This is a genomic window from Algoriphagus lacus, assembly GCF_003583985.1.
In the GTDB taxonomy this organism is placed as follows: domain Bacteria; phylum Bacteroidota; class Bacteroidia; order Cytophagales; family Cyclobacteriaceae; genus Algoriphagus; species Algoriphagus lacus.
Genome location: NZ_QXML01000009.1, coordinates 115,344 through 161,823, shown reverse-complemented (window position 1 = coordinate 161,823; position 46,480 = coordinate 115,344). Strand labels below are relative to the sequence as shown.

44 protein-coding genes and 1 pseudogene are annotated in these 46,480 nt (G+C 38.8%); 16 read left to right on the top strand and 29 right to left on the bottom strand.

Features of this window, described 5'->3' with window-relative positions; genetic code table 11:
- Positions 1-902: 902 nt before the first annotated feature.
- A complete protein-coding gene (locus tag D0X99_RS16840; protein ID WP_119479023.1) occupies positions 903-1,133 on the bottom strand; it encodes a hypothetical protein in 231 nt (76 codons plus the stop codon).
- A 340-nt stretch (positions 1,134-1,473) separates the two neighbouring features.
- Between D0X99_RS16840 and D0X99_RS16835 the strand changes: the two genes are divergently transcribed.
- The 3 genes from D0X99_RS16835 to D0X99_RS16825 all read left to right on the top strand — a co-directional run bounded on the left by D0X99_RS16835 (position 1,474) and on the right by D0X99_RS16825 (position 2,829).
- Positions 1,474-2,043, top strand: a complete 570-nt coding sequence (locus D0X99_RS16835) for a hypothetical protein (protein WP_119479022.1) — start codon at positions 1,474-1,476, stop codon at positions 2,041-2,043.
- Positions 1,982-2,359, top strand: a complete 378-nt coding sequence (locus D0X99_RS16830; RefSeq protein ID WP_119479021.1) for a hypothetical protein — start codon at positions 1,982-1,984, stop codon at positions 2,357-2,359. Before D0X99_RS16835 ends, D0X99_RS16830 begins: the two co-directional genes overlap by 62 nt.
- A 101-nt stretch (positions 2,360-2,460) precedes the next feature.
- The gene (locus tag D0X99_RS16825; RefSeq protein ID WP_119479020.1) at positions 2,461-2,829 is read left to right on the top strand and encodes a hypothetical protein; all 369 of its coding nucleotides are present in this window, start codon (positions 2,461-2,463) and stop codon (positions 2,827-2,829) included.
- A 26-nt stretch (positions 2,830-2,855) separates the two neighbouring features.
- Here the strand turns inward: D0X99_RS16825 and D0X99_RS16820 are convergent, their stop codons facing one another.
- The 6 genes from D0X99_RS16820 to D0X99_RS16790 all read right to left on the bottom strand — a co-directional run bounded on the left by D0X99_RS16820 (position 2,856) and on the right by D0X99_RS16790 (position 11,165).
- Positions 2,856-3,062, bottom strand: a complete 207-nt coding sequence (locus D0X99_RS16820; RefSeq protein ID WP_119479019.1) for a hypothetical protein — start codon at positions 3,060-3,062, stop codon at positions 2,856-2,858.
- A gap of 782 nt (positions 3,063-3,844) precedes the next feature.
- Positions 3,845-4,312: a GNAT family N-acetyltransferase gene (locus D0X99_RS16815; RefSeq protein WP_119479018.1), complete on the bottom strand. Its 468-nt coding sequence runs from the start codon at positions 4,310-4,312 to the stop codon at positions 3,845-3,847.
- 35 nt (positions 4,313-4,347) lie between these two features.
- Positions 4,348-5,079: an AraC family transcriptional regulator gene (locus D0X99_RS16810; protein ID WP_119479017.1), complete on the bottom strand. Its 732-nt coding sequence runs from the start codon at positions 5,077-5,079 to the stop codon at positions 4,348-4,350.
- 662 nt (positions 5,080-5,741) lie between these two features.
- Complete coding sequence (locus D0X99_RS16800; RefSeq protein WP_119479015.1) at positions 5,742-7,307, bottom strand: tetratricopeptide repeat protein; 1,566 nt, start codon at positions 7,305-7,307, stop codon at positions 5,742-5,744.
- A gap of 181 nt (positions 7,308-7,488) precedes the next feature.
- Positions 7,489-8,331, bottom strand: a complete 843-nt coding sequence (locus D0X99_RS16795) for a maleylpyruvate isomerase N-terminal domain-containing protein (protein WP_119479014.1) — start codon at positions 8,329-8,331, stop codon at positions 7,489-7,491.
- Between the two features lie 437 nt (positions 8,332-8,768).
- Entirely contained in the window at positions 8,769-11,165 is a 2,397-nt protein-coding gene (locus D0X99_RS16790) for an ABC transporter permease (RefSeq protein WP_119479013.1), read from the bottom strand.
- Positions 11,166-11,736: 571 nt separating this feature from the next.
- On the opposite strand from D0X99_RS16790, the pseudogene D0X99_RS20820 reads away from it, so the two are divergent.
- The 3 genes and pseudogenes from D0X99_RS20820 to D0X99_RS16780 all read left to right on the top strand — a co-directional run.
- Positions 11,737-11,867, top strand: a pseudogene (locus D0X99_RS20820) (IS256 family transposase); the annotation flags it as partial.
- Positions 11,868-13,281: 1,414 nt separating this feature from the next.
- Positions 13,282-15,861, top strand: a complete 2,580-nt coding sequence (locus D0X99_RS16785; RefSeq protein ID WP_147392251.1) for a ligand-binding sensor domain-containing protein — start codon at positions 13,282-13,284, stop codon at positions 15,859-15,861.
- Entirely contained in the window at positions 15,861-16,262 is a 402-nt protein-coding gene (locus D0X99_RS16780; RefSeq protein ID WP_119479011.1) for a response regulator, read from the top strand. Before D0X99_RS16785 ends, D0X99_RS16780 begins: the two co-directional genes overlap by 1 nt.
- A 246-nt stretch (positions 16,263-16,508) precedes the next feature.
- On the opposite strand, the gene D0X99_RS16775 is transcribed toward D0X99_RS16780, so the two are convergent.
- Both D0X99_RS16775 and D0X99_RS16770 read right to left on the bottom strand, forming a co-directional pair.
- On the bottom strand, positions 16,509-17,639 hold the full coding sequence (locus tag D0X99_RS16775; RefSeq protein WP_233553744.1) for a PepSY-associated TM helix domain-containing protein: 1,131 nt from the start codon (positions 17,637-17,639) through the stop codon (positions 16,509-16,511).
- 35 nt (positions 17,640-17,674) lie between these two features.
- Positions 17,675-20,053, bottom strand: a complete 2,379-nt coding sequence (locus D0X99_RS16770; RefSeq protein WP_119479009.1) for a TonB-dependent receptor — start codon at positions 20,051-20,053, stop codon at positions 17,675-17,677.
- A gap of 505 nt (positions 20,054-20,558) precedes the next feature.
- On the opposite strand from D0X99_RS16770, the gene D0X99_RS16765 reads away from it, so the two are divergent.
- From D0X99_RS16765 to D0X99_RS16725, 9 genes are all read left to right on the top strand, one after another.
- Positions 20,559-21,473: an SDR family oxidoreductase gene (locus D0X99_RS16765; RefSeq protein ID WP_119479008.1), complete on the top strand. Its 915-nt coding sequence runs from the start codon at positions 20,559-20,561 to the stop codon at positions 21,471-21,473.
- On the top strand, positions 21,473-22,000 hold the full coding sequence (locus tag D0X99_RS16760; RefSeq protein ID WP_119479007.1) for a hypothetical protein: 528 nt from the start codon (positions 21,473-21,475) through the stop codon (positions 21,998-22,000). Before D0X99_RS16765 ends, D0X99_RS16760 begins: the two co-directional genes overlap by 1 nt.
- A 188-nt stretch (positions 22,001-22,188) precedes the next feature.
- The gene (locus tag D0X99_RS16755) at positions 22,189-22,767 is read left to right on the top strand and encodes an SRPBCC family protein (protein ID WP_119479006.1); all 579 of its coding nucleotides are present in this window, start codon (positions 22,189-22,191) and stop codon (positions 22,765-22,767) included.
- On the top strand, positions 22,757-23,338 hold the full coding sequence (locus tag D0X99_RS16750) for a Crp/Fnr family transcriptional regulator (RefSeq protein ID WP_119479005.1): 582 nt from the start codon (positions 22,757-22,759) through the stop codon (positions 23,336-23,338). The genes D0X99_RS16755 and D0X99_RS16750 overlap by 11 nt, the downstream gene beginning before the upstream one ends.
- Positions 23,339-23,348: 10 nt before the next feature.
- On the top strand, positions 23,349-24,164 hold the full coding sequence (locus tag D0X99_RS16745) for a helix-turn-helix domain-containing protein (protein WP_147392249.1): 816 nt from the start codon (positions 23,349-23,351) through the stop codon (positions 24,162-24,164).
- A gap of 88 nt (positions 24,165-24,252) precedes the next feature.
- Complete coding sequence (locus D0X99_RS16740; RefSeq protein WP_119479003.1) at positions 24,253-25,071, top strand: oxidoreductase; 819 nt, start codon at positions 24,253-24,255, stop codon at positions 25,069-25,071.
- Between the two features lie 594 nt (positions 25,072-25,665).
- The gene (locus tag D0X99_RS16735; protein WP_119479002.1) at positions 25,666-26,316 is read left to right on the top strand and encodes a Crp/Fnr family transcriptional regulator; all 651 of its coding nucleotides are present in this window, start codon (positions 25,666-25,668) and stop codon (positions 26,314-26,316) included.
- 66 nt (positions 26,317-26,382) lie between these two features.
- Complete coding sequence (locus tag D0X99_RS16730; RefSeq protein WP_158587724.1) at positions 26,383-26,991, top strand: outer membrane beta-barrel protein; 609 nt, start codon at positions 26,383-26,385, stop codon at positions 26,989-26,991.
- Positions 26,992-27,001: 10 nt separating this feature from the next.
- Complete coding sequence (locus tag D0X99_RS16725; RefSeq protein ID WP_119479000.1) at positions 27,002-27,385, top strand: DoxX family protein; 384 nt, start codon at positions 27,002-27,004, stop codon at positions 27,383-27,385.
- 367 nt (positions 27,386-27,752) lie between these two features.
- Here D0X99_RS16725 and D0X99_RS16720 read toward each other — a convergent pair whose 3' ends face one another.
- From D0X99_RS16720 to D0X99_RS16660, 11 genes are all read right to left on the bottom strand, one after another.
- Positions 27,753-28,340, bottom strand: coding sequence for an SRPBCC family protein (locus D0X99_RS16720; RefSeq protein WP_119478999.1), 588 nt, complete (start codon positions 28,338-28,340; stop codon positions 27,753-27,755).
- Positions 28,341-28,347: 7 nt separating this feature from the next.
- Positions 28,348-28,758 carry a hypothetical protein gene (locus tag D0X99_RS16715; RefSeq protein WP_119478998.1) on the bottom strand — a complete coding sequence of 137 codons (411 nt, stop codon included), beginning with the start codon at positions 28,756-28,758 and terminating at the stop codon, positions 28,348-28,350.
- Positions 28,759-28,849: 91 nt separating this feature from the next.
- On the bottom strand, positions 28,850-29,422 hold the full coding sequence (locus tag D0X99_RS16710; protein WP_119478997.1) for a Crp/Fnr family transcriptional regulator: 573 nt from the start codon (positions 29,420-29,422) through the stop codon (positions 28,850-28,852).
- A gap of 840 nt (positions 29,423-30,262) precedes the next feature.
- Positions 30,263-30,886, bottom strand: a complete 624-nt coding sequence (locus tag D0X99_RS16705) for a hypothetical protein (protein ID WP_119478996.1) — start codon at positions 30,884-30,886, stop codon at positions 30,263-30,265.
- Between the two features lie 240 nt (positions 30,887-31,126).
- Positions 31,127-32,041 carry an NAD(P)-dependent alcohol dehydrogenase gene (locus D0X99_RS16700; RefSeq protein ID WP_119478995.1) on the bottom strand — a complete coding sequence of 305 codons (915 nt, stop codon included), beginning with the start codon at positions 32,039-32,041 and terminating at the stop codon, positions 31,127-31,129.
- 707 nt (positions 32,042-32,748) lie between these two features.
- Entirely contained in the window at positions 32,749-33,330 is a 582-nt protein-coding gene (locus D0X99_RS16690) for a Crp/Fnr family transcriptional regulator (RefSeq protein WP_119478993.1), read from the bottom strand.
- 753 nt (positions 33,331-34,083) lie between these two features.
- Positions 34,084-35,766, bottom strand: coding sequence for a serine hydrolase (locus tag D0X99_RS16680; RefSeq protein WP_119478991.1), 1,683 nt, complete (start codon positions 35,764-35,766; stop codon positions 34,084-34,086).
- Between the two features lie 299 nt (positions 35,767-36,065).
- Positions 36,066-36,506, bottom strand: coding sequence for a DUF6249 domain-containing protein (locus tag D0X99_RS16675; RefSeq protein WP_147392248.1), 441 nt, complete (start codon positions 36,504-36,506; stop codon positions 36,066-36,068).
- A gap of 40 nt (positions 36,507-36,546) precedes the next feature.
- Positions 36,547-37,020, bottom strand: coding sequence for an anti-sigma factor (locus D0X99_RS16670; protein ID WP_119478989.1), 474 nt, complete (start codon positions 37,018-37,020; stop codon positions 36,547-36,549).
- The gene (locus D0X99_RS16665) at positions 37,010-37,585 is read right to left on the bottom strand and encodes an RNA polymerase sigma factor (protein ID WP_119479032.1); all 576 of its coding nucleotides are present in this window, start codon (positions 37,583-37,585) and stop codon (positions 37,010-37,012) included. Before D0X99_RS16665 ends, D0X99_RS16670 begins: the two co-directional genes overlap by 11 nt.
- Before the next feature lie 569 nt (positions 37,586-38,154).
- Positions 38,155-38,430 (bottom strand): hypothetical protein, encoded by a 276-nt coding sequence (locus D0X99_RS16660; RefSeq protein WP_119478988.1) that lies wholly within the window; start codon positions 38,428-38,430, stop codon positions 38,155-38,157.
- A 300-nt stretch (positions 38,431-38,730) separates the two neighbouring features.
- Between D0X99_RS16660 and D0X99_RS16655 the strand changes: the two genes are divergently transcribed.
- Positions 38,731-39,009 carry a hypothetical protein gene (locus tag D0X99_RS16655; RefSeq protein WP_119478987.1) on the top strand — a complete coding sequence of 93 codons (279 nt, stop codon included), beginning with the start codon at positions 38,731-38,733 and terminating at the stop codon, positions 39,007-39,009.
- A gap of 35 nt (positions 39,010-39,044) precedes the next feature.
- Here D0X99_RS16655 and D0X99_RS16650 read toward each other — a convergent pair whose 3' ends face one another.
- The 9 genes from D0X99_RS16650 to D0X99_RS16610 form a co-directional block, all read right to left on the bottom strand.
- The gene (locus tag D0X99_RS16650) at positions 39,045-40,016 is read right to left on the bottom strand and encodes an ArdC family protein (protein ID WP_119478986.1); all 972 of its coding nucleotides are present in this window, start codon (positions 40,014-40,016) and stop codon (positions 39,045-39,047) included.
- A gap of 368 nt (positions 40,017-40,384) precedes the next feature.
- Entirely contained in the window at positions 40,385-41,002 is a 618-nt protein-coding gene (locus D0X99_RS16645; protein WP_119478985.1) for a hypothetical protein, read from the bottom strand.
- Positions 41,003-41,492: 490 nt separating this feature from the next.
- Complete coding sequence (locus D0X99_RS16640; RefSeq protein ID WP_119478984.1) at positions 41,493-41,993, bottom strand: SRPBCC domain-containing protein; 501 nt, start codon at positions 41,991-41,993, stop codon at positions 41,493-41,495.
- Positions 41,994-42,007: 14 nt separating this feature from the next.
- The gene (locus tag D0X99_RS16635) at positions 42,008-42,688 is read right to left on the bottom strand and encodes a pirin family protein (protein ID WP_119478983.1); all 681 of its coding nucleotides are present in this window, start codon (positions 42,686-42,688) and stop codon (positions 42,008-42,010) included.
- A 194-nt stretch (positions 42,689-42,882) separates the two neighbouring features.
- A complete protein-coding gene (locus D0X99_RS16630; RefSeq protein WP_119478982.1) occupies positions 42,883-43,236 on the bottom strand; it encodes a hypothetical protein in 354 nt (117 codons plus the stop codon).
- Positions 43,237-43,439: 203 nt separating this feature from the next.
- Positions 43,440-43,892 (bottom strand): nuclear transport factor 2 family protein, encoded by a 453-nt coding sequence (locus D0X99_RS16625; RefSeq protein ID WP_119478981.1) that lies wholly within the window; start codon positions 43,890-43,892, stop codon positions 43,440-43,442.
- An 89-nt stretch (positions 43,893-43,981) separates the two neighbouring features.
- Complete coding sequence (locus D0X99_RS16620; RefSeq protein WP_158587723.1) at positions 43,982-44,332, bottom strand: MarR family winged helix-turn-helix transcriptional regulator; 351 nt, start codon at positions 44,330-44,332, stop codon at positions 43,982-43,984.
- 518 nt (positions 44,333-44,850) lie between these two features.
- On the bottom strand, positions 44,851-45,438 hold the full coding sequence (locus D0X99_RS16615) for an NAD(P)H-dependent oxidoreductase (RefSeq protein WP_119479031.1): 588 nt from the start codon (positions 45,436-45,438) through the stop codon (positions 44,851-44,853).
- A gap of 64 nt (positions 45,439-45,502) precedes the next feature.
- Complete coding sequence (locus D0X99_RS16610; RefSeq protein ID WP_119479030.1) at positions 45,503-46,108, bottom strand: Crp/Fnr family transcriptional regulator; 606 nt, start codon at positions 46,106-46,108, stop codon at positions 45,503-45,505.
- Positions 46,109-46,480: the final 372 nt, after the last annotated feature.

Genomic DNA, 46,480 nt, shown 5'->3' with positions numbered 1-46,480 from the left:
ATGAATCAACTTGCGTCCATCATAGACTTCTAAAATTTGATTCCCTTCTACTTTAAACAATTCTTTACTATTGGAAATATCAAAATAGGCCTTTAAAGTATCATTGTATAGTTTGTCACTAAACGGGTCTTTCTCTATGATTGACATTTTGTAGGTAAGATTACTTAAAGAGTCAAACTTTGAGATTGTTTTTAATATTTGAGCAAATAATGAGGAATTTGATATTATGATAACTACTATGGTAAATAGTATTTTATATATTATATTATTTAACATCTTTAGAGTTTAATTGTATTGCTTATTAGCGCCACAAACTGGCGCTTAGTATTCTTTTTTGGGTCGCTAAGCGCCATAAATGGCTAAATTTTGTGGCGGTTATTTTTTCATAAGTCATCAAATGAGGATTTTATATTCTGCAATGATTTAGTCGAAACATGCGTGTAGATCTCGGTTTTTTTCCTTACAGTTGGGACGAGCAGCCTTACTGAGTGTGGTCAAATCACCCTTGGGACCGGATGGAATTTGCAATCTCACCAAGTAACCTTACAAATTTCAAATAGTCTCCTATCCTACCCCGCATGCTGCCAGCAATAACTACTTTCTGCCAATGCTTTTCGTGAGCAGCCGAACCTACTTATAGACCTCACCCCTCCCTCTTCCCGATCCGCTATTCGGGACAGGCTCTCCAGGAGAGGGCGATCATTCAATGGAGAATCCAAAATTTGTAATCCTTTGGCACTTCTCTCGATCATAATGGCTGATTATCAAAAGTTTCGTTGTGCGAAGAAAGGGATTTATAAAGGAGAATAAAACACCCACTAGTGGGTATTTTATAGCATCAATTGGGGTATTTTTTGGGGGATAAGTGATGAAGAAGGGAGGTTTTATGAAAAGTATCCCATTTATCCTTCCCACCATCTACCCGCTTTTAGCTTCCGGACATATATGGCAAGTCTCGGAATATTATCAGCACATCCGCCATTTGGCCCAGCCTCTGCAAAATGCCATTTCACAGCTTTTAAGAAAGCATCCTCATTGATCGCCCTGTTTCTATCATCCAAAAAGACCAGCTCCTGTCTGGGTGTAATCAAATCATCTACGGGACTGGGTGGGATTTGCAATCCCAGCCTCATATCCTTGCCAATTTATAATTGGCCTCTTATCCTACCCCGAATTTTGCCAGCAATAGCTACTTCCAGTAAATACTTTGCGGGAGCAGCGGGAGCCAGCTTGTGAACCTCACCCCACCCTCTTCCCGATCCGCTACGCTATTCGGGACAGGCTCTCCAGGAGAAGGCGATCATTCAGTGGAGAATCCAAGATTAGTAATCCTTTGCCACCTCTCCCGCTTACTCTTACTGATCATTTAAAGCTTCGTAATGCTAAGAAAGGGATTTTAGTTGAAGAAAAAATCCCCTGTATTGGGTATTTTAATTGCGGTTAGGTGATTTATCTTCAATAGAATGACTTTTTATGAAAAATTCACGCTTTTATTTTGTGGGCTTACTCCTGTTTTTTTCCTGTAGCCCCCCGGAAGCCCCAAGAAATAGTGATCCGCAGAGCCGTACATTAGACGGCCTCTGGACAATATATGAAGCTCAAATCCCGATGGCTAAGCCTGAATACCTGGGCTTTTTCACCCTTGATCCCAAAGGCAATACCCTGCTTTATGGAGGATTGGGAAAGGAATTTTGGTTGGGTATTTTCCGGCCGGACCTATCCCTGATCAGGGATCACTTATTTATTCCTGCAGGATCTCAAACCTTTATCAAGCCTATCACCAAACCTCAGGTTGGCACCTTCCAAGTCCTCAATCAGTTGGTATTCGAACTATACACGCAGCCTTTGTCTCCTAAAGCGGATACTATTATCCGTACCATAGCAGCACTAAACCTGGATTCTTATGAACTGGGTAAAGTTCACGACTTAATGTCTAGGAATGAACTTGATGTCCGTGCGCCCTTGGAAAGGTTCCTTTTTGATGGAGCACTCAGGGATCATTTCCAAAAATGGAAAAAATTATACTCAGGCCATATCCTATGACTTCAAAGGGCGAATCCGTTGGGATTGCCTAGCACCCGAATCACCTAGGATCGGAGTCTACTATTTTGATGTTGACTTCTTCCTGGATGTGACGGAAAACGGAGTATCCGGTTTTGACTTCAGCACATGTAAACAATGGGCCTACGATACCTTGGACTTTTTTGGTAAATCTACTTGTCCCGGATGCCAATCCTCGATCTTACTGAAGCAACAGGTGGGTCCAGAAATCACCCTTGAAGCCAGTTTGAATGGTGAAGTAAGGAGGATTGTGATGGAGTATCGAACCGGGAGGATTGTCAAGAATGAAGAAGTTTAAAAAAATGACTTGTCCTGTCAAAGTATTGTACTGACTCCCCATTGATGACAAATCTATTCTGTTAGATTTATTAACATCTTATTGTTAATTAAATCAACAAAATGAAACTTACAGATGATGAGGTCGGCAATCTCCTAGTGGAGCTTGAACAGTTGGATGCACGGGTAAGGGCAAGAATTAAAGAACTGAAGAGTGATTTGGGATTGAAAGGAAAATTTAGCCCCAAGATCTATGAGGGCAGAATCATTCGTGGTGAAATTCAAAGTTCAATCAGGGATTTAAAGGAAGGCCACCTTGAAAGAGCACTGGACCAGGTTTGGGTTCTTTCCCAAAAGGGTTTAAAAATAAAGTCTATCCAATTCCCAAGGGATCATAAGACATTTAGCCAGTTGCGGCAAGAATGTATCCGAAAAAATCCTGAGCAATTAATTAAGCGATCGAAATCACATGGAGGGGGATACAGGAGTTGAGGCGGGGAAGGTAATGAGCTGGGAATTTATGCCTTTGCGCTGGCAAAGAATGAAATCTTATACTTACCTCTTTTGAATTCGGGTCTCACCTCATTCTTCCCGATCTGAATCAAATTTCCAATCTGGGTTGACAATCCAAGTTTGGTATAGATACTATATCGTGTCCGATATCCAATAACCTTTCCGTCTTCTTCCAACAAATCTTTGACAACCTGATATTGGGGAGGTGCCAATTCTCCAAAAGTTGTTTTTCCCGGCTAATAGTATCTGCCTCTGGAAAGCTTATTGATCTTTCCTCATAATCCCATTCTATTTAATGCTTTGATGACCGCACCCTGTTTTTCACCTCTCCTATAAAATCAGTATAGGTGAATACATGCCCTTTGGGAAGTCGATCCATCCCAAGCGCCTCGTAATCAGTGATTTTCGTAAACTATTGTTGTTTAAAAAGATATAGAAATGTCCAGTTTTTAAATTAAAAAACTGGACATTTTAAGATGTGTGTTAAAAATAAAAACGTGATAAGTGACTTTTCTTCAGCGAAACCCCAAAAACATCCAATTTTAAGTAGCTACTTTTTCTTTCCTCAAACATCAGATTCTGAATAGAAAAAGTAAAACGTGCAGCTTTAGAGTACCTGATTAAACTAAGGCAATCATCCCTTCTAATTTTTTGGGATTGAAGCATTTTTAGATGTCATTGCTAATGGTATGAAGGGCTTTAGCTACTCTCAATGCCTCAAATGGAAATATAATCCGTTGGTTTTTTTGATTGAATACTTTCCAAGGATGCCAAACTTCGATCAAGCTGCTGTCTCAAAGCGGAAATGGTATTGTCCTAGAAGCTCATATAATCCACTAGAGAAGAAGAATTGTTAGAGAATATGGAAGGAACCAGGTGGGTGATTTAGAATATATTACAAGGTTCACAATAACCCAACGATATCAGCTAAACTCTATTTTGGTGGCTGCTTTATTCTAATTTTTTCGAAAGACTCGCCTATCCCGCCAAGGTCTTAACTAAGTTTCTTCCAAAACACAAACTTGTCTTCACCGTCCCGGTAGAAGTCACGAATTAAAGCTTCTCGAGTGTAACCGCATTTGTCATAAAACTTTCTTGTCAGTTCAAATTCTGACAATCCGGAAGTCTCGACTAACAAAATGCGTTTACCCTTTGATTGAAGTAACTTTTCCACATATTCCATGAGTTGGCCGCCAATTCCTTTGGCCTGAAAGTCTTTGTGAACAGCAATCAGGTAAAGATTAAACGTGCCATCAGTTAATCTTTCGGGGGCACAGTAAACAATTGCAATAGGTCGATTGTCGTCAAGTTTGGTTAACCAGATATCTTCTGATTCAGAGTTTGAAAAATAATCCGCGACCATTCCGTCAAGAAGTTCTGCCGGAAAAAGTCCACTTGATTCAATTACGATTTTGAGCTGGTCCAAGTCTGCTTTGGTTATTGTTCTAATGGTGTCTGACATATCTCTGATTTATTAAGGGATAAATGTCTCCAAAGCTATAGACCCGATTTGGACAAAACTTGTAAGCTTCTGCTATTGTATGCTCTCGAAGGCTTAACTCCTAACATACTTTTAAAGCTCTTGCTAAAATGTGGTTGGTCATAAAATCCGCTTTTTATCAAAGCTGAAAACAAGCCCTCTTCGCTGTCTAAATGATTTTTAATAGTTGACTTTAACCTAGACCAGATAAGGTATTTTTTCAGGGATATGCCAATATTTGATTTGAAAAGATGTGAAAGTCTACTTTCAGAAAGTTTTGTAACAGCTCGAAGTGTTTTTATCATTGAGTCATACTCCAAGTCATTTTGGTCTAGGTATTCAATTGCCTTTGAAATACGGAAATCGTATTCTGTCAATTCTTTTCCGCTCCTTATGATTTGGACCAAATTATCAATTTGAATTGCTTCATTGTAAGGTTCGGATTGAATGAAATATCCGTTACTTAAATCAATATCAGCAAGTTTCAAATGGTCAATAACAAGTCTATTGTGGTGTTCAATCATTATGATTTTGAGTGCACAATTTGTTGAAGAAAGCTTGTGTCGCTGATTTGCCGATACAACCGCAAATTTCAAATTTTCATGAGTTTCAGTGTCTGTCCAAAGAGAAAAGTCGCCATTTTTTGCAATAACAACTTCAATTGCCGGGTGGCTATGAAATTCAGTCTCAAAGCCTTCAAACTCGAAAACATAAAGTCCTTTGTCGATATTAAATTCTTCTACTGTCACAACTTTATATAATAAACACAATTGAATTGTTACTCAAGATTTTTTCCCCATTATTAAGAAATTTGGTAACAAAAGGGAAGTTTTATTCCCCTTTGTTCTTGCCAGTACAACCAAAGAAGGATCGGAATCAAGAAAACCTTATATCCAAGTATCCTGATGGATATTCCAACGGCACATTGTTGTAAGAGATAATGGTAAGGCCAAGGAAAGAAAAAACCAAGAGAGGAAATACTCGATACAGGGTAATTTGAATGAAATTTAAAACAGGGAACAGAAATGAAGTTTCATCACGTTGTATTAAGAGTTTTTTGATTTGGAATTTGACGCTATCCAATTGAAATAACCAAATCCATAATATTTCCATGAGGTCCAATTAGGTACCATTTCTCACACTTTTGGAGAGTTCAAAACCTAATTACTACTGCATAGGATTGGCAACCCCATCATTTTGTCCTTCCCTATTTGCAATTATCACTAATAAGGACACTCCCACTTTTGAAAGCCAACTGGAAAAATTCTTGAAAGATATACTTCCATCAACCATTCAGTAACAATTACCGCGGTTTCCTAAGCTTCAATCCACTTAAGATAATTCCTTACTTCCCTACCAAAGTCAGTTCGAAACAATCGGAACATGCGGTCTCACTTTCTTCAAAAGAAGGTCACTTTTTCAGGACCACTTTTTTGCCATAGCAGACTGAACATGTCTCCTGTCCCTCATAAGAGGAAGGTGTAGTATAGCTGGTTGTTTTGATGTAATCCCCGGAAACCTTGGAGCCTGAAACCAATTCAGGTTTAGAGTAAACGGTAATTGGAGTCATTTTGAATGTCTTGGTAACTTTCCCCGAACCTGCACAGGCGTAGCAAGAAGTCATAAATTGATCCGCACTTTCATTCAGGACCTTAAAATCAGTTTCAGTCAAAGGCAGATAAGTGCCATTGCTTAATTCCACACCCTTTGGAGTTCCATGTAAAACCATAAATTTTTCACCCTTATAGAGAATTACCTGACCATACTTCAGATTTGTAGGCAGATTCATGGTGGACAGCTCTTCCAGTTTGTATTCAGGCAGGGGACTTTGATTTGCTGAAGCTGCTTTTTTAGCAGCATTCAGATGCTGGGCGGCGAGAGTCTTATTTCCTTCCCGAAAGGCGATTTTTGCCAGCTCTATATGGGCTCCTACACGGGAATAATTGGTTTCAGAGGTAATTTTCACCACCTCCTCGTAATAAAATTTAGCACTGTCGGGTTGGTTTTCCCAACGGAAATATTCAGCAAGTTCCAAAATGTAGGATGGGGATTGTTTTCCCGCCAGTCGATAGAGACTACTCAGGTTCAAGCCCTCCTGGGCTTGAAGAAATTCAGGGTTGCTTCGAAGAAATTCGGTCAGTTTCACCAGTGCATATTGCGATTCAGGCGCTTCTTGCCAACCTTGATAAAGCCACTTGAATGCTTCTGCGGGATTGTTATTTTCCCGATTCGTTGAATTGTAGGTAGTTCCCAAAAGTGTTTTTTCAATCCCTCTGATCTTTTCGGAATGTTCTAAAAGCATAAGCCTTTTTCCTACCACCTGCTGTTCACCCATACTGTAGCAGCAGGAGTTGGCAGTAGCTGCGATATCCACTTCATTGGACAGATTGATATAAAATGATTCAGAATTTTTGGCAGTGGCCCTAAAAAGATGGGCTACGGGATATAATATGCCATTCAATTCTCCTCCACCGTAGTCGAGGCTGAGGTATTGAGGGGGGATTTGTTCTGTTCCGTCTAGGTTGATTATTCCCCAATTGGAGTTTTCGTCCTTCACTAACAGACTGGTTCTTTTACCCTGAGGATCCTTGATTTCACGGTATCCATTTTCCGTGATCTTTTTTAGGTTAAAGTCGAACACATAGTAGTTGCTATCCTGAATCAAAATCAAAAAAGGATTGCCTTGGCATAAGAAAAGAGGAGCCTTTAGCCCACCTTCCTGGGCGATTTTTTCTCCTGTTTGAACGTCAAAAAGTTCAAAGCTAAAATCCTCCTTCACACCAATAATGTGCTTCCCTTCATTCAGTAACTCCACTGCACGAAGGTTTTTCATCAATGCCTTTCCTTTGGCATTCAAAATTTCATAGCTACCCATACTAAACCCACCTTTGGTTAAGTTTTGGGAAAAGCCTGTAGATGGAAAAATCAGAGCAAAACAGATTAAGCTCCAAAAAGCAATTCGGATAACTTGTTTCATGAGATTAGAAAAAGAAATGGCAGAAGATATCAAACAAAATGCAATTTTTAATTCATCCCTACATTTGCATTGGTTGGTTAAAAATGGACTAACACCATCCCTACAAATCCCTAAACATCACTACGAAGTTCGGCTTTCAGGCAGAATAGAAATTCCTATTCAGAACAATACATTTTTTGATCTAGGCCATAACAGCCAGCAATTTTAATAAGTGAAAAGCCAACTTCTGATCCCCCTTTACCTCAACTTCCTGGACTGCCATTTCAAAGGGAATCCCTTTAGTAAAAATCCTCCAGGCTATTTTGTCGGAAATTGTAAGTTGAGCTGATGGCTCAAGTTTGGAAAAAGGAATCAGTCGCCATTCCGAATCAATACGCTTCATCCACCAGGTATGATAAAATTGTCCGGTGATAATGATTTTCACTAAGGCGCCCTTGGGACTTTCAATAGATCGATAATGATATGGAAGTGCCCTCAGCGAAGTTTCCAAATAGGGCAGGAAGAAACGCTTGCTAAAAAGCGAATGGTCATCGGGATCTGTGGCTAGGAAAATCTGTTGGGTATGATGCCATTTTTCGGTGTACTCCCTTGCAACATGAAACCAATTTAAGGACTCCTCCTCCCCTGCCCATGCCACGCTGAACAAGGCTTTTTCAAATGGCTTTAATCTTCTGAGAAGGTTTCGGTATTCTTTGCCGGAGGTTTCAAGCAGGTCAACCAATACTTGAGGACTAAGGCGATTGGTAGCTAAAATCCAGTCAGCATTCAGTCCGTTTAGATACGATACCAGGTCTTGATAAGAAGATATTTGGCCTGGGACTTGTCCAAAGTACCCGTCTCTAAGCATTGAAATTGCTCTGAGATTCCCATCCAGAAGATGAGCTGCTATCTGCTTGACTGTCCAGCTTCCTGCCAAGGTTGGAGCATTCCATTGCTCATTAGGAAGTGATTTAAGCTTATGGATCAAAAGTTCATCCAGTTCCTGAAAAAGATGTCTGGTACGAATAGGGATTGAATTGTTCATGGAAAAAGCTTTTGTCCTAAGAAATCTCAAACCGACAAAAAATCAAAATTTTAATTCCAAAACGACCAAAAAAGGGGTTTCCCCCTTTTCCTAAAATGGACAGACATTGAGGATGTAGTCCACGGCCTTTTGCGCCTTGGATGCCGCATCGATAAGCAGTTGCTTGTCGTTTTTAAGCTTTGCTATCCAGTTTTGGATAAAAGCAGGCTTTCGTTAGGCTTTGAATCAGATAATCCGAATGATAATTTAAACCTCTCCATAATAAGTCTTATTAAACTCGCTTGATTCTTGAAGCAAATGCCGGTCAAATATCAAATACATTAAACTTTAAAACTATCCCCAATAGGTATAAACCCCTGACAAGAGCTGATTGCTTTACAAAATCAACATCCCAACAGGAATTTATCCAAGGGACCTCCCAAGAAACTTTAGAAAAATCATTTTTGTAAGGTTTCAACTGGGTTTGTAACAAATATTTTCCATGTCCTAAATGAGACAATCAGCAAAGAGATGCCCAAAACTGAAAGTACCGCAAACGCATAAATCAAAAACGATAGATCAACGTGATAAGCAAAACTTCCCAACCATACTTTTGAGAACCAATTACCAAAAAGAATAGCCAAACCGGTAGAAACAACTAATAGAATAACAAAATCCCGCGTCAGAAATTTTAAGATATCCAGAAAACCAGCTCCAAGGACTCTCCTAACACTGATCTCCTTACTTTTTTGGTTGGCAAAGTACGAAACTAGTCCCAAGAGCCCCAAACCTGAAACAACCAATGACACTAATGAAAACAGGGAGAAGATTTTGGAAAGTTTTTCTTCAGTGGAATAAAACAATTGATATTGTTGATCCGCAAATTCATAGGAAAAAGGACGATCCGGAATTAATTCATTCCAGGCTAATTTAAGAGCCGACAAATTTTCTGAAACACTACTACCCGATAATCTAAGTAAAAGAACTGTGGAATAATCCGGTTCGAGGTATATCACCAGTGGGCCGACCTCTTTATGGAGAGAGTTAAAATTAAAATCTTCCATTACACCTTTGACATAAACCAAGCTTCCGTCAAAGTAAAAGCGTTTATTCAAAGCGGCGTCTTCCGACCAGCCCAAGGCCTCAGCAGCCTTCTGATTAATCAATACTGGAAACTCTCCATCTTCGGGTGTTTGGCTTCTCTTTAAATCAGACTCATGGAGTCCTTGTCCAGACAAAAGCACTATGCCCAAAGTCTTTATTAACTCATGGTCCCCTAAATATCCTGTCACAGGAATAGACTGGCTGGATTCCGGTGTAAGACTCATTGTATATTGGGATTTTACATGAACTGGAGAATTACTTGCTTTTGATACGCTAGCAACCAGATCTTTCCTCTTTATTTCAGAACCAAATGAATTCACTTGCTCTTGAATCTTGTAATTAATCGGAAGAACCACTAATTGCTCCCTATCAAATCCCAGATTGGCTTCCTGAAGAAATGAAAGCTGACTTTCCACGATAAATGTGGATAAAACCAAAGAAATAGATACAAAAAATTGAAAAACAACCAACCCTTTCCTGAAGTAAGATTTTGTATTTGTTTTTTGTAAGCTGATGTTTTTCAAAGGTCTGATCCCAGAAAGAAAAACTGCAGGATAGAATCCAGCTAAAAAACTGACCGAGAAAAACAAAACCAGAATAAAAAGAATACCCTGAAGGGTATAAATGGTAGTAAAATCCAAATTTAAACCTAAGAAATCCTCTAAAACACCAGAGATTAATTGAATGACTACCAGAGCCAGAAAAATACATAACCCGGTCAAAATCATGGATTCGATAAAATATTGTGAAAACAATTGAAAACGACTTGATCCCACAATTTTTCTCAAACCGATCTCTTTGGATCTTTCAGTTGACTCCGCTGTCGAAAGATTTATAAAATTGGCACAGCCGACCAAAATCATTAATACCGCAACAAATGCCAGGAGTTTGAGATATCGGATATCGAGTGTTGGTACGGTTCCATACATTTCTCTGGTAGTATCAAAATGTATATCCCTCAAATTGGCCAAAGTGAAATATATGGAGGTCCCACTTGATTTTAAGTCTTCCCCAAATTGATCGGCGATCCATTTATTGATTGAATTTTCAGTAGCCCCCGGGTCAGCATCCTTATTCAGCTTCAAATACGTATGGTAATTGCTATTTGACCAAGAAGGATCCTTTCCATGAGGCTGGGAAAGGAAAGATCCAATAAAATCAAAATTCAAAGTTGAATTTGAAGGAAAGTCCTCGATAACCCCAGCCACTTTAAACTCTTTACTATTATTGATTTTTAACGTTTTACCTATTGCCTTTTGGGGTGTTTCAAAGTATTTTTTTGCTGTGGACTCGGTTAAAACAAGGTTATCAGGATCTGCAAGTACTTTCTCCTGAGCTCCAGCTATAAACTCTAAATCAAAAACCTTAAAAAAACTTGTATCTGCGAAAGCAAATCGCTTTTCTTCTTGATTTCCCTGACCACCGTCAATCAATAAGGTGGAAAACTGACTTATATCAAAAACGATAGTTCCATTTTCCAGATCTTTAATACTGGCCTGCACATTGGGAAGCAAGGCTGAAGGAGTAGTGGCCCAGAAAAGCTTTTCTTCTCCAGGAGAAAAATCCTGGTTGATCCGATAGATGTTTTCATATCCAGAGAAATTCGAATTAAATGAAAGCTCATGATAGATAAACAGTGAAATAATAAGAAAACTAACAATCGAAGTAATCAATCCGATGAAATTTACTGTCGTTTGTTGTCTTTTTTTTATAAGGCCTCTTATTGAAACTTTTATATGATTCTTGAACATGGGATATTGGTTTTAATTGAGAAGAACTTGAATTTAACTTTCTGTTTTCCTATTTATTCAAAAAATACTCCTGATGTAAAACGCTCATTTTTAAATAGTTGTAGTTTTAATAATATATTATATATTAATAAATCGGGCAAAATTGTCCATAGACGAACAAGAATAGTGAAATTATAAAAAGCAAATAAATTAAATGAATTAGACACATGTCTAAAAAAAATAAAATAATATTAAAAGAACACAATTATATAAAATTTTTTTCTATTTAATTGATCCCATGGCTGATTAAATTACATGGATATTTTTTACTTTAAACTTATAAAAACCTTGATCCAATCCGATCAAATTAAATCAGTATAACAGTATTGGCTTAAAGGTATGGGAAATAGCAGGTATGGGCATTTATGAAAAATATATACTGTTCGGAAAGGATTCTAAATGCCGTTGGTGATAGAAGTTTCTCTAGGGAAAATAAACGCGATTACCGACAGGATTTTTCGGCAGGTCTTAGTCTGTCGGAATGGCCTTTTGGAGAGCCTGTATCCGGTTAACTGGTTGGCTGTGATGCTTTAAACAGATTTATCCGGCAATAATGAACGCTCAGACAAAATGGAACAGAACCATTTTCGCATGGCCACTTATTCGAAAAGATCTAATTGCTTCTAGGAAGATCGATTCAACCAAACTGACACAGCTAAGTAAAGAGTCCACTTGGATCCCCAATTGAAAAAAACTTCATCCCTTTCGAGAATCACTACTTGCAATTCCACGGGTTATTTGAATTGAGCTTTTGGGCATTTGATTTTCAAGGCAAAGCCCTTTCCGAGTTGAACCTTGGTAATCCTTTTACCCAGCGTCAGAATAGCAGTCAGGAAATTCTTCTTACCCCTCTACCCGCTTACGCCAAAGAACTCCGTCGTAATAGGATAAATCAAAAGCGTCTTTGAGAAAATTACATCGCCAAAAACCCATTGGACTATCCCTGTAGTCAATTCCAATCCAATCTAAACAACTACCTGAACCCCAAGAGCCTGCTTGTATTTCAAGCACAAAAGGGAAATAAAGTGCTCCTTGGCTTTGCCTGAAAGACGGATAAAGAATACGGGAACTATCCTACCTCACAAAAAAGAACAATCTTTTCAAAAATCCTGACACTCAGTCCTGCAGAAAACTGCCAGAAAACAATACACAAACACCCCACCGCTAAAACCAATTCCATGGACCCAACAAGGCCTACGAATTCATTCAGCTGTTGGTAGAAACCAAAGGGGAACATTGACTAAATCGGAGCTATGAGACTAACCTGAAAATTTCCAATTCTACTCCGAAGCAAGCGTAAAAGGATTTGACTCCAACCGAATGAATACAGGATAAAACCAGCTGCTACGCCTTGTACAGGGTGGAAATATTAGAATGAGGAGAAAACATCCTACTCACAGATACTACAGGAACAGGGAAAAGGTACTTCACCTGTTCACAGGGTAATCTAACTAGCCCCCAAGAATCCCGGACTATCAACCACTAATACCAATTCACTGCTTACCCCAGTGAAAAAGGAAAGTCTAACTGCTCTTCCTTCAAGGAAAAGATTATGACGAAAAGCCGAAGATGTTCAGTCTGGATGACTTTAGAATCAATCCCTTGGCTATTCACCCAGAATAATACCAATTGAAAACTTCGAAGACTTACACAATAAAACATCAAATATTATCCCTTCACATCTGCCAGTTAACGCTTGGTATAAAATGAACGGAAATTAGGTTTTGGCAAATGCAATATTTAATAGGATCGAACACGCTGTACACCGATCTTGAGATCCAGGGAAAATCTTTGAGAAAGAGCGGAAAATAAATCAAGCTGGAGGGGTTAAACACTTCATTAAAACTAAAAAAAAATCTAAATTCCTTTCGTTTCAACAATTACTATACAAGTCGAAAGGAAAACAAATTGAAAACCCTTAGGTAAAGGGTCTTTTTTACAAGTTCCCTAACACCCCAACCCTCTCAATTTAAACACTTTGAGCAATAGAAATTTTCTCAAATTTTCATTTTTCCTCCTTTTCGCAATTACCTCTTGTATACTATGGGAGGCCAAAAGTTTTGCGCAGAATCAAAGCTTGAATAAAAACTCTGTTGAAAACTCCAATGATTACGTGTTGGAAATCTGGGATAATTCAAATGGATTGCCTCAAAATGCGGTCTTTGCCATGGAAAAAGACAACATGGGGTACTTATGGGCCGCAACAGAGGAGGGCTTGGTAAGACTGGATGGAACCACTCCCAAGGTCTTTGATCAAGAAACTTATCCGATTATGTTGGAACAGACTTATTATACCTTTTTTAAATCCAAAAGAGGTATTTGGGCTACAGCCGACCGGAGTATTGCCCTATTGCAACAAAGTATTTTAGAAGTAATTGATTGTTCCACAATCACAGAAAAAACCTGGATCCGAGCCATTTTCGAAACTGAAAACGGGGAACTCCTTATTGGAACACAATCGGGAAAAATCCATGTTTGGAAGGACAATACGTTTAGCATACTTGACTTCTGGAAGCCCAATATCGAGCTTGAAATCTTAAGTTTTTATCCATTAAGCTCTACCAAGTTATTAATTGGAACAACCAGAGGGTTATATGAAGTAGACTTAAATCTGAAAAAGTCGAAGATTGTAACTCAGGATACTTTTGTAGCGCAAAAAGTTTTTGGTTCTGACACTTCCGTCTTTGTTTCTTCAGGATCCGGCCTATTTAGGGTTAGAGAAAACTACGAAATGGAAATGATCATTTCCTACGATGACTATCGGGATATTAATCCAACCAGTCTGATCAAAGATTCTGAAGACAGGATTTGGGCAGGCTCTTTGGAAAAAGGATTACTATTGATAGAAGGCAGAAACGTATCCCGAATCAATTTTCCGGAATTAAAAAATTACACGGTCAGAAAAATCATAAAGGAACGGGATAATATTTACCTGGGAACCTTAGGTAAAGGATTGGTTATTGTGAAACCAGCAAAGGTGAAGCAATTGAAATTTGATTCCCTGAAAGAAAAAAACGTCAAACCAATCTTTCAAGCCAATGATTCCAGCATCTGGATTGGGACAAAAGCTGACGGTATTTTCCGAATCAAGGGAGATGCTATTCAATCATGGACCACTAATGATGGTTTGATTCAAAATGGAGTAACCACCATAGGTTCTTTGGCTGGGAAAATTTACGTGGGTTCCGGTTCAGGGATATCTGTAATTGACTATAAATCCAGAAAAGTAATTGAAACCATTACGGTAGAAAACGGGCTCAAAAGCAATTACGTCTATGCCATCTACCAAGATTCCAAAAAAAGGCTTTGGATTCTTACCCGTAATGGAGGTATCCATTATTTGGACGAAAATGGATTGTTAAAGCTTGTGGAACTACCCACGCTTTATAATCAAACCAATTTCATCAGCATACTTGAATTGAAAAACAACCAATTAATAATTGGTTCTATGAACCAAGGAGTATTCTGGATTGAAAATGAAAAGTTTACCCAAAATCAAAAATTACCCCTAACACCGGGAGAGGACATCGTCTACAGCATTTATGAAGATGAAAAAGAAAACCTATGGTTTGGTACACACGGTGGAATTATATTCTTTAAAGACGGTAGGTTTAGATCACTAAAAAAAATCAATGGCCTTAAATCAAGAAGTGTTTATAGCATAATTCCCGACCCGGTTGATGGAATTTGGATCACCAACAATTTTGGAGTTCAATATTTTTCAGATTCAGAACTTGAGAATTTTAAGAAAAGTACTGATCAAAACTTTTTCCTCGGTTCAACATTTTTCAATAAGCAAATGGGAATGCCTAATTCAGAAGCGAATGGACTTATCTTTCCCTCTGCTGTCAAAGATTACTCTGAAAAAATATGGATTCCTACCGTTGAAGGTGTAGGTATTATCGATCCATCTTCATTTTCCGGGGTGCCAGAAAATAGTTCTGAATTCATTTGGGATGAACTTCATTTGGGAGATCAATCTATTCCTATTGAAGGGGATGTTGAAATTCCGCAGGGAGTTCGCATGTTTCAGATTTCATTTAGCCTAATTGATTTTGACAACCCTTCCCAATACTCTCTTTTTTATAGAATGGGCAGTAAGAAAGAGAATTGGCTTCCGATAAAAGATCAAAGACAGCTTATTTTCAATGGTCTGAAACCCGGCAAATATAATCTTGAGCTAAAAATCCTGAGATATGGGCAATTGGAAACTATTAAAACCCTTTCAATCAGGGTAATTCCAACCTTTTTTGAAACCACCTTTTTTTTGGTATTGCTAGCTGTTTCCGCAATTTTCTTGATTTACATCAGTTTCCAGTACTATTTTAATTGGAAAATGAAAAACAGATTTGAGTTTATGGTTTCCCAAAGGACCTCTGAATTAAGTCATACGAATGAAAAATTAAAGGATGCTTTTACGGAAATTGAACATCAAAATTCTATTCTAAAGGAAATTACCTGGAACCAGTCCCATTTGATCAGGGCACCACTTACAAAAGCCATGGGTATAAACCGGATATTAATCAACTATCCTAAATACACCAAGGTCGGAAAAACAAAAGAAGAACTGGAAATTGAGCTATTGGAAACCCTGAATCAACTTGACCAAATCCTGAAAGAAACCCATTCCATTTCTGAAAATTTAAAAAAACCATAATGGAGAAATTGGTTAATGTATTAATAATTGATGATGATCCAGGGGTTCTGTTTCTTCATGAACTAATAATAACCGAGACTAAACTGAATTCAAATCCGGGTACTTTTATAAATGCTGAAGAGGCTTTGAACCAGATTTTGCCACTGGATACTCACAATACTCGAATGTTGATTTTTTTGGACATCAACATGCCAAAAATCTCCGGATGGGATTTTTTGGAAATTTTGATTAAATCCATACAATATGCTGAAATAAAGGTCATTATGGTAACCTCTTCCCTGAGCAAATCTGATCGTGAAAAATCAAAAGAATACAAGATTGTGATGGATTACTGGGAAAAACCTATGGATGAAAGTCAGATATTCAACCTTATTGATGAATTAGGGAGTTGGCTAAAGTAAATATTGCGCTTGAAGAACCCTCCCTCCCAAATAGTTATAAATTTTTCGTCTAGTCTTTCCAGTCACCTGAATTTTCAGATGATTAAAAAGGTAAACTTCAGTATCCTTTCCCATATTCTTTTTTTAGTGGGGCTATCCCTTATTTCAGGCCCAAGCCGATCTTTATTACGCAGAATAGTCATGTAAAACTCCAAATCCATGGAATTAGCTGCTTTCGATATCCTGTAATAGGAATCAACATATCAATTAGGCAGGTAAATGCTTTTGGGAGGATTTTGCCTTTGAAAATTTATTTTGGGATCTGTCCTTCTTTTTCCTTCCCCACCAGATCAAAAAACCAGTTACTGGCAAGGATGCAATGATCGCACTAAGACAGAAAGCCAAAAACTTTCCGGGTAATCCACCGATCGCTCCAACGTGAATATCATAGTTCATCCGCTGGAGCTTATCTCCTACACTGGACTCGTGAAATCGGTTCCAAACATGATCGACCGGAAGTTCTTCCAAAGTATATTGATCAAAATATCGGTAGTCCATTTTCCAATAGGTGTCCGCATCTGGATTGGCATTGGCTGCGTAGGAGCCATGCTTATAATCTGGAGGATGAACCTCAATCCATTCTGCAGTAGGATATTCCTCCTGCATTTTTCTCCAGACCTGATCAATCCCCGGCAGTACTCCTTGATAAACCGAAGTAGAATCAGAAAGTGGAGCATTATACTCCACAAACTGCTTTCCGCCTGTAGTGATCGCGTAATATCCATCCCTAAACCAGGTAAAGCCCCAAACCAGTCCTGTCAACGCAAAGACCAAGGCGAAAATCATCACATAAAACCCTAGAACTTGATGAAGATCGTAGTTCTTTCTTCTCCAACGAGCATCCCAACGAATTTTAAAACTCTTATCAACCCCTTTTTTCTTTTTCGGCCACCAAAGAATCAGTCCAGTGATAACCATGACCAAAAATACAAGAGTGAACGAAGCCACTACAGGTTGCCCAATTTCCGGAGGCAACCAGAGGTAAAAATGACCGTCTAGGACAACCCTAAAAAAGTCAGCATACTCATCTTTTACCTTCAGGATTTTGCCGGTGAACTGATCCACATAAACAAAATAATAGTAATTCTCCTCAAAACTATAGTAAATGGCCTGTGCAGCCCTGTTTTCTATCTGAGGATAGAGGATTCCATGCAGGTGCTTTCCAGGTAAAGCCTCACCCGCTAATTTCCATACTTCTGAAGGTGGCAAAATAGTCTCCCCGACTTGATCCACATATCGATAAGGCTGAATCAAATCCTGAATTTCAGACTGGAAAGCATAAATACAACCTGTTACAGCCACAATGAACACCACTAGCCCGGACGATAGTCCTAGCAAGAGATGTATTTTACCTATCCAATATTTTATATTCATTAAAATCGATAGTTAAATCCGATAGCCAAGGTTCGTGGAGCCTGAGGGGTTACAGTCGACCAACCTGAGAAATAGCGCTCATTAGTTAGATTATTCACCTTTAGAGACAAAAGGTATTGGCTACTCGTATATGAAATTGCTGCATTAAACACCTCATAAGCCGGAAGAGTAAAGGTTCCGTTGGATCGATTGAGGGTTAAATGTTCAGAAGCGGCATTTCCTCCAAATCCGACACCAAAGCCTTTCAAACCACCAGAAGGGATGGAATAGCTTAGCCAAAAGTTGACTAATTCTTCTGGGCCTGCTTCTTCCGGTCTTAACCCCAAGTATCCATTGACCGGATTATCTTTTGTCACTTGAGCGGAGTTATTTGAATATCCTGCGATCACACTCATCCCTTCAATTGGAGAGGCAACAAGCGAAAATTCAAATCCTTTGCTTTCCACTTCACCAGCCTGTAGGGTATTGTTGATATTTTCCGGATCGTTGATCAGGCGATTTTTTACCCGAATATCGTAGTAGCTCGCCGTGGCAGCCAGTCGGTCTTTGAGCAAATTTGCTTTAACACCCAGTTCAAACTGGTTTGCCTGTTCAGGATCAAACGCCTGTAGTCTTGGATTAGAACCGTCCACATTTGCAACTGTACGAGGCGCCACATTCACAAAGCCATTCATGTAGTTAGCAAAAACTGAAACTTTGTCCTGGATGGGCTGGTAAACCACACCGATTTTAGGAGATAAAGCGGTCTGACTTTTTACTTCCTCTTCGATCCAATAATCCGTTTTACCCTCGAATCGATCTGCTCGGAGACTTGCCATTACCGAAAGATTGGATCTAAGGTTGATGATATCTGAAACGTAGGCACTGAGTACCGTACTTTTGCCGGTGGAATTTCCCTCAAAGGAATTTTTTAGCAAATCGTCAACGCCTGCCTGTGTCAATACTCCGGTATCGCTTCCCTCTGAAAGTTTGACAGAACCATTGGCTACCCAACCGGTACTTCCATTGAAAATGCTTTGATCATAGTAATCAAATCCAACCACCATCCTATTTCTGAATTGTCCCAAATTAAAATCGCCGATAAAATTCTGTTGGATGTCGGTGGTAATTGTCTGACCACTTCGATCTGATATAAATCGGGTAAAAGAATCTCCATCACCTCCATCAAAGAGATATTGGTAATACCCATCTGTTTTGGTAGAACTTCTTGAAAGGACTGTCTGAGAAGTCCAGAAAGGAGAAAGTTTATATAGCGCTTGGGCCTGAATTCCGTAGCTAGGATTTCGAATGCTCAATTCATTTCCTGTAAATGATTTTTCATAGTTATCCAGAAATGGGTCAATGCGGTCAAATTTCAATGCAGCATTTCGGTTTAGGAAAATCATCGGCGCATTGATTGACTTTGACTCTAGGAACTCCGTGTTGATCAAAAAAGTAAGACGTTCGGAAGCCTTAAACTTAAATGAAGGGGCAAAAAAGAATGAACTTCTATTGCCTGCATCCTGAAAGGTGTTCTGGGATTGAAAGGCAGAATTTATTCGTACTGCTGTAGATTCACTGATCGGTACATTGACATCTGCGGTGACTCTGTTCAATCCAAAACTTCCGGTGATGAAACCCACTTCACCCTTGAATAGGTCAAATGGTTTTTTTGTTGTGATATTAATTAACCCACCATAGGATATGACAGCACTTCCAAAAAGGGTCCCAGATGGGCCTTTAACCACATCGATGGTTTCAATGTTGGCAGGATCTAATGCTCCGTTGTTCACGTTTGGCATCCCATTCACAAGGGTAGGCTGGACAGAAAATCCTCTCATAGAATAATATTCAGCCCCGTCACCTCCCCGTCCGGTGGATTCCCAAAGCCTGGTCACTCCAGTCGCGTTTTTCATCGCTTCGTTCATGTTAGTGACTACTTGCTCTCTCAAAAGTCGACCAGAAATAGAGTTGTAAACTTGAGGATTTTCAAGGTCCTTTAAGGGCAACTTTCCAATTGTAAAACTGGAATCCGAATAAAACCGATTGGATGAAAAGTCAGTAATCACCACTTCAGAAAGGTCAGTAGAACTCTCTTTTACTTTAAAGTTTAAAGTGACAGTCTCCCCTGAAGAAAGGGTGATAGTTTGCTCCTGTTTCTCGATTCCCACAAAAGAGGCAAACACCGTGTAAGTTCCTGGCGGAACATTTTTGATTTCAAATCTCCCAAATCGGTCTGTGGTCGAACCCTTGGGAAGACCCTTCAACCCGACATTGACGAATTCAAGAGCTTGATTATCTGCTGTGGTAACTTGACCTTGGATTATGCCATTTTGGGCAAAGGCCAAGGTTGAGACAAGGAAAAAGGCAAAAGCAAATATGAGTTGTTTGTGATTCATGATACGTTTATTCATGTGATGCCACAAACCTATTAATTAGATTAATTCTAAACAAGATTATTTTTAATCAATCTTAATAAGCTTACCAAACCTAAAAAAAAATGTCTTACTATGATTTTGGTTTTTTTGATAAGCTCACTTCCTGAATAAATCATCAACTTGAAAAAATGAGGTTTTGCCCCCCTTTGAGCGCAAAGGAAGAACTCTTCGGTTACAACTACCGATGATATGGGTAGCAAGAAAAATCAGACACTTACCTATGAGTTGGTTGGTTAAGTGTCTAATCTTACTTAACTCTTTGCTTGATCCTTTCCAAGTCCCAAACCAGTGTAAGGGGCGGGAAGCCCCACATTCAACTTATAAAACTCACGTTGTTCAGGAATTTCAGTTATCATTTTACGGCATGAAAATGACCCACTGAGCAAAGTAAAATTGAGCTATAGAGAAAAACAGGTCTTCTCTTCCGAAGGGTAATTTTGTCAGGTAAACTCCAAAGCAAAATTCAATGAAAAAGACAATTTTCATCACAGGAACGAGTTCAGGCATCGGCAAAGCAACCGTGGAGTTGTTTGCACAACAGGGATGGAATGTAGTTGCCACTGTAAAAAACATTTTCATCCACTCCAATCTGTTTAAAGAATTACCCAACGTGACGGTCTACGAAATGGATGTGACCAATTATGAACAGGTAAACTTTATATCAAGAATGGCAATCAGAAAATTTGGAAAGATAGATGTGGTGGTTAACAATGCTGCCTATTGTCGCATGGGGCCAACAGAAACGAGTACCATGGAACAGATTACAGAGCAATTTGAAACCAATGTATTTGGAGTTTTTGCGGTCACCAAAGCCTTTATTGCACATTTCAGAAAAAACAAGGGAGGAATGTTCATTAACATCGCCTCATCCAGCGCCCAATTCAACTACCCTTACATTGGCGCATACGGGAGTAGCAAATGGGCAGTCCGAGGATTGACAGAGAGTCTTGGGATCGAATTGGCCCCATTCAACATTGAGGTGAAAGCCATTTATCCGGGTACACATGCCACCAAAATATTCACCAAATTGGATTATGGGATTTCTGAGGGAGATAATGCTTTCCAAGCTTACAAACCCTACTATAAAAATTTCTTTTCAGCCCAGGCGGGGATTTCAGAAGTAACGGCTCCTTCCAACATTGCCAATGAAATATGGAACGCCGCAACTGAAAATAACGGTAAGCTGCACCTAATTTCCGGCGGTGATGCCAAACTGTTTGCTTTCTTAAAAAAACTACTTCCACAGCGCGCTTTTCAGAAACTCCAAATCAGGAGCATTATGCAACCAGCGAGTAAAGGGGAAATAAGCTTTGCCAAATGGCTGATGGGCAAAAACACCGGGAAACTTGAAGTAATCATTGACAAAAGATTAATAGACTAATGGAATTTTCAGAATCAATCATCTCCTATTACAGAGGCGAGAAGGGAGAAGCAGTGATCTTGGTGCTTTTCGGGATTTTAGTGTTCGCCCTACTTTCTACCCTGTTATGGAAGTATCCATCGGACCTCGCAAAGGGCCTAACTTACCCGGTATCGGTGTTTATTCTAATTGCAGTTTTTGCCGGGACTTTCAATGCTTACAATAACCAAAAGCGACTCAATGAATTTCCGGCAAGGTATCTCGACAACAGAGAAGCCTTCGTCGAAGCAGAGTTTCGCAGGTTTGAAGGCGACAATGGAGTCAACAGATGGTGGCTTCCGCTCAACATCGCCTGGACCTTATGCTTGGTGATCGGTGTGGCCCTATATTTCATGAAAGATGGGTATTATTCCAAAGGAGTGGCCTTGGGCATCGTATTTCTCGGTTTTTCCGGGCTCCTGATCGATGGATTTGCCAAAGAAAGAGCTGAAAAATACACAGGTAAAATCCTGTTGGAAATAAATGCAGGAAAGAGGAAAAATCAATAACCAGACTTCCGGATCACTTTTATCTGTTTGCTCCTTTACCAAAAAACCACAAATAGGGTCAATGGATTATTAAGGTAAAAGATGTTCTGGCCTCAGACAAAAAAGGGTTATTCACTTTTGCCAAATGGCAACTGAATCAATAATTATTAGGAAGAATTTTGTCATGATCTATAAAAATCAAGGGCAAAATGAAAAAATCAATCCTAATCTTAACAATTGTAACCATGGCAGCAATATCCACCACTAATGGACAAATTCCCTCAGGTTGGGCTCAACACACTGTGGAAGACACCGTCAATGTACCGATAGAAATTTATTGGGACTTATCTTTCAAACTTAATTTAGAGGAAATTGGCAGTGTAGGAAATTATAAAGATCTGCCTAAAATTCAAAAGACGACACCTGTAAATGGAAGCTTTTCAAAAGTAGGTGATAGCAGACGGGTTCATTTTAATACCGGTCAAACCTTACTTGAATCAATCATTGAATGGCAAAATCCTTACAGCTTTTCCTATGAGCTAACAGAGTTGGAAATTGATTTAAAAAGAGTTGCAAAAAGGGCTAGAGGCAACTTTCAACACTTTCCGCTTCAAGATGGCAGAACAAGGATAGTTTGGACTTATGGATTTGATCAGAAAAATTTAATTCTGAAGTGGCTTATAAACAGATACATTCAAACCACCCATAAATTTTGGATGCGTGACACATTGGCAGAAATGAAAAGGCAAACCGAGGAGATGTATAAAAAAGGAAGAAATGACAAGTGACAACTTTATAGATTACCTACTCCAATTTGACACGCTAAACACGCAACAAATTGAATTAATAAAATCCCTCCTGGTAATTAAGGATTACAAGGAGGGAGAATATTTCTTGGAAGCCGGAAGAGTATCAAAAGAGATAGGATTCATTTTAACAGGTGTTTTTCGGGTTTGCTATTACAACAATAAGGGAGAGGAAATCACTAGATACTTTTTAGATGAAGGAAACTTCATGGTTGACCTAATGAGTTATACTAGTGGAATTTCTTCAACTGAATATGTTCAATCAGTAACTACCAGTAAAATATTAACATTAAATAAATCATCAATGGACACGCTGTCCAAAACTATTATTACTTGGGATAAAATAATTTCAAAAATCACGGTAATAGCCCTATCAGAGAAATTGAAAAAAGTAAGTTTAATGATGCCTCAGGATGCTGCTGAGCGATATGATTTTTTCTTGGCAAATTTCCCCCATCTGGCTAACAGGGTTCCGTTACAATACATCGCGTCATACATAGGCATTACAAAATCTTCTTTAAGCAGATTAAGACGTGATATCAGTAAAAAATGAGCCAATCACTATGGATTCTATAAACTACACTTCAAAATCCAACATATTCTTCTCCTGCACAGAGAAGGCCTACAGAAGCGTCGAAAGCAACGTCCCGGAACATGTTGCAATCCATGTTTTCTCCGGTAGTTTAGGAGTGGCAGATTCAAAAGGGACTTACCTGATCAAACAGGGAGAAACAGCCCTGTTTTATAGAAACATGCTGGCGAGATTTGTCAAATACCCTTCTGAAAAAACTCCATTCAAGTCTGTAGCAATTGCTTTTTCGCAGTCATTTCTGGCTAAATTTTACTCAGCCCAAGAATTAAGCGAAAATTATGTCCCCAAAATGGAAGTCCAGAGAATCAAAAAACATCCCTTGATCAGCAGTCTTTTTGATTCTATTTTGCCTTATGAGGATCTGGAGGGAGACAGCATACCCAAGCCGATTTCAGATCTGAAATTACAGGAAGCGATTTCCATACTTCGGACAGTGGACATTCGTACCGACAATCTTCTCGCCAATTTTGCCGAGCAGGGAAAGTTAGATTTGGTGGATTACATGCAGAAGAATTTTACATTTAACATCCCCTTGGAAAGGTTTGCCTACCTTACAGGAAGAAGTCTGGCTACGTTCAAACGGGATTTCGAAAAAGCATTTCAGTCGACACCTCAGAAATGGTTGTTGGAAAAAAGGCTTCAAGAAGCGCATTTCCTTATCAGTCGAAAAAAGCAAAAACCCTCCGAAGTATATCTTGAAGTTGGTTTTGAGAACCTCTCCCATTTTTCACGCACCTTCAAAAATCATTTCGGTTACAATCCATCTACCATTGAGCTGAGCTATTGAGCAAAGTGTTATTGAGCTACTCAGAAAAACAAGAGACCTTGCCTCGGGAATAATTTTGCCTTGAAAGTATCATAGACCAACAAGCAAAATGACAACAAAAAAAGTAGCTCTGATTACAGGAGCATCAACAGGAATTGGAAAAGCCACCGCTATCCTTTTAGCCCAACACAACTACACGGTGTATGCAGCGGCAAGGCGTTTGGACAAATTATTGGAATTAGAACAATGGGGAATTAAAGTCATTCCAATGGATGTGACCGATGAGAAATCCTTGGTAAATGGCGTTGAAAGGATATTCAAGGCTGAAAACCATATTGATATCCTGATTAATAATGCCGGTTACGGAGGATATGGTTCTGTGGAAGATGTTTCTATGAAAGATGCCAAGCGCCAATTGGAAGTAAATCTATTCAGTGCTGCACGGTTGATTCAATTGGTATTACCCAAAATGAGGGCCAACAGGTTTGGGAAAATTGTAAACATCTCTTCCATAGGGGGAAAATTTGCAACACCCTTTGGTGGTTGGTACCATGCCAGTAAGTTTGCTTTAGAAGGTTTGAGCGACAGTTTGCGAAACGAGGTCAAGCAATTTGGAATTGATGTCATAGTGGTGGAACCCGGAGGGGTTAAATCTGAATGGGCTGACATCACTGTCGAGAATCTTATTAAGAGCTCCGAAAAATCAGCATATAAAGCAAGTGTCGACAGGTTTGCCCAATTTTTGAAAAAATCGACCGAAAACAACAGTGAGCCAATCGTGATTGCCAAACTCATTATGGAAGGAATTGAAAGTAAAAGTCCAAAATTCCGATATGTGGGGGGATATAATGCAAAACTGGCTGTAATGGCGCGCAAACTATTATCTGACCAGGCTTTTGATAAAATGATTTTGAGCCAGATGAAATAAACAGACTCACTAATTATGAATGTTCGATCAACTGTGCCAAAATTTAATGGATTAAATTTTGGCACAGCCATTTGAACGGTTCAGGTTTAGGACAACTTTTGATGACTCATTCCACCCTCACTACCCAAGGGTGTGGACTTACCCTTTCCCTTAATAATCTTAAAGATTTAAAAATCTCCACCTGCTATGGAAATACCCCAAAAACCAAACCTCTAATGTCCATGGCTTAACATGATTTCAGTTCATCCAACACCATCAGAAGCTTCGGACTTCATGGCTTCCTATGGGTGAAAATTCAACCAAGCATTGTTTTTTCTTTATCCAGACAATTCACCTTGCCCTACTCTATTGCCCATCATTTCAAAGCCAGGAGTGCCAATAAAAGTCTGGATCAGACTGAGCCCACTTCTATTTACTAGCATTTTTTATTTGAAGGACTTGAGGATTCAAAACCATGCTTACTATGCACGAATGAAAACAGGATAAAACCTCGTTTTCTTTAAAAAACAGCAAGTTCAAGTTATTGCTTTAGGAAATTTATATCATGTCTGCAAACCGTTTTTCAGCGCTACCGTAGAATCCGATTTTATAGGTATGATCAGGGAGAAGAGAAAGGACATGAATTCCATTGCGTATCAGGCAGCTAAAAAATGTGACATACCATGGCCACATGAAGTGTTATTACGTGCTTTTTTGGAGCAACACCAGATTTTAACCGAACCCGAAATCCAGACCATTATTCAGGCCATGCAGTACCGGAAAGTACCGAAAGGAACGTGTTTTGTTAGCGAAGGTACCTTGAGCCGCGAGTTTGCTTTGGTAAAGGAGGGATTTTTCAGGCACTTAATCCGAGAAACAACAGGTGAGGAAAAGACATACAGCATTACCTTTCCCAACCAGATCATTGCATCGTATGGTGCGCTCATATCGGGTAAAGGTTCATCCGAATGCATAGAGGCTATTACAGATGCAGAGCTGTTGCTGTTGCCATTCGATGTATTGGAGACCCAGCTCCAGGACAATTTAAACTGGCTCAAGTTTAGTAAAACCATTATCAAGTCAGCCTATGTAGAACTTGAAAACCGGGTTTTTCAACTGCTGAACAAAACACCCAAAGAGCGGTATCTTGAATTGCTTGCACACAGGCCGCATTATGTGCAACAAATTCCACTGAAGTTCCTGGCATCTTACCTAGGTATTAGTTCGCGGCACCTAAGCAGACTTAGACGGGAGATTACATTATAGGACATTTGGCGTTTTTTGATGGATTGGTCGAGCGTAGGTTTGCCTCAAATCCAACAAAAAACACAAATGAAAAACAAAGGAATAGTCATTGCACTGATGTTGCTGGCTTTCGGGGCGCATGCCCAGATCTCACCTACCAGTATTCCAGAAAAGAAGTATGCGGTGGTTGCAAAAACCAAACTGGGCATTTCACAACTGGAACTTGGAAATAAGAAACTGATTAATGGCAGTTTAACACAACTCGAAGTACTGCTCTCAAGATCACTTTCGAAAAAGTTTCTGGTGGAAGCCGGAATTGGTTTCTCGCAATTTAACGGCAATGATGTGAACCAAGGCGAATACGTCAACTACAAAAACAACAACCTTCGCTTTCCAATCAACGTGGTGTACAGTCGTGATCTTTCAAAGCCAGTTTCACTGGTATTTGGTTTAGGTGCCTACGGAATCTATTATGCCCGCACGGATATGACTGGGTATTACACAGGAAGTGGTTCAGGTGTTAATGCGGGCACGAATGCCCTACTGGGTGCCCATTTTAGGGTCTCAGAAAAAGCCGGGTTTCGCATTATGACCGAAGTGCAACGGGATCTTTCCTGGATAAGCAAACCAAATGAAGTTCAGTTCAGAGAACGAATGAATGCCTTAATCAGCTTGAATTTCCTGGTGAAGCTGTAACTGGGTGATCATGAAGTTTGGAACCTCAATAGGAAATAGGATTACGTGGTATCGCATGCTCTCCAGTCTTTTAGCGTTTTTTTTCGCCTTAAGCGGGTATTGGGAGCTCATTCAACATCCGGCGACGTATCCAAAAACAATTGAAATGGGTTATCCACCCTATTTTATAACAGCATTGGGTACAGCTAAACTAATAGGCGCTGGGGTATTGATTATTCCAAAACTCAAATCTTTGAAAGAATGGGTCTTTGCCGGTTTTACCTTCGATGTCCTGTTTGCATTGATATCGGGAGCAGCAACGGGATACCACGCGGATGTTGCGAAAGCCTCAATCGCCTTGGTACTGGTTCTATTTACCTATCTGCAATTCAGAAAACAGCCTAACCATCATTAGTAAAAAGTCTTTAACCTCCTTGTTAGATGAAAAGACGGGTACACATACGGTTTAGTATGTGTACCGTTGTTGAAGATTAATTTCCAATTCTTTTCCGACTTTAGAAAAAGGCGAGAAAAGGTAAAGGTGTTGTGTTTTTAAATCCTTCAGTGGTTGACTTTTTGATTAAGCCAAATTGGATTCCGAATCAAAAACCAAAAATCATCATTCTCCAAAAAGCAAGTCCACTCCCCCCAGTAAAGGTTCCATCGATGGAAAAAGTGGACGAACTGGTCCGCCAAGTTAGATCGTTACCTTAATTGATCAGCCCGAACCAACATTATACTTAGTCACTTCACAGTTTCAAAATCACCTTTTGGAAATGAATTCAATCTAAAAATCTCTTCTTCAGATCAATAAATGTTTCAAATGGCATTCGATAGATCATTGGGTTAATCAGCCCTGCCGGGATATTTTGCGAAGGTTCTGAATGAAAATAATAGGTAATCCTGAGATCCCCTTTGTCTGGCTCAAGCAAAATATATCCGTTTGCTTTTTTTAAGGAATACTTGCAGCTCGCCTTTTCGTCAGAACCTACAATGTTTATTCTGTGTGTCCCGGTCCCACTTTTTTGAAAAACCATTGAATAATTGGAGCACTCATTATAATAGGGCCAAGGATAATCCGTCTCCATTGAAAATTGTTGTTCATTCTCCGACTGCTTTATAAGCTTCACCGACTTTGTATAGGCAAACCAATCCGGATATTTATTTACATCCTTTAGAATTTCAAGAACTCTATCCTCTGTAGTTTTAACCGACATAACGGCCTTAAAAGCTTTAAAATCACTATTCGCAACTTTAGCGACAAATACTTGAATTCCTTGTTCATCTTTAACCAGTCCCCATGTTTCCTGAGCAAACGATTCATGGATACTAGCAAAAAACAGCGCCAGTACAATTGAAAACTTTACCATAACTGATTCAAAAAATAGCCTTCTTTCTTTTGAACAACATGAAAAAGTAATGCACAAAGAATGCACAAAAGATAAAATCACCGATAACGATAATTAGAATTTCAGATTTTGCCAGTCCCGCCAAATACAGCTGCATTTCCCCAATTGCAAAAGACAGTTTTCCGATTCCGCCTATGAGCGCAATTCCTGCATGACGGACAGGGTCATAGGCAACCATAAGGTATCCCACAAAGAACATAAGAGTGGTTCCCCAAGCCCCTTTGTAGATTTCATAGTAAAGCGGGTCAGTAAGCTCTCTTCCAAAAATCCTTTGAAAAGTAAATTCGGTATTAAAGTAACCAAAGCCAGCTCCGACAAGATTCCATGCCGCAGAAGCTAAAAACAGACCCGTAAAAAAGGGGAATTCCTTATTTCTCATTTGACTCAAATTTTGATTTGTTTAGCAATACACTGCCTCAAAATTCGAATGAGAGGAATCCGAATACATTTACATAGGTTAATAAAATCTCCTAGGGGGAATTTTTCTTCCTGATTCTGCTCAAGTGTATCGGTGTAATTCCCAAATAGGAAGCGATGTGATATTGAGGAATTTGCTGTTCCAATTGAGGGAATTCCTTTTGAAAAATAGCGTAGCGTTCTTCTGCGTCGAGCAATACAATTTCAATTTCTCTTTGCTCTTTATGAACAAAATAATACTCGGCTATGATTCTTGCTCCCCGTTCAAAAATGGGATACTTAGAATAAAACTCCTGTACATCAGCATATTTGGCCACCAGAATATCACAATCCGTAAGGGCCTGCTGGTTAATTTTTGCAGGCTGATTGGTTATTAAGGAAGCGTAACCACCGACTAAGCTGGGATTGACAAAAAACTGCTTATTGTATTCGGTGCCTTTATCATTTCTGTAAAAAACGCGCATGACCCCTGATTCTAAAAATCCAAGTTCATTTGCGACTTGGCCTTCTTTGATAAAGTAATCCCCCTTTTTCAATACTCTTGGCTCGAACAAAGCCTTGAACTCCACCAAACTCTCAGTTGAAATGGAAGTTATCGCGCTGAAAAATTCTTTGAAGTCAATCATATTGGGAAACGGTGGTCTTGATTAGGTTTTATTCAAAGCCATAAATGGTCATTTTTATTGGTTAGGGCTTCTGGCCAAGTTGTCAAGTTTGAATAATTATACAGGGTTAAAATCGGAAAATCCTTCTCTTTAAAGTTGAACGCCTAATCTGATCTGTGCATTTTCTGAAAAGACGAAAGTACCATAGGACAAAGATCAGCAACAAAACCCAATTTTGGATTAAAACCCGGAACGGACCATACCAAACAGGAAGGTTAGAAGTACAATTCCTTACTGATTCTCATTGCAAACTTTTCAAAATAACCAATATTCCCCAATTCCAAGGATAGCAATTCTATCAAAAATCATTTGAATAAACCAGGATCGAACATTAACAATCACCCAATCAAATGGAGGAACCTAATAGAAGTTTGTATAAAACTCCGCAAGAAGGAGGTTTAAAATCCGACTAGATGGAAAGTAGCTCCAACTAATACTCTGGATTTTTATAAAATCCAATTTAATTTTAAGGTCCATATTTTCCCAAATCTAGGACTGCCAAACTCCATTAAAAGCATAATCTTATTCACTAAAAAATGCTCCTTTTAGGCACGCCGGATAATCTGACTAAGTATAACGATTAAATAATAGAATGTACTGACAAAATTAAACCAATTGCCGATAAACACATCAATATGTTTATCGGCATTCAAAGGTGTTGGTATTAATTTCTAAAAACAAAAAAATAGCAGTCAATGATGCAATCAAGCTATCAATAAAGAAAAGCATCAATGGCTTTTTAGCAACATAAATTATTACTCTATTAACATTTATCTTTATTGTTAGCCAATTGGCAAATTATTAGAAATTAAATCCAATATGAAGCCCAGGCTCAGGTGTGTATTTTGGCCACTTATCATCTTTTTCTTTAAAGCCATTAGGCATTTCGGTGTGATAAGCTCGGCCGGCAATGCCAAGCGATGGTTCTATAAAAAACTTGTCCTTGAAGAGCTTTACGTGATAGCCGATCCGATTCGTGTTGAATATAATGAAACCAGTATCAATCTTATCACCATTTTCATTCTTAAAGATTTGCCGCATTGGCATGACATGTACTGCTAGATAAAGTCCTTTCCAAAGATACCTTTGGTAGGCAATTCCGAATCCAAACTCCCTAATGTAACCAGGAAATTTCTCTTCGGGAGTTCCGTAAGCCTTATTATAAAACGGGTTGATTCCCAGAGGCCAAGCATGTTTCCAGGTTATAAGTTCAAGAGAAATTACATCTCTTCCTGTAATTCGATAACCTAAATTAAGTTGAGCAAAACCCGGAGGATTGGTGGGGGAAAAATTACCCAACAAAAATAAAGTACTACCTACAAAAAGCTTTTTGTAAGTAGTATCCTGTTTGGAATACTGAGCACTAACCTGAAAGCTAAAAGCCAACAGTAAGGCAAATACAATCGATGAAATTTTCTTTTTCATGTCATTTTCTAATTGATGTTAATAGATGACACAAAAATAAATTGGATGGATATCGCCATTCGTTCACTTAAGTTAAAAAACAGCGACTAGCAGATTTCATGAGTATTCTATCTCCTGGTTTTCTTATTAATTTTGAAATCATCTAACAGAACCTCGCCATCTATATTACTTAGTATATTAAAACAGACCTATTCTAAATGAGAGATTAGTACCAGTAGGCCAAAAATGTGGGTGATCATTTCATCCACTAATTTTTAATACTACGTTCCCCTTTTTGCGCCCTGATTCTACGTATCGGTGCGCTTCTATAATTTCCTCAAATTGAAAGGTCCTGTCAATTACTGCCTTAAAAGCTCCTTTTTCATAAAGTTCCTTCAACAATAGCAGTTGTTGCTTTTCTTCTGGAGCATAGCTATTCACATTCTTATAGATGCCACCTTTTATGAGATGTTTCTCACACGTTCTTCTGTTGGTATTCCCAATTGCATCAAAAATTATATCATACTTTTCAGACCCCTCAGTAAAGTCTTCTTTGTCATAAAGAATAATTTTTGTCACTCCAAGGTCTCCAACAAGTTGACTCCCCCTCGAACTGCAAACTGCCGTGATGTCGGCATGGAAATAGTTGGCCAATTGGATTGCTGCCGTTCCCACTGAGCCTGTGGCGCCTATGATCAGGATTTTTTTGTTGGGCCTTTCGGAAATTTTGGCACTTTCCAAAAAATAAATGGCCGTTTGCCCACCGAAAATTATCGCAGCGGCCTCTTCGAATGTGGCATTTTCAGGCATTTCAATCACTTTGCTATTTTGATCCACAGCAATATATTCAGCATGCGTTCCAAAATTGAAACCAGTCATTCCGAATACTTTATCACCCGATTTAAACTTAGAAACCTTGTTCCCTACAGTCTCCACCACCCCTGCAAACACATTTCCCAATATGGGTTTACGTGGTTTTGAAAAACCCAATACCAAGCGCATAATCCACTTCATGATTCCTTTGACGTCAAGATTCCTTACTCTTACATCTCCAGAATTGACCGTAGTGGCGACTATTCTAACAAGAATCTGATTGGAATTGGGAATAGGTTTGGAAATCTCCTGAAGCTTCAAAACTTCCGGATTTCCATATCGAGTACAGATAACTGCTTTCATATAATCCACTAAAATTTAAACCAAAAATCAAGCACGGGTTTGACAATTTAGTCAGGCCAACGTTGTTCTACAGTCTCAAAAGAATTCGGAATACCTGTTCATAGAGACCAATAACTAAGTCCTATAGCGTGGCAAAAAAGAAACAGTCTTTAATATAAATTGGACCCCATTATAAGGGTCTACATAAAGAATAAATCCGTTCCCAAACTTCTTTTATTCTCATCCAGATATTTTTAAAAGCATTCAATACCTAGACAGAGAAGCATAAAGTCCTTTCCGCCAAAAGCGCTGGTTTCAAACTTGAGGAGCAAGGATACCTACTTATTCAAGGTAGTTTAGTCCAATTGCATCAAAATAAAGACCGAAAGGAATACCTAGTGGCCAAGCGGATTGAGGCCTTTTAAATAGAAATTGAACAACATCTCTTAGTGTACGATGTCCAACATTCAATTGAAAATACCTCGGTGAATTGGAGTCATGAGGAATGAAGTTACCTAACATAAGGAATGAGCTTCCTACAAACCACTTCTTAAAGGAACTGTCTTGTTTTGAGTGTTTTGCATTCACTTGGAAACCGGTTGCCAAAAAGCAGGCAAGTCCAATAAGGGAATATTTCCATTGCATAGTTTTTCTTTTTCTTGAAACTCTGCTGCAAAAGAAGATCGGAAGGAGGTACTTATTCGATCACTTAAGTTAAGAAAAGGACTTTACCTCCCTTTTTTCTCCATAATCCTGGCTCTCAATCTACTTAAAGATTGGGGTTGAATTCCTAAGAAGCTTGCCAATTGATGCTGAGGAACACGTTGGATAAGGTCTGGTCTTTTTTCCAACAAGTTTAAATACCGCTGTTCAGGTGAAGAGGTCTTAAATTCATCAAAATCGATTTGTTGTTTGGCCAACAATTCTTCCGAAAACATTCTACACATGAGTTCAAACTTGGGAAATTTATTGTTGGCTTCTTCAGTCAGCTCAGTATTGGAGATCAGGAGGATGCTGTCTTCCAAACAACTTACAAAATAATCCGACGGGGTTTTAGTGATAACACAATGAGGAGTTAATGCCTCCAATTCTGTGTAGAAAGCGGTTGTTTTTTCCTCTCCATCAATGATGTAATACACTCGTATACAACCCTTTATTACAAAGAAGAACTCTTTGGAACTCTGCCCTTCTTTAAGTAAAACGGTTCCTTTTTTTACAGAATGAAAAAGATTCATTGATAGCAACGCAGTCTTCTCCTCTTCTGTAAGGGTGATGTATTTTGACATAAAGTCGAAAAGTAAATTTTCCATGGCTAAGTAAATATTTCCTCGGTCGGACTTATTTGAGGTAATTGGGATTAAGTAAAGGGCTTAACTATTCATTTTAAAATTCCCCTTTGGAGTACCGGAAAAGCCGGCCAAAAGATAAGTTAGAAACCAAATTAAACTTTCGGTTTTCCAATTTCATATTACCAAATGCACTGTTTCTCTGAAAAATTATCTGATTTTGAAGAAAGATTAAGGTATTCAAATAAGTCATCAATCTTAATTTCATTACTCCAACTCTTGGATTTAGATCAGGATCTACACGTTTAAGTCATTCAAAATGTTAGGATAAAATCAAAAGTTCAGCAGAGTCCAATCGGGCAAGCAACCCTACCACCTTTTCCTGGTAAGTTGAGCCTCTATCGAACACTTCGGCGATAGTTATCAGTATAGAGCACATCAAACCCCTTGGGAAGCTTTTACTTGGATAATAGATGCCAATATGCCGAAACGGATAGAAACGAGGAAGGAACAAAACATCACTTGCATCCCAAAACAGTTCCTTCATCTCTGTTAAAACACGGTTTTCAATTGATTCTAATGAGATCCAAAGAAAGACCAAGGTCACAAGAAATTATACTTGGTAAATAGAAAGTAAGGCTGAATCTGAAAGGGCCTCAGGTTGAGTTAAACAGGTAAGGGGCATAAGCGTTCGAATGGTTAACAAGATTACATTCAAATCCTTATGCCCCTGAATAAGACCCATCCAATTACATAGGAGCTTGAAAAAACCTATTTCTATTTAATTTTCTTCCCCTCCATTTTATTTCCACCCTGGGCAAAGGTTAGGCTGTTAATTATTCCATCAGAGTCCTTGTTGAACACCAATTGAGCTCCTATTTCTTTGATATAAAAGGTATTTTCAGTTTTAGCGAAAAGTTCCACAGCTGGTTGCCCAGCAGCCATTGCAATCAGGCGATCATTTTGGACTTTAATCTCAATTTGAAAACCCGGTTGAAGTTCATAAACACCGACATAATTCACAAGGATTTCCTTTGGCAGGTTGATTTCGTCTTTATTGGATATTGGCTTTATATCGGTTTCAATACCAATTGCCTTTATAATTCGGTCTGAAAAAAGAACTTGTCTTTTTCCATTTACGGTAGAGAATTTATAGGTCGAAAAACTATTCTCAAATGAGAACTCACTATTTGACAATGGTTCAAGTTTCATTGGACGACCACCTTCACGGGCACTGAAGAGTACACCTTCCTCAAAGGAAATAAATCGAACTACATCCTCAAATTGATAAGCCCCCTCCCATTTCTTCAATTCTTCTTCTGAAATTTTCAACGCAACCTTTTTTTCAATTGGTTTGCCCAAAAGAGCAGATACTGCTTTTAGGTTGTGGTTCGCTGCCCCTATACCATCATCAAGATTTGAAAGCACAATTGAATAGATCTTGCTGTCAGGGACATAAATTCCAGAGGTAGTAAAACCGTTGATCCCACCGGTGTGCTCTACTGTTGGCAGGCCTGCAATTTCATTAATAAACCATCCGTACCCATAATTGGAAGGTTTACCAGTATTTAATTTATGATTTGTAAAAGCCAACTGTTTACTTTTCTCAGAAATGAGTGTGTTGTCTTGGATGGCTTTATTCCATAAGAACATATCATCTATGGTGGAAATTAAAGACCCAGCTGCATATGGAAAAGAGGGACTCATATATTCAGCATTTTCGAAATTGCCCTCAAAAAGACCATACCCCACAGCTTTATTTGGAATGATTTTGTAATTATCAGCATAGGAAGAATTATTCATGCCTATCTTCTTAAAAATATTTTCATTTATAAAATCACCATAACTTAAACCGGAAATTTTCTCAATGATATATCCCAATAAAACATACCCTGAATTATTATAATCATATTTTTCGTTAGGATTAAATTCCAAAGGTAAGTCCTTAAAATTACTGATTAGATCTTCAGGGGAAATATCCAATCGAGTTTTGTCTCTCAACTCAGGTATTCTGGTGTAATCTTTAATCCCGGAAGTATGGTTGAGTAAATGATGAATGGTTATTTCACTCCCTCGGGGGAAATCTGAGATGTACTTTGACAGAGGATCATCCAAGCTTAGTTTACCTTGCTCCATCAAAATCAGAATAGCCACACTGGTAAACTGCTTGGTAATTGAGGCCAGCTTAAGTACATTATCAGGTTTCATGGGGACATTCAATTCAAGATTCGCCATTCCAAAAGCTTTTCTGTAAATAATCTGATCATCCTTTGAAACCAACACAGTTGCCCCGGGTGAATTACTGGGATACGCTTTTTTGAAAATGGCATCGAGTTCTGCTTCAATGCTCTTTGCTTGTGAAGTACCAAATTCTGAAACCTCGGCGGCAGAACTTTGTCTCACTTGTCCGTATGTTAGGTGAGCGACTAAAAGCGCTATAATGGAGAATAAATATTTCATTGATTTAAGTTTTAATTATTATTTTTTTTAACTATTTACAGGTTTTATATGGGCAATACTTTACTCCCTTCACAAGTTGAAGTCTTTAACTTTACATTAGAAAGGACGGGATAAAACTTATATACCTATAGTTCTCTTTGGGACAGGTATAAGAAAAAGGGGAAAAAACTCGGGCCTAGGTTAGTAGCCATAATCGAAAGAATAATAAGCAATCATAGAATAAAAATTGGGACATATATAGAGCGAAATGGCTGATTCTTGCAAGACGATTTTTAAACAACCAACCTCTATCCCCAATTTTATTTCCTCAGATAGAAGAAATAAGCCAGATAACTCAAGCCGAGACAAAAAGCGATGATTGCCAAGGAATGTAAATTAATTGGAGAAGTCAAATAGGTCAACAATAGCCCTAAACCAACACCAAAAAATATAATAGCCAATTTCACTACTTCATCTTGCTTTTCCTGGACATTCTTATCCAATAAGTAGGCTGATAACTGCTCAGCCATCCCCCTATCAATCAGTTTATTTTTTATGCGATATTCCAAGAAATATTTTATCAAATTGATAATCACAAATACCAGGAATAAAATAAATAAAATTGGAAGTAACACCTCACTTGGAAGATCTTGATCTAAAGGCTGTATAAATTCCGTTCCTGTCCCTTCAATTTGTTTGTCTTGAGCAAAAGCTTGGAAAGAAGCCAAATTCATCATTATACTAATTACTAGTTTTTTCATTTTCCAATTGATTTTGATTTACAAATCAGTAGACCGAGATTTAACTCATCGGTTGCAAATTATTTTTAAAAATTTTTCCTTCTTTAACCTGATTCTGACGGATAATATCAGTTAATAAGAACAAGAACACTCCAAGACCTACCCCTATTGCCAATAGTGTTATCAATCCAGATCCCGAAAAGAACAGTTTAAAAACAGCGGGTAAAAAAGGTAAGGAAAAGAAAGAAATACCTAGAACGAGTAGAATCAATACCCCCCAAAATGCAAATTCTTGTCTTCTACTTTTCCTTTTCTCATAAACCGTTACTGTATTCATTACTAAAGCAGATACATCAAAGGTGAAACCCTCAGGCTCAATCTTCTGTACATTTTTTATAACTACCTGATACTCTTCAAGTCTTTTCTGGCACTTGGAGCAAGCCTCCAAATGCTCAACAATTAAGGAATCATCCTGAATCTCTTTTAAAAGATAGGATTGAAGCGCTTCATCACTTAAATGGCTGCTATTTTTCATCGTTCCTCTTGTAATGTTGATTAATCTTTTCTTTAAGGATTTGCCTTGCCCTGAAAAGGTAACTTTTTATTGTTCCTTCTGGCAAATTGGTAATTTGAGCAATCTCCTTATTGGTTAATTCTTCTAGGTGGTATAGAGTGATTAAAGTCTGGTATAGTGGAGGAAGATTAGCAATCTCTACGGTAAGAATATCCACAGCTTCCGTTTGGATAGCTTCAACTTCAGGGTTCTCGGTTTCTTTTGAGGCATTCCCACTTGCGGTTTCCAGGTCATAGATTGGAATCTTCTTTTTTTGAAGATGATTAATGGTCGTATTGTAGGCGATGTTGCCAACCCATGTTGATAGTTTAGATTTAAATTGAAAAGAAGCCAAATTCTGGTAGGCTTTCAGATAAATATCCTGAAGCAAATCTTTTTGGTCATCTTCATCAAAAACCATCTTCTTAACAATTTGAGTAACCAATTTCTCAGTGCCTTTTACGATGAGAGCAAAGTCCTGAATCTTACCATTCAGAACATTGGCTACAATAAACTTATCTGAAAGATGATCGCTTTCATTATTCATATTCACCCATTAGACCAGCTTCGTTTTCTTCGGTTGCAAAAAAATTGGCTTTTTATTTTCATAACAGAAAAACTCAGAACAAGAATCTTATAAAATCAATGATATTCAGCTATTTATGAGTAAACCCCGCCCATATTGCAAAACTTAGCTCCTAAAATTCTACTATTTCTTGGGCCATAGTATTTAAATTATTTCCCGTTGAAAAACAGAATGACCTACAGCCTTTTTTAATCTTTGTCCCACTTCCTTTGAAGTTAAACGTGATTGCAACATTCAGCCTGAAACTGAACTTTGTCTTCTATAATCCGCACCTAAATTCTAATAAATAGGTACTTAATTGATTTGAAAAAATTTTGAGGATGTGCAAATTTATTAAATCCTAAAAATGAAAATTAGAGCAGTTCTGAGCTGTAAATTGACAGGCGAATTAATTAAGTAATTTATTACTAGCCATTTACAAGCCAACCTGTCAGCATCTTTTCCTAGTTAAAAACCCATTTCTATTCGACATCCAAGAGACGAAATGGAATCAGAGTAAAAGCCACTAACCACCAAAAAACACCTTTATCCTAGGCTAACTTCTCTTTGGAAATCCGATCAAATTCTTCGAGTAGGGCAATTAACTTGATTCGAACGGTTTTATCGGCGATATCCAAACCTAAAACTCTAAACTGGTTTTCAATAAATTTCAAAGCGTTATAAGGTACAACACTGACCTTATTAAAAGCTGCCTCTTCAGGAGTGATCAGGTTATTATACATATCCAGCATTACATAACCTTTATCGGACATTCTCAAGACCTCCAAAGCCTTGTCTATTGCATTATTCCAGTTCGTTTTTTCCATTTTGTATTTGTGGATTTGGTGGGGAAAGCGAAAATACTTTTCGAAATTTCCGATGAACCTAGTATCACTCTAAATATGGTAGGATCATAGTGTTCAAAGATAGAACCAAATTTAACCCTGGTAATTCTCCTAACTCTTCCAGTTCATGGCAGGAGTAGGAATAAATTCATTTTCCCATCCCAAAGAATGAGGTTTATTTCCTTTTTGAAAAAAAACTAAGAAAAAAATCGATCAAATTTTAAAATTTCTATCCTTGTGGTAGTGTATCGAGACTTGGACCAGCAAATAGATTTAAATTAAATGTCACATCGATTTCAAATCCTGTGTATAAAAACGGTCAAATCTCCTGAAGGCCTCAAGTTAAGTCATATAGGAGGCAAAAATCCCCTGGGTGAAACCTGGAGCCTAACCCTTGAAAAAGCCAATGACTTCATAAAGTCAGGAGAAATGGAGTTTTTTATTACTCTTGAAGGAAAGACTTATGATTTTTTGGTGAGTGGAAAAGGCGAGGGGTATTTGGCTTTAGCCTCGGAATCAAAGGACTTTTCTTTAGTGTATAACCTCCCGGGGTGTCCTTAATAAGGGACGACCAAAAAAGGGGCTTCCCCCTTTTCCTAAAATGGACAAACATTGAGGATGTAGTCCACTGCCTTTTGCGCCTTGGATGCCGCATCGATAAGCAGTTGCTTGTCGTTTTTCAGCCTTGCTATCCAGTTTTGGATGTAAGACGCCTGGTTATCTACCAGACGCTTGTTTTGAATTCCGGTAAAGCCGCATAAGTACCCGGCACCCATTTCGGCAATGAGCTCCTCGTTGCTGTAGTTCTCAGATCCGAAATAGTCAATTTCCTCCACACCCGGTCGGTTCAGTCTGCTGTGATGGCCTGTCGAGTGAACCAATTCATGATAGAGTACCGCATAGTAATCTTCCACAGATTTGAACCTTGGTTTGGGAGGAAGATTGATCAGGTCCAATTTGGGATGGTAAAAGGCCTCCTCTTTGTCATGGATGAATCGAGGCGGTTCATACATTTCTGAGTAAACCGATTCGCAGCGATCCAAAACAGGCAAACTTCTGTCTTCCGCCTGTTCAGGAAGCACCCAGTCAATTCCTTCAATCTGTTCAATGGGAAATACCTTATATTCTTTCAGAAAGCAGACTTTGGTCAGGCTTTCAATCGGATAATCCGCAAGCAATCCTTCAGGAATCGTCCTACCGGTTTCCTTGTGTTTGAAGACATAATTCCAATAACAGATTGGAATCGCTCTGGAACCCTTTTTTACCATCCCTCCCAGCTCTTTGGCCTGCTGAAACGTCAGGTAATAGGGCATTTCATGGTTAAGCGATATCAAAAGCCAAAAGTTGATTCCTCGGTAAGGCTTCTTGGTAAGGTAGTTGGAAGGCAGACCTTTGGTATTCCAAGGTTGATACCAGGGTACAATTCCCTGCTCCAATTTGTCCAGGATCAATCTGGTAAAATTCTCGTAGACATCCGTCGGAGAATGTTTTGTTTCCACCTCTCCTTTTCTGGAATTGGAAACCTTCACCTTTACGGTTTTCCGGGAGTTTTTTGCTGTTGTTTTCATCTTTTTGAACGGTTTAAGTTGATGTGAACTGATACAGCAATCCCCAGCGGAAAAGGGGCACTAAGGGCAAGAGGAAACGGAATAAAAAAGCGGGGGAAGTGAGCTGGCTTTATGCCGTAGTCTCTTGTCCCGTGTGACCATTCCCCGCTAACTTGGCTGGAGCAGGGAGTAGATAAAAGCAACAGGTTGAATAAATCTTACTTTCTTTCTAAAAATCGGTCGCCCCACTTTTCATTACATATAAGCCTGATTATTCATGAGAAAAGTTGCTTGATTGCGGAAATGGGTTCCGTCAAAAAATCAATAATTCAGAAAGTTATTTTTATAGAATTCCAGTTGGCAAATTCAAAAAATTACAATTAATCCAATCAATTCCCTGTCAACACTCCGTATTCATCTGGAATCTCAACTCCCTGGAACCCATTGGTAAGGTTGAAAATCAAAAAGAATGTGACAATGAAACCAAAAATCAGAATCGCCACTGCCTGGTTTTTGGGACTCATGAACAGAAGATTTCCATTCATTTTACGAAAGTGAATAGCTGAAATATGCCCGAAGAAGCTGACTATTGCCAGACTATAGTAAGGGATAAAGAACAGATTATAGGGAAAAGTATTCAATCCCGCCGCACCGAAATAAAAGTTGGTATCCAAATCCAAAACCAACCTGCCAAAAAAAACTGCGCTTAAATGAATTAACAGAAAAAAAGCCAGGTATAAACCAGACCAATAAGGTAAGTTTTCAAAAAAACTTCTCACCTGATTTTTCCTTGATCTAAAAAGGCTAAGTCCCGAAAAAATCTGAACTACTACAGCAGAAATAAGAATGGTTTCCAAAAATACATTTCGGTAGATTTTTCGGAAAGAGTTCATTACCTCAATATGCTTTTCCTCACCCAGTACTGCAGATCCATGATTGATTAGATGCATTCCGATAAAAACGGAAATAATCAATCCTGATAGGAAGTGGACTTTTCTAAATTTCATAGGGAAAATCAGTTAAAAAAACCGGCTGAATGTACTTAACCTCAAATCTCCTGACTGTCATATCCCAGTTCTGTGTCACAAAGAAACATAAGAGTGCTTTCAGAAAAATGAATCTGATCAATTTGTGACGCCAGTTTTTGGGGGATTTTTTGGGGGATTTTCAAACCCAGACTCTTATACTTCCTTTCCACATCAATATAATAAACGGGCCTAGCAGGGGATTCTATGGAAGGAAGCCGGAAAAGGAAAGGGTAAATTTATCAGGGAAATGGATGGGTGCATTCAGGTAATCGATCCTAAACAGGTGATGCTTTCAGCAAGTTCTTCAACCTGAATTGGGAAATTTTCTTGAAGAGATTTTTCAAACTTATATCAAACTTATATTTAGTTGAAACCCAATACCTGTCGTTCCTCTTATTTCCATTGGTATTAAACACCATCTCATCCTTTCCCTTTGAGCAACATTGGCAAAGACATACACCAGTAATACCTATGATAGTTGCTCCAAATGGGATTTCAGCTCCCTATTCATTTTTATGAATCCTTTTGGAGCTGCCTTCATCATGGGTTGATTTTTCATGATTAAAGATAAAACACCACGATACTCCTCCCTGTTGGTAACCAAGGTGGTATTTTCATCTATTGGCTCCAGCTCAAAAAAATGTTCTCCATCAAAAATCCGAGGCAAACCAGTTTTAGCCAACCAAGCAAATCTTTTGTGTTCTTCCCACTGGCTGACCAAGGGTTTAAATTCATAGGGCTTTGTTCCTTCAGCTGCAAGTCTCAAGTGTAGGATTCCGTTTGGTTTTACCTGGCCTCCCAGATATTCAAGCTGACTATTCCATTTGGAATAGGATTCGAAATCTATAATTGTTGACCAAACCTTTTCAATTGGTGCTACTATTTCAACTTTTTCATTGATTTCAAAACTGGTGAAACTAAGTGCTAGGATGATCAAGGCCAAGCCCAATAAAACATAAAGTAGTGTCATTCCTGAAAAAAAGGTTAAGATTCAATGAGGATCAGTTGTGAGTCTTCCGCAAAATAGATTTGAAAAGGTTGGTCCGGCTCAATTTCAATGGAGTCCTCAGTTTGGATTTTTTCTATTCCATTGACTGAAATATTTCCTTTTATTACCTGAATATAAACTGATTGAGTATCAGTCCTTGGTGTAAAAGTAACAGGAGAATTTTGACTAAAGTTGGCATAGTATAACCATGCAGACTGATGAATTCTAAGGCTATCCGCCTCTGCATTTGGAGAAACCAAAAGCTGAATTCCCGTACGCAATGGATCATACTGTTTTTGCTGATAGCTGGGACTGAGATTTTTCTCATTGGGGTAAATCCAAATCTGATAACTTTTGAATGGAAAAAGATCGGATGCATTCATTTCAGAATGATAAATGCCGCTACCCGCACTCATCAGCTGAATCATTCCAAGTCCAATAATTTGTGAATTTCCCAAACTGTCTTTATGAAATTGTTCACCTTCTGTAGGAATAGTAATGATTTCCATATCCCGATGTGAATGCATTGGAAAGCCTTGTCCCGGGGAAACTACATCAAAATTGAACCCTGTCAATTGTCCAAACCGAGTTCTTCCTGGAAAGTATTCATGCCAGGCGATTCTCCAGTCTTTGGTGGAGATTTGACGATCTTGCCGTCTGATTAAATTTGTTTTCATGTCTAATCTAGTGTTGGAATTAATTTTCTTTAACAAGGCGTTAGTTATTCGGTCCTATTGACCGGAGAACACAGCCTCCTTGTACTGCACTATCACAACCGTCCAGTTCCCTTGGCCCAAAATCCAAGGACCTCAAAGTAAAAAACCGGTATTTTAACCCCTCGCAGTTTGTGAATTCCTAAAAAATGAATCGGTTACAAGTTCAACTTGACCTTTACATCAGCATAAATGGCTGCGTTGGAATAAGGATAATCAAAGCCGGGTTGTGTTACTTCCACGCCATGAAGGTTCTCTTTCACCCACTTCTTTATTCGATCGCGTTGAGCTTCAGAATACCTCCCACCGATCAGAATCAAATCTACCTTGCGTCCGAGTGCTTCAATTTTTGCCATTCCTTCTTCTTCCCCCAATGTTCCATAGACACTGATGTCTCCCAATGAAGCAAGTAATCTTACCACCTCATCCCTTCGGAATGGGTTTCCTCCGAATAAAATGATCACCGGAGCATTTTCGGAACCTTTGATTTCTGACAATAAATTCTCTTTCATTTTCACTTTTTACCAGGGTTAACAGTTGAATTGGATTTACTTGATAAGAATAACTACAGTTGAAAGGAGGAGGATAACTTCACCCTTCTTCTTTGGAAAGACAAAATCCTATTGAGATTCAGGATATCGGATCTGTAAATCCAGTATAGGAAGGGTGAAATTCAAAGGACACCAACCAATGGCATCACTTATTTTTTACAGGTTTAGTGCTCCCCTTTCCACTTTTCCAGCAGGTTGAAAAAACCTGAGTCAACATCCAGTTTTCTCCACTTGAACTTCCATCCCTGATCAGTTCGGACAACTTTACTGTCATTGTACCGCCCACTGGCGATAACCATAGGAATGGCAGCTACTTCCAAGACTATCATGTCATGGGTAACATGTACCTCATTATCAGAGATCGGCTTAATAATCACGTTTGTTGCTTGATGTCTTTTCCCATTGGCATCTCCTCCTTCTCCAACATGGTGAGCTTCAAAGGCCTTTAATTCTTCCCAAGTTTTCATGTTGCCGAAGGCGCCGCTGTCATATCCCTCAAATTCTTCAGGAGACACCCAGCAGTTCATGAATCCGTCAACATCCTTGTTGTCTGTAGCAACCGTATAGGTGGCAATCAAATTTTGGATTTCAAGTAAATCCTGTACTGAAAGTTTCATAGTCAGTTAGCTTATGGTGAATGGATAATTGTTGATTTAATAATTGTTAAATATAATATTGTTAAATACGCATCAATATGGATAAAATTTTAGCCCACGTTTTTTACGATTTGATTCAAGACCTTCATCACGATCCCTCTTTCTTCCCCGGAAATACCCACTAGAGAATCTTCAATGGATTGATTGGCACATTCAGCAGTGGCCTCCTTTAAGGACTTCCCCAATTCTGTCAGATATATCCGAAAAACTCTTCGGTCGGATGGATCATCTTTGCGAATTACTATCCCCTCTCTTTCCAGTATATCAATGATTCGGGTGACATTTGCTCTATTTCTGGCTGTACAAACCGCCAACTCACTTTGTTGCATGCCATCCTGTTTCCATAAATGGGTTAGCACCCGAAACTGATCAGGAGTAATGGGAAGATTTTTTTCCTTCATCAATTTGGACAAATGCCTAAACATAGCAGTATGTGCCATACCCAACCTACGCCCAAACGATGATTCGAATTGAAAGTCCGTCATATAATATTGTTAAATACGCAACTTTTTGAAAAATGGTTCCTACGGACAAGGAATTATTTTCTTTTCGGAGAATCTGGAATACGTGAACAAAGTCCATATCGGAGAAATAAAGGTTTCTTGAAATAAGGGATAAAGAAAATGTGTAGGCAAAAGCGAGGCCTTTATGCCGTCTTCCTTAGGCTTTTGTTTGCCATTCAGCAAACTTGTCTGTAGGCGGAACAGTTAAGAACAGCAGAATAGGTTATTCAGGTCTTGAATATTTGGAATCAGAATTAATTCCTAATTGAAAAACAAACTTCAGGAAATCAATTTAGGGTATTAAAGTTCAGTCAACCTTTTCGATCAAGCTATTTTTTAGATTAATTCTAAGCTGAAAGAAAATGGAGTAAAACCATGGGTTAATTCTTAATACGAGGATTCCACTGGAAAATCCTTCAACCCTTTAACGCATCTTTCTTTCCCAATGCTTTTGCTTCTTCCATCCACTTGCTACGCTGGTTTGAGGTAGAGTTCCTGATGACCCCAAAAGTGGAGACCTTTACAGGTTTTACTCCAGAAAATTCCAAAGTGGATTTTTTCAATTGATTGATGCTAGGCCGCCCGTACATTAGCCAATAATACCATCCAGGCTGATCCAAGGAAGTCAGAATTCTTGCAGTTTTACCAGAAAGTAACTTATCCCAAAAAACGGAATCCTTTCGGTATTTAAAGGCATAACCGGGAAGAAAAAGGCGATCGATAAAGCCCTTAGTCAAAGCAGGCAATCCTCCCCACCATACCGGATGAACCCAAACCAAATGATCCGCCCATTTTATTTTCTCCCAAGACTCCACCAGGTCACTCTCCCACTCCATTCTTCTTTGATATCCAAATTGAAGATTTGGATTGAAATCCAGCTCTGCAATTCGTATTTCTTTAACAATTGCACCGGAAGAACTTGCCGCCTGCATGTAAGCGTCAGCCAAACCTCTGTTGAAGGAATCCGGATTGGGATGCCCGTTGATGACTACTATTTTTCTCATAATCTTTTTTGCTTGTTTTTCGGCAAAATTAGATTTGAGAGCAGTGGACACTCAGGACATTTGTCTATAAAGCAAAATTCTTCCTAATTCTGCTCAGGTGCCTCTGGGTAATCCCCAAATAAGAAGCTAAATAGTGAAGGGGAATTTTCTTAAGATATTCAGGATACCTACTGACCAAATCCTTGTAGCGCTCACTGGCAGAGTCTCTCTGAAACTGATAAACTCGTTTTTCCAAGGCAACATATTCGAATTCGGCCATTTGCCTTAAAAAATCAATCCAATTAGCGCTTCGCTTGATTAACTCCATCCATTTTTCTTTAGAAACGACAAGCAATTCCACAGAAGTGATTGCCTGAATATTTTCCATAGCCCCATTTCCTGTAATGTAAGAGGAATAGGAGGTAACCAAGCTGTTTGGGAAAGAGAAACAAAATGTGGTTTCATTGCCATTTTTATCGGAATGAAAAGACCTAAGAATCCCCGATAAAACAAAGCCGATTTCTTTGCTCACTTGATCCTGGGCGACAAATTTTTCACTTTTTTCAAGATACTTCTTACTGGCCAGACTGATAAAATCCCGAATATCCTTTTCAGTTAACATACCAAAATCGGTAAAAAAAGAGCGTACGAATTCTAAATCTTCCTCTTTCAATTGGTGATTCTTATCCATGTTTTGGTTTGTGTACATGATCAAATACAGGAAATAAGTCGAAAATCATCGGGATCAAAAATGGCCATGGATCAATTCAGAAGGTCAGGAGAAAAAAACTTCTTATCCCTACCCAGGATAAATTTCAATTTAAAAGACTCAAAGGCAATACTCCCATTTTCCGGATCATAAGTCCTCAAAACCTGAGACTGGTTCGATAAAGGAAACTTAAAAGAATAAGGTTCCTCAACAGCAGGAACAAAGGCTGGACCTAAGTCCAAAAAGAAATTCTTGAATTCAATCAATACCTCGAAGGAACTAAATCCAATCTACTTTCAGGGCATAAACAGGAAATGAAAATCAGCAGCTAGAATGTTGAGATTTCCTGAAAAT

Coding starts and splice junctions, on each gene's coding strand:
- D0X99_RS16705 (WP_119478996.1), bottom strand. CDS start 30,886: ATGAAAAAGAAAATTTCATCGATTGTATTTGCCTTACTGTTGGCTTTT.
- D0X99_RS16840 (WP_119479023.1), bottom strand. CDS start 1,133: ATGAGGCTGGGATTGCAAATCCCACCCAGTCCCGTAGATGATTTGATT.
- D0X99_RS16610 (WP_119479030.1), bottom strand. CDS start 46,108: ATGGATAAGAATCACCAATTGAAAGAGGAAGATTTAGAATTCGTACGC.
- D0X99_RS16825 (WP_119479020.1), top strand. CDS start 2,461: ATGAAACTTACAGATGATGAGGTCGGCAATCTCCTAGTGGAGCTTGAA.
- D0X99_RS16655 (WP_119478987.1), top strand. CDS start 38,731: ATGTCACATCGATTTCAAATCCTGTGTATAAAAACGGTCAAATCTCCT.
- D0X99_RS16680 (WP_119478991.1), bottom strand. CDS start 35,766: ATGAAATATTTATTCTCCATTATAGCGCTTTTAGTCGCTCACCTAACA.
- D0X99_RS16760 (WP_119479007.1), top strand. CDS start 21,473: ATGGAATTTTCAGAATCAATCATCTCCTATTACAGAGGCGAGAAGGGA.
- D0X99_RS16790 (WP_119479013.1), bottom strand. CDS start 11,165: ATGTTCAAGAATCATATAAAAGTTTCAATAAGAGGCCTTATAAAAAAA.
- D0X99_RS16625 (WP_119478981.1), bottom strand. CDS start 43,892: ATGAAACTTTCAGTACAGGATTTACTTGAAATCCAAAATTTGATTGCC.
- D0X99_RS16755 (WP_119479006.1), top strand. CDS start 22,189: ATGAAAAAATCAATCCTAATCTTAACAATTGTAACCATGGCAGCAATA.
- D0X99_RS16615 (WP_119479031.1), bottom strand. CDS start 45,438: ATGAGAAAAATAGTAGTCATCAACGGGCATCCCAATCCGGATTCCTTC.
- D0X99_RS16740 (WP_119479003.1), top strand. CDS start 24,253: ATGACAACAAAAAAAGTAGCTCTGATTACAGGAGCATCAACAGGAATT.
- D0X99_RS16635 (WP_119478983.1), bottom strand. CDS start 42,688: ATGAAAACAAATTTAATCAGACGGCAAGATCGTCAAATCTCCACCAAA.
- D0X99_RS16660 (WP_119478988.1), bottom strand. CDS start 38,430: ATGGAAAAAACGAACTGGAATAATGCAATAGACAAGGCTTTGGAGGTC.
- D0X99_RS16720 (WP_119478999.1), bottom strand. CDS start 28,340: ATGGTAAAGTTTTCAATTGTACTGGCGCTGTTTTTTGCTAGTATCCAT.
- D0X99_RS16715 (WP_119478998.1), bottom strand. CDS start 28,758: ATGAGAAATAAGGAATTCCCCTTTTTTACGGGTCTGTTTTTAGCTTCT.
- D0X99_RS16645 (WP_119478985.1), bottom strand. CDS start 41,002: ATGAAATTTAGAAAAGTCCACTTCCTATCAGGATTGATTATTTCCGTT.
- D0X99_RS16795 (WP_119479014.1), bottom strand. CDS start 8,331: ATGAACAATTCAATCCCTATTCGTACCAGACATCTTTTTCAGGAACTG.
- D0X99_RS16800 (WP_119479015.1), bottom strand. CDS start 7,307: ATGAAACAAGTTATCCGAATTGCTTTTTGGAGCTTAATCTGTTTTGCT.
- D0X99_RS16770 (WP_119479009.1), bottom strand. CDS start 20,053: ATGAATCACAAACAACTCATATTTGCTTTTGCCTTTTTCCTTGTCTCA.
- D0X99_RS16710 (WP_119478997.1), bottom strand. CDS start 29,422: ATGATTGACTTCAAAGAATTTTTCAGCGCGATAACTTCCATTTCAACT.
- D0X99_RS16725 (WP_119479000.1), top strand. CDS start 27,002: ATGAAGTTTGGAACCTCAATAGGAAATAGGATTACGTGGTATCGCATG.
- D0X99_RS16630 (WP_119478982.1), bottom strand. CDS start 43,236: ATGAAAGAGAATTTATTGTCAGAAATCAAAGGTTCCGAAAATGCTCCG.
- D0X99_RS16735 (WP_119479002.1), top strand. CDS start 25,666: ATGATCAGGGAGAAGAGAAAGGACATGAATTCCATTGCGTATCAGGCA.
- D0X99_RS16730 (WP_158587724.1), top strand. CDS start 26,383: ATGAAAAACAAAGGAATAGTCATTGCACTGATGTTGCTGGCTTTCGGG.
- D0X99_RS16620 (WP_158587723.1), bottom strand. CDS start 44,332: ATGAAGGAAAAAAATCTTCCCATTACTCCTGATCAGTTTCGGGTGCTA.
- D0X99_RS16750 (WP_119479005.1), top strand. CDS start 22,757: ATGACAAGTGACAACTTTATAGATTACCTACTCCAATTTGACACGCTA.
- D0X99_RS16675 (WP_147392248.1), bottom strand. CDS start 36,506: ATGAAAAAACTAGTAATTAGTATAATGATGAATTTGGCTTCTTTCCAA.
- D0X99_RS16780 (WP_119479011.1), top strand. CDS start 15,861: ATGGAGAAATTGGTTAATGTATTAATAATTGATGATGATCCAGGGGTT.
- D0X99_RS16670 (WP_119478989.1), bottom strand. CDS start 37,020: ATGAAAAATAGCAGCCATTTAAGTGATGAAGCGCTTCAATCCTATCTT.
- D0X99_RS16830 (WP_119479021.1), top strand. CDS start 1,982: ATGGAGCACTCAGGGATCATTTCCAAAAATGGAAAAAATTATACTCAG.
- D0X99_RS16700 (WP_119478995.1), bottom strand. CDS start 32,041: ATGAAAGCAGTTATCTGTACTCGATATGGAAATCCGGAAGTTTTGAAG.
- D0X99_RS16665 (WP_119479032.1), bottom strand. CDS start 37,585: ATGAATAATGAAAGCGATCATCTTTCAGATAAGTTTATTGTAGCCAAT.
- D0X99_RS16650 (WP_119478986.1), bottom strand. CDS start 40,016: ATGAAAACAACAGCAAAAAACTCCCGGAAAACCGTAAAGGTGAAGGTT.
- D0X99_RS16745 (WP_147392249.1), top strand. CDS start 23,349: ATGGATTCTATAAACTACACTTCAAAATCCAACATATTCTTCTCCTGC.
- D0X99_RS16835 (WP_119479022.1), top strand. CDS start 1,474: ATGAAAAATTCACGCTTTTATTTTGTGGGCTTACTCCTGTTTTTTTCC.
- D0X99_RS16765 (WP_119479008.1), top strand. CDS start 20,559: ATGAAAAAGACAATTTTCATCACAGGAACGAGTTCAGGCATCGGCAAA.
- D0X99_RS16640 (WP_119478984.1), bottom strand. CDS start 41,993: ATGACACTACTTTATGTTTTATTGGGCTTGGCCTTGATCATCCTAGCA.
- D0X99_RS16815 (WP_119479018.1), bottom strand. CDS start 4,312: ATGTCAGACACCATTAGAACAATAACCAAAGCAGACTTGGACCAGCTC.
- D0X99_RS16690 (WP_119478993.1), bottom strand. CDS start 33,330: ATGGAAAATTTACTTTTCGACTTTATGTCAAAATACATCACCCTTACA.